The organism is Dactylosporangium sp. CA-139114 (assembly GCF_050955725.1).
In the GTDB taxonomy this organism is placed as follows: domain Bacteria; phylum Actinomycetota; class Actinomycetes; order Mycobacteriales; family Micromonosporaceae; genus Dactylosporangium.
The window spans coordinates 5,060,833-5,118,503 of the sequence record NZ_CP192080.1 but is presented as its reverse complement, the minus strand read 5'-3'; the positions used below and the strand labels follow the sequence as shown (position 1 = coordinate 5,118,503).

Here is a 57,671-nt window from a genome sequence, read left to right as displayed (position 1 = left end):
CAGCGGTGCGGCACGAGGTAGGAGGGCAGGCTCGCGCGCAGGTGGGCGGCGGCCTGCTCGGCGGTGACCGGGCCGGCGACGTAGCCCACGAGGTGCGCCTCCGCGCCCTGGCCCCGCGCGGTGACGACCGCGTGCTCGACGCCGGGGTGGGCGCGCAGCGCGGCCTCGATCTCGCCGAGCTCGACGCGGTAGCCGCGAATCTTCAGCTGGTGGTCGCGCCGGCCGCAGAACACGATCTCGCCGTCCGGCCGGCGGCGGACCAGGTCCCCGGTGCGGTAGCACCGCCCGCCGGGCACGACGGGGTCGGGCACGAACGCGGCCCCGGTCAGGTCCGGCCGGTTGTGGTAGCCGATGGCCGGCCCGGCGCCGCCGATCCACAGCTCGCCCGCGACGCCCGCCGGGACGAGGCGCTCCAGCGGATCCATGACGTAGAGCCGCTCGCCGAGCATCGCGTGCCCGATCGGCACGGCGTCGCCGACCTCGAGGACGCGGTACGCGGTCGACAGCACGGTGGCCTCGGTCGGGCCGTACACGTTCCACAGCTCCCGCACCACCGGCAGCAGCTCGCGGGCCAGGGCCGGGTCGAGCGTCTCGCCGCCGGCCCACACGCGCAGGTCCGCCCCGCCCGTCCAGCCCGCGGCGAGCAGGGTGCGCAGGATCGTCGGCGGCACGTTCATCACGTTGACGCGGTGCTCGGCGATCTGGCGGCCGAGGCGGTACCCGTCCACCGCGCTGTCGCGGTCGACGACCACGCAGCAGGCGCCGGCGCCGAGCGCCGACCAGATCTCGGCGCACGAGATGTCGAAGCTGAGCGTGGCCACGGCGAGCATGCGGTCCCCGGGCCCGAAGCCGGGCTCGAAGCGCAGCGCCTCGGTGAGCGCGGCGACGCTGGACTGGGCGACGGCCACGCCCTTGGGCTTGCCGGTCGAGCCCGAGGTGTAGAGCAGGTAGGCCCGGTCGGCGGGCCCGACGACGGGGAGCCCGGCCGGTGCCCGGCCTGAGGTCAGGTCCGGGGTCAGGTCCAGGTTCAGCGCGCCCGGTCCGGCCGCGGCGGCGGTCGTGTTCCGGCAGAGCACGGTCTTCGCGCCGCCGTCCGAGGCGAGCCAGGCCAGGCGCTCGGCCGGCAGCTCCGGCTCCAGCGGCAGGTACGCCGCGCCGGCCCGCCAGATCCCCAGCAGTGTCGCCGGCATCCGGTGGTCGCGCGGCAGGCACACGCCGACGACGTCGCCGGGCTCGACGCCCCGGTCCAGCAGGATCGCCGCGATCGCGGCCGAGTCGTCCCACAGCTGCCGGAACGTCATCTCGTCGTCGGCGCCGACGACGGCCACCTCGCCGGGGCGCTCCCGCACCTGCCGCTCGATCGCCTCGACGGCCGTGGCCGGCGCGCCGGCCGGGATCGGCGGACCGGCGGCCAGCTCGAGCAGCTGCGCCTCCTCGGCCGCGGTGACCAGCGGCAGGTGCGGGAGCGGGCGGTCCGGGTCCGCGGTGACCTCGGCGAGCGTGCGCAGGAGCCGGTCCGCGAACGCCTCCACCCACGCGCGATTCGTGAGGCCGGTGTCGTACTCCACCTGAAGCTCGACCCCGTCGGCCGTCTCGTTCACGAAGACGGTCAACGGGTTCTGCGCCCCGCCGCACCCCAGCTCGCCGAGCAGCTCCAGCCGCACCGCGCCCCGCTCGACCCGCACCGGCATCCCGGCCGGCTGCGCGGAGAGCACCACCGGGGTCAGCATCGCCCCGCGCGACTGGGTGCCGACGGCCGCGAACAGGTCCTCCGTGGACGGCCGGGGCCGGTCCAGCGCCCGGGCCGTCGTCGCCGACGCGGCCGCGACCGTGTCCCGCACGGTGGCCGCGGGCTCCAGCCGCAGCCGGACCGGCAGCACGTCGACGAGCGGGCCGATGACCCGGTCGAGCTCGGGCCCGGCGCGCCGGGCCACGACCACGCCGACGAGCACGTCCTTGCGGGCGGTGAGCCCGGCCAGCAGCAGCCCGAGGGCGGTCAGCCAGTCCGCGAAGACGGGGGTGCCGCTCGCCGGCGGGACCGGGCGGGTGATCCGCTCGCCGCGGAAGCCCGCGGTGCCCGAGAACAGCTCGCTCGGCGGCGACGCCCCGGCCAGCTCGTCGCGCCACGCGTCCGTCGCGCCGTCGGGGGTGAAGGCGAGGTCGCCGACCTGCACCGGCGGCGGCTCGACGGTGCCGGGCGCGGCCAGCTCGGTCGCGAGCTCGTCGAGCAACGTGCCGGTGGACCAGCCGTCGAAGGCCATGTGGTCGCCGACGACCACCAGCTCCGACACGCCGGCGGCGAGCCGGATGAGCTCGACGCGCAGCAGCGGCGCCGTGCCGGTCAGGTCGAAGGCGTGCCGGGCGGCGGCCTCGGCGATCGCGCCGGCCTCCCCCGCGCGCTCGGCCGCGGGCCGCTCGCGCAGGTCGTGCTCCGTGACGGGGACGTCCGTGCGGGCGCCCACGACCGCGATCGGCTCGCCGTCGCGCTCGACGATCCGGCTGCGCAGCACCTCGTGCCGCGACACCAGCGCGGCCAGCGCCGAGCGCAGGGCGGGCGCCTCGACCGGACCGGTGAGCCGGACCCGGAACGCCACCGTGGTCACGGCCGGCACCGAGCCGACCTGCCGCAGCGTCCACAGGCCGCGCTGGGTCGGGGTGAGCGGGTATTCCAGGACGCCCTCGTGCCGCACCGGGCCGCTCGCGACCGGGGCCGAGCCCTGGTGGACGAGGCTGGCGAGGGCGGCGACGGTCGGCTCGGCGAGGAACGCGGCCAGCGGCACCGTGGTCGCGAACTCGCGGCCGGCGAGCGCGCAGACCCGGGCCGCGGCGAGCGAGTGCCCGCCGAGGTCGGTGAAGCGGTCCTCGACCCCGACCTCGTCGATGCCGAGCACGTTGCCGACGATCGCGGCGAGCCGTTCCTCGGCGCGCGTGCGGGGCGCGACGAACGCGGTCCCGGTCCCGCGCCGGGCGGCGAGCACGGGCAGCGCGGCCCGGTCGATCTTGCCGTTCGGGCTCAGCGGCAGCCGCTCGGTGATCGCGAACCGGGTCGGCACCAGGTGCTCCGGCACCCGGCGGCGCAGCCACGCGCGCAGGCTCCGCTCGTCGAGGCCGGTCGCCTCCACGTGCCCGACCAGGTAGGACACGCCGTCCTCGTCGGCGGCGGCGACCACGCCGGCGCGGCGCACGGCCGGGTGGCGCACGAGCACCGCCTCGACCTCGCCGGGCTCGACCCGGTAGCCGCGGATCTTCACCTGGTCGTCGGCGCGGCCGGCGAAGCGCAGCACGGTGCCGTCGGTGCGGACCAGGTCGCCGGAGCGGTACCAGCCGTCGCCGAACCCGCCGCTGTCGCGGTTGAGGTAGCCGCGGGCGACCACCGGGCCGCCGATCCACAGCTCGCCCAGCTCGCCGTCGGCGACCGGCCGCCCGTCGGCGTCGCGCACGGACATGACGGCGCCCGCGATCGGCCGCCCGATCGGCGGCTCGCCGGTGTCGTCGCGGCCGACCTCGGCGATCGCGCAGGTCGTGGTGCACTCGGTCGGGCCGTAGAGGTTGAGCACCCGGCGCACGCCGGGGTTGGCGTAGATCCGATCGACCAGCGCCCGGGTCAGCGGCTCGCCGCCGGCGAACACGGCCCGCACGCCGCTGGGCAGCGGCTCGCGCAGCAGCGCGGCCAGCGCGGACGGCACGCCGTAGACGGTCGTGACCTCGTCGCGGGCCGGCAGCGCGGGCAGCGCCAGGACGTTCTCGGCGAGGATGACCGTGCCGCCCGTGACCAGGGGCAGGAACAGCTGGGTGATCGAGGGGTCGAAGCAGATCGACGCGGTGGCGAGCAGGCCGCTCAGCTCCTCGGCGGTGTACGCCTCGGCCTCGTACCGCAGCAGGTTCATCGTGTTGCGGTGCTCGACGACGACGCCCTTGGGGCGGCCGGTGGAGCCCGAGGTGTAGATGACGTAGGCCGCGTCGCCGCCGTCGCCGGGCCGGTCGAGCGGGGTCGCGTCGGCGTCCGCGGCGATCTCGTCGACGCGGACCGCGACGGCGTCCAGGCCGGGCAGCGTCGTGGCCCGGGTCGTGGCGACGAGCCGCATCTTCGTGTCGGCGGCGATGTACGCCAGCCGCTCGGCCGGGTACGCCGGGTCCATCGGCACGTAGGCGGCGCCGGTCTTCAGCACGCCCAGCAGCGCCGGGAGCAGGTGTTCGTCGCGGCCCAGGCACACGCCCACGAGCTCCCCGGGGCCGGCCCCGGCCCGGGCCAGCTCCCGGGCGATCCGGTTCGCGCGGGCGTCGAGCTGCGCGTAGCGCGTCCGGACGGTGCCGGCGATCACGGCAACCCGGTCCGGTGTGCGCCTTGCCTGCTCTTCGACCTGCTCGTGGACACGCTGAAACACGCGCAGCCCTCCCTGATATCAGACGGCCGTGCGTTAGCCGTTTTCCTGCCGGAAATAATGCCGCACCCATTCAAGGCATTCCCGTGTGCATCCACCGAGGTCAAATGGTCTGCGATCACCGGAAACGCGGCCTCACCTCGCAGAACCGGCGCAGGTCAGCGCGCTGGGAGGGCAAACCCTACTCCCGACCCTAGGGATGATTTGGTCGGGAATGGCCGCACGTGCGAGTCTGAGCGCATGGCACGAATTGGGGTTGTAATGCCGCGGGATCTCCCCGCGGATCGGGTCCTGACGTATGCCCGCCGGGCCGAGCAGCTCGGATTCGAGGAGTTGTGGGTCGTGGAGGATCTCGGGTTCCGCGGCGGCGTGGCCCAGGCCGGCGCCGTGCTCGCGGCGACGGAGCGGATCACGGTCGGCATCGGCATCCTGCCGGCGGGCGCGCGCAACGCCGCCTTCGCCGCGATGGAGCTGGCGACGCTGACCCAGCTGTTCCCGGGCCGCGTGATCGCGGGCATCGGCCACGGCATGCCGGACTGGATGCGCCAGGCCGGCGCCCGCCCGGCCAGCCCGCTCACCCTGCTGCGGGAGTACACGGTCGCCGTGCGTGCGCTGCTGCGCGGCGAGCTGGGCCCGGCCGCGGGCCGGTACGTCGCCGTCGAGGGCGTGGTCATCGGCGAGACCCCGCCGACCCCGCCCCCGGTCGTGCTCGGCGTGCGCGGCCCGAAGTCGATCGCGATGGCCGGCGAGGTCGCCGACGGGCTGCTGCTGGCGGAGCCCTGCGCGCCGCCCTACGTCGCCGACGCGGTCTCGCGCTTCGCCGCCCCGTCGCCGATCGTCGTGACGTACGACGCCGCGGCCGTGGCCGGCGACGGCCGGGCGGCCCGCGACCTGGTGCGCCCCGGCCTGGCCTGGATCGGCGAGCCGGACTGGGCCCCGCACCTGGCCCCGCTGCCCTTCGCCGGGGAGCTCGCCCGGCACCGCGCGGCGGCGGCGAGCCGCGAGGAGTTCGCGGCCACGCTGCCGGACGAGTGGGTGCGCGAGCTGTCACTGGCCGGCACCCCGGACGAGGTCGCCGAGCGGATCGCGGCGCGCCGCACCGCGGGCGCGACGAGCGTGGTGCTGCTCCCGGCCGAGCCCGACCCCCTGGACGCCCTGACCCGCCTGGCCCACGTCATCAGCCTTTGACGACGCGGTCGGGGTCGCAGGTCCGGCCGAAGTCGTCCCGGAGCGGGACGTGATCCTGCCTGAGGGCGCTGCCGCGTGAGAGGCCGAACGCGCTGCCACCGCAGGCCCGGCGGTCGTGCGGCAGCGGCCCGCATCCCGCCTTCGCCCGTGTGCGCACCGGCACTCCGTTCAGTCGCGTATCCCGGTCGACGCCCCGGGACAATACCGGCTTCCACCGACGATGGTCGATCCCGACACCGCGCGAAGTCGCCGGCGAGCCGGACGTTCGTGTGCTTGAGGCTGGATGTTCGATGTATCACTTGCCCGGCCACGTTGCGTCGCTCAGGCGGCCGGCCAGCTCCCTCGGGCGGGCGAGGGCCGCGCAGTGGCCGGCGTCGAGCTCCTCGGGCGTGATCCCGAGCCGCTGCGGCACGAGCCGGCGAAAGAGCCCCGCCGGGAAGCAGCGGTCCTGGCGCAGCAGCACGAACCGCGTCGGCACGGCCGGCCACCGCTCCAGCGGCCACGGCTGCTCGTAGGCCACCGCGGACGGATGTGCGCGCTGGCGGCGAAGGGCCTCCTCGGCGAGCGGGCGCGGCACGTCGTGGTAGTAGGTGACGAAGGGGTCCTCATCGCCGCCGCCGACGTGGCCGACGTTGCCCCACCAGTCCGAGGGCCGCTCGCCCGGCGCCGGCACCATGCCCGCCACCAGCACCAGCCCGTCGGCCGCGAGCCGCCCGGCCACCAGCGGGGCCGTGAACGCGCCGAACGAGTGCCCGACGACGATCGTGTCGCGCCGGTCGCCGACGGCCGCGACCACGGCGCCGGCGTAGGCGTTCAGGTCCGCCGCCGGGTCGTCGGGCAGGTCGGGCGCGATCGCCTCGTGGCCGCGGGCCCGCAGCTCGGCGGCGACGAGGTGCCAGGCCCAGCCGGAGTCGCCCGCGCCGTGAATCAGCACGAAAGTGGCCATGCCCCTGACGCTAGCGACGCGACGGCATGCGCAAAAGCGATCGTTTCCGATCGTTTCCATCGTACTTCCCGATAGAGTCGGGGCCGTGTCCGACGTCGACCTGCGCCACCTCGCCACCCTGGCCGCGATCGCCGACGAGGGCTCGTTCGGGCGCGCCGCGGCGCGGCTCGGATACACGCAGTCGACGGTGAGCCAGCACATCGCCGCGCTGGAGCGCTGCGTCGGCGGCGCGGTGTTCGACCGGCCGGGCGGCCCGCGACCGGTTCGCATCACGCCGCTCGGCCGCGTCGTGCTGACCCACGCCCGGCAGCTGCTGGCCGGGGCGCGGGCGATGACCGACGCGCTCGAGCGGTTCCGGGCCGGCGACGGCCGCATCGACATCGGCACCTTCCAGAGCCTGTCGACGACGATCCTGCCGCGGCTCGTGCGGCGGCTGCGCGAGGAGCACCCGGGCTGCGACATCCGCCTCGTCGAGGAGGAGACCGACCCGCCCCGCGTCGACGACCTGGACCTCGTGTTCGTCGACGGGCGCACGGCCGGGGAGGTCGAGCACCGCAAGCTGCTCGACGACCCGTACGCGCTCGTCGCCCGCCCCGGCGACTTCCCCGGCGGGCCGGTGCCGCTGAGCGCCCTGCACGACGCGCCGATGGTGGCCTGGCCCGCGGCCTGCGACCAGCCCCCCGTCGAGGAGGCGTTCGCGAGGGCCGGGGCGCGGCCGCGGACCGTGTTCCGCACGACGAGCAACGAGGCGGTGCTGGCCATGGTCCGGGCGGGCATCGGCTCGGCGGTCCTGCCACGCCTGGTCCTGGACGGCCTTGACGCGTCGCTGTCGGTGCACGAGCTGCGGCCGGCGCCGCCGCCGCGCGAGATCTTCCTGCTCCGGCCGGCCGGGCGCACACCCTCCCCGCTCGCCGCCCGCGCGATCGAGATCGCGCTGGAGGTGACGGCCGGCTACCGGTGAGGTCGGACGTTGCACGGCGCCGCGGTGCGGAAAGCGCGGCCGAGTGGAGCACCCTGTGCAACGCCGGGCCCTGCACGAGCGGCCGAGGCCGGCCCGCCACGAACGCCGGTGCGGCCGCCGGCGGTCGCGTACGGTCGAGCCATGCGCAGCCGACCGTCCGCGGCCGTCCGGTCGCACCTGCTCGCCCACCTCGGCGAGCCGTTCGCCGACCTGCGCGAGAAGGTCGCGCCCGGCGCGGCCGTCGAGGTCTGCGGGTTCGCCGCGACCCCGTGGCCCGGGCAGGTGACCCTGGCGACGAACGGACTGTCCACGTTCGCCCGCACACGCGGGTTCGCCGGGCCCGACGGGCTGGCCGACGAGCTGGTGATGGTCGTCGGCGACGCGTTCCTCGGTGACGCGTTCCTCGCGTTCTTCGTGAACCTCGCCCGGGTGTACGCCGCCCACGCCGAACTGCTCGACTGGCACGAGTCCATCCGGCTGGACCGGCCGGTGCCGGGCAGCGAGGACATGCGGTTCCTGCTGCCGACGCCGACGGCGATGTTCGAGGAGTCGTTCGCGCTGGCCGAGGAGGCGAACGGGCTGACCGCGATGCGGTACCTGCTGCCGCTGCGCGAGTCCGAGGACGCCCGGATCGCCGCCCTGGGCGTCGAGGCCTTCCACCAATACATGGAACAGCTCGCGCCCGAGTACTGGAACCTGCGGCGGCGCGCGCTGTTTCCCGGCGACGGCGTCGTGCGCCGGTGGGACGCCGACGCGGGGGTAGGCGTCGTGGCCCTGGACCGCGACGGGCTCCTCGTGTGGACCCACTACTCCGTCGTCGTCGCCGAGCCCGGGGCGTACCGCTCCCTCGAGCCCGGCCAGCGGGTGCGCTGCTGGTTCGAGACGCCCGGCCAGGACGGCTACCCGGCGCGGGCAGTGCGCGTCGAGGTCCAGGACTGAGCGGTCCCGCGGCCCTGCGCTCCGCGACCCCGCGGCGTCCTCGATGTCCCGTATCGTGACCGCATCCGAAAGCCGAAGGGCCCTCGCTTCTGGGGCCATGTGGCCATACTATGGCGGCGCGACGACGAGAAGGGGCGGGGATGACGCGACCGGAGTGGGCACCGGAGGACATTGACATCAGCGTGCCGAACGCGGCGCGGATGTACGACTACTCGCTCGGCGGTTTCCACAACTTCGCGGTCGACCGGGAGATGGTCGAGCGGGTCGTGTCGATGTCGCCCAACGCCAGGCAGATCGGCCTGGCCAACCGGGCCTTCCTCGGCCGGGCCGTGCGCCGGCTCGTCGCGAGCGGCGTGCGCCAGTTCCTCGACGTGGGCTCGGGCATCCCGACGCTCGCCAGCGTGCACGAGGTGGCGCAGCAGGCCGACCCCGAGGCCCGCGTCATGTACGTCGACATCGACCCCGTCGCCGTCGCGCACGGCCGCGCCATGCTCGCGGGCAACCCCAACGCCGAGGTGATGCTCGGTGACGTGCGGCGACCGGACGACATCGTGCGCGACCCGGCGGTGAGCGGCCTGCTCGACTTCACCGAGCCGGTCGCCGTCATGCTCATCGCGGTGCTGCACTTCGTGCCCGACTCCGACGACCCGGCCGGGATCGTGCGCCGCTTCCGCGAGGCCGTCAAGCCCGGCAGCTACATCGCGCTGTCGCACGGCTCCCCGCCGCCGCGGCACGAGGAGGACGCGGCGAAGGTCAGCACGGTCTACCAGCGCACCTCGACGCCGCTGCACCTGCGCAGCAGCGCCGAGATCGGCCGGCTGCTCGACGGCCTGGAGATCGTCGAGCCCGGTGTGGTGCCGGTGACCGACTGGCACCCCGACGACACCGGCGTCGAGCCGCGGCCGGAGGTGCTCGCCGCGGTCGGACGTAAGCCCTGAAAGCTGGCATTCAGCACGGTCTTTGCCCCATAATCATCCGCGTGATCCCGTCCGACGGCCGGACGGCCGGCATCGACGCGTTCACCAGGGCCTGGGCTCGTGTCGTCAGCGGCCACACGGTGCTGCGCCACAGCCCCGACGAGGTGTACTCGCTGCTCGAGCGGTTCGCGCGACGGTTCGCCGAGGTGCTGCTCGCGGAGCCGTTCTCCGCCGGCCCGGGCCGGCGACTCGGCGCCGATCTGGTGGCGGCCGGCATCGCCACACCCGAACTGCTCGGCCGCACGACGACGCTCATCGGCCGGCGGTTCCTCGAGGACATCCGCGTGCGGCGCCCCGACGGCCGGGCTCGCCTCGACGAGCTGCTGGGCGCGGTGGCCACCGGCTACACGGGCGCCCTCGTCGACCAGTCGGTCGGGGCGCAGGAGGCGCTGCGCCGGGCCGAGCTGCGACGGACGGGGCTCGCCCGGCACTGCCGCATCGAGCGGACCCACGACCTGCCCAACCAGCGGGCCGCGCTGCTGCGGCGGCTCGCCGAGGCGCTGGCCGGGGACCCCCACGGCCGGCTCGGGCTGTGCCTGATCAACCTCGACCGGTTCCGCACCGTCAACGAGAGCCTCGGCTACCGGGCCGGCGACCAGGTGCTGCGGACCGTCGCGCACCGCCTCGAGCGGCTCGCCCAGCGGGCCGGGCACTTCGCCGCGCACCTCGACAACGACACGTTCGTGCTGCTCGTCGGGGACACCGGCGGGATCGACGAGGTGACGAAGGCCGCGGAGGAAGCCCTCGCCGCGATCGCGCACACGTTCCCGATCAACAACGGGTACACGCTGCCGATCCGGGCCAGCATCGGCGTGGTCGAGCGGGCCGCCGCCGGCACCGATCCGGCGGCCCTGCTGGGGGCGGCCGAGCAGGCGCTCGGCTGGGCGAAGCGGGAGCGGCGCGGGCAGTGGATGGTGCACGACACCGAGCGAGCGGCCGTCGAGACCGCCCGGCACGCGCTCAGCGCCGAGATGCCCGACGCGCTCACCCGCGGCGAGTTCGTCGTGGAGTACCAGCCGCTGACCGACCTGGCCACCGGGCGGGTCGTCGGCGTCGAGGCGCTGGTGCGCTGGCGGCATCCGGTGCACGGGCTGCTGATGCCGGGGCGGTTCATCGACCTGGCGGAGCACACCGGCCTGATCGTGCCGCTCGGCGAGGACGTGCTGCGCCGCGCCTGCGCCCAGGCCGCCGCGTGGCGCGACGCCCGCCCGGACCACCCGGTGTTCGTGAGCGTCAACGTCGCCGAGGCTCAGCTGCGCCGGCCGGGCCTGCCCGCGCTGGTCCAGGCGGTCCTGGACGAGACCGGGCTGCCGGTGAGCCTGCTGCAGCTGGAGGTCACCGAGAACGTCCTGCTCGACCCGGAGGGGCTGGGCACCCTCGACGACCTCGCGCGCATGGGCGTGCGGATCTCCCTCGACGATTTCGGGACGGGCAACTGCCGGCTGGCCGAGATCAGCAATCTGCCCGCCCACACGATCAAGATCGCCGGGTGCTTCATCGGCTTCCTGAACAGCCAGCACGCGGCCGCCGGCGCCGACCACACCGTGCTCGCGGCCATGATCGAGCTCGGCCGCGAGCTGGGCCTGACCGTCACCGTCGAGGGCATCCAGACCGAGGCCCAGGCGCGGCGGCTGCTGGACCTCGGCTGCGACATCGGCCAGGGCTACCACCTCGGCCGCCCTCAGCCGCCGGACGAGATCACCGGGCTGCTCACGGCCCGGAGCTGAACGGGATCCGGCGTCCGGGCCGCGACGCCCAGTAGGCCAGTTGCGGCGCGGCGAACCAGCATGCCAGCAGCGGCAGCGACCACACCAGCGCCGGCGGGTTCTCCAGGCCGATGCCGGCGGCCAGGGCCACCGACACCGCGCTGGCCAGTGCCATCGTCCGCCAGCGGGCCGCCGCGCCCCGGCCGACGGCCCGGACGGCCGCCACGGAGCTGGTCCACTGCAGGATCAGGCGGCGGCTGACGAAGGTGCGGTAGGTCGCCCGGGCCGTGGCGTCCAGCGTGAACAGTGCCCGGTCGGCCAGCAGCACGATCCAGATCGGCGCGCGCAGGGCCTCGACCCGCAGCAGCCACCACGCCAGCGAGCCGCGCAGGCGCAGCGTCCCGGCCAGCCACGCGCGCCGGGACATCCGCGGCGGGCGGGGCGAGCGACCCAGCAGGACCATCAGCGGCAGCACGAGCAGCGGCTGCAGGAGCAGACCGGCGACGACGGCCGTGTAGACGCCGACCTGCGCGGGCGGGGCCGCGAGCCACGCGAGCACGAGCAGCCCGGCCATGGCGACCGGCTGCAGGTGCGCGAGCAGGTCGTTGGTGAGCATCCAGCGGGCCATGAGCGGCAGCGCGCGACGGCCCCGGGCGGCGATCCAGGGCAGCAGGTGCACGTCGCCGCGGATCCAGCGGTGGCAGCGCTTACGGTACGCGAGGTAGTCCTCGACGTTGCCCTCGACGACCACGGCGCCGGCGATGCAGGCGGTGCGGGCGTACATGCCCTCGAGCTTGTCGTGGCTGAGCACGGTGTTGTCGGGGATGCGCCCGTCCAGCGCGGCCCGCACGGCGGCCACGTCGAAGATGCCCTGCCCGAGGAACAGGTCCTGGCCGAAGAGGAGCTGGCCGAAGGAGGCCTGCCCGGTCGGGGCGGAGTAGGGCTGCCACGACCACTCGAAGAGGCTGCGCGGCGGCGACGGCACGTGGCAGGGGCGGACGTAGCCGAAACCCGCCGTGATCCGGCCGGTGCCGGGGTCGGCCTCGGCCCGGTTGTCCGGGTGGGCCATCGCGGCGACGAGCCGGCGGGCGCCGCCGTTGGGCAGACGGTTGCCGACGTCGATGGTGATGACGTACCGGACGCCGGACAGCGCCGGCGCCGCGCCCTCGAAGCTGGTCTCGGCGGCGGGGTCCTGGACGAGGGCGGCGAACTCGGCGAGCTTGCCGCGCTTGCGTTCCCAGCCCATCCAGACGCGGTCGGCCTCGTTCCAGCGGCGGGTGCGGAACAGCGCCGAGAGCGGGGCGGTGGCGGACGCGGCCGCGAGCTTGGTGAGCACCTCGGCGCGCAGGTCGGCGTCGGTGGCGAGCTCGGCGGTGGGGCCGTCGGCGAAGTCGACGAGCGCGATGTGCCCGGCGAATCCGGGGCCGCTGTCGCGGGCGGCGGCCCGCATGGTGTCGACGAGCGCGTCGACGTCTTCGCGGTCGTAGACGATGGCGGGGTACACCACACATGTCGACCCGACGAGGGGACCGGGCGCGGCCAGCGGCACCTGCGGCAGCGCCGCGGACGGGGGCAGCGCGGCCCGCAGGAGCAGGTGCACGACGGTGCCGCCGAGCTGGAGGGCCGGCGGCACGCCGAGCGCGAGTGCGGTGACGAGGAACGCGGTGCTCGTGCCGGCCTCGGCCATCAGGAGGCCGGCGAGGATGAGCAGGGCCGTCGAGACTCCGACGACGGACCAGACGTAGGCCGGCCCGGATCGCTTGCCGATGTTCTTCCGCTGCCGCTGGGCAGTCGTGGACACATTGGCCTCCAGCATGGGTCAGTCCAGGGCCCGCCTCATGAACCCGATGATGCCCACCCACGTGAAGACGACTAAGGCCGCGCCGAGCACGGAGATCGAGATCCACAGCGGCAACGACTCGACGGCCGTCGGCGCGATGATGGCCCGCATGGCCTCGCTCATGTACGTGCACGGGTTGAGCCCGCACACGATCTGGAACCAGAGCAGGTCCTTGATGCCCAGGAACGGGAACTGGGTCGAGCCGGTGAAGATGAGCGGGGTCAGCGCGACGGTCAGCATGATCTCGATGCGCCGCGAGGACACCAGGGTGCCGAGCACCATGCCGAGCGCGGACGCGACCAGGGCGCCCAGGATCAGGACCCCGACCACCGGCAGGTACGTGTGCGCGGGCCAGCTCATGTGCAGCAGCCAGAAGCCGAGCGGCACGATGAACAGGCCGGCGACGAGTCCCCGGATGGCGCCGAACACGATCTTCTCGATCGCCACCAGCCCCATCGAGACCGGCGCCAGGAGGCGGTCCTCGATCTCGCGGGTGTAGGAGAAGTCGAGCACGAGCGGCAGCGCGGTGCTCTGCAGGCCGGCCAGGAACGCGTTGAGGGCGACGAGGCCGGGCAGCAGGATCTGGCCGAAGACGTTGTCGGTGTAGCCGAGGTCGGACAGCACCTTGCCGAAGATCAGCAGCGAGAACAGCGGCTGCACGATGACCTGGGCGAAGAACGGCAGGAACTCCCGGCCGGTGACGAAGACGTCCCGCCACAGCAGCGAGAAGAACGTCTCGATCTGGCTCGGCAGCGACACCGAGCGCAGCCGCAGCGGTGGGGTGGCGACGGTCACCGAAGGTCCCTTCCGGTCAGGTGGATGAAGACGTCCTCGAGGCTCGGCTTGCCGACGGTGAGGTCGCGCACCTCGTGGTTGCCGTCGGCCATCGCCTTGAGCACCGCGGGCATCGCCGAGACCGGCTTGGACTCGGTGAAGACGCGGAACTGCACGAGGGTCTCGGCGTCGGGCGCGACCAGCTCGGGCGGCGGCGGGCCGACCCGCTCGACCCGCTCGACCTCCGGGACGTCGCCCAGCAGGGTGCGGATCTCGTCGGCCGTGGCCGAGCCGAGGTTGACGGTCAGCGTCAGGGTGGTGTTGCCGGGCAGCATCCGGGTCAGCGCCTCGGGCGTGTCCAGCGCGAGGAGCTTGCCGTGGTCGATGATGCCGATGCGGTCGCAGAGCTTGGACGCCTCGTCCATGTCGTGCGTCGTGAGCATGATGGTCACCCCGGCGGAGCGCAGTTCGGCCACCTTGTCGTGGACGAACAGGCGCGCCTGGGGGTCGAGTCCGGCCGAGGGCTCGTCGAGGAACATGACCTTCGGCTCGTGCATGAGGGCCCGGGCGATCATCACGCGCTGGGCCATGCCGCCGGAGAGGTAGTCGACGCGGCCCTTGGCGTGGCCGGTCAGCTCCATCTGCTCGAGCAGCTCGTCGGCCCGCTTGGCGCGCTGCGCCCGGGGCATCCGGTGGTAGGCGGCGTGGAACATGAGGTTCTGCCGCACGGTCAGCGACCGGTCGAGGTTGTTGCGCTGCGGCACCACCGCCAGCAGCTGCCGCGCCGCGGTCGCGTTCTTGACGACGTCGACGCCGTGAATCACGCCGCGGCCGGACGTCGGCCGGACCCTCGTCGTCATCACGCCGATCGTCGTCGTCTTGCCGGCGCCGTTCGGCCCGAGCAGGCCGAAGATCTCGCCCGCGTTGACCTGGAAGCTGAGCCCGTCAACGGCCGCGGGCGTCTTCGGTCGATACGTCTTTACCAGATCCGTAACCACCATCGCGTCGTCCACGGGGCCTGACACTACCGATCCGCATATGCATCGGAACCGTTGTGCGGCCCCGCATTCCGGCCCTGGACGACATTGAGGGGGTCACCCCGAGAACTGGGGACCCGGTAGGGGCGGCGCGTCGTCGTCGAGGTGCGAGCAGGCCGCACTCAGCGGCAGCCCGAGGGCCCGGGCGGCGGCGTCGACCTCGGCGAGGGTCAGCTCGGCGCGGCGCGGCGCGAGGTCGGACCACAGCCGCCGCACGCGCTCGTCCTCGTCGGCCCGCCCGCTGTGCCAGCTGCGGTCGTGGCGCGCGAGGGCCCGCAGCAGCGGCGGCGGTGCGTCCTCATGCGGCGCGGTGTGCCGCCGGAACGCGTCGCAGACGGCCTCGACCGGCACCCGCTCGTCCACCTCGGCCCGCGGCCCGGCGGCGAACGTCACCGGCGAGGCGGCCCAGTCCACCGGGCCCGCGGCGGCGGCGAGGCCGGCGACCAACGCGGCGAGCTCGTCGACGAGGGGGTCCTCGTCGACGTCGAGCAGCGGGCAGCCGACGAGCCGGCCGGTCTGCTCGAGGTAGCCGGTCACCACGCAGGTGACCCAGATCAGCGACAGCGTGGTGAAGACCGCGCGCACCTCGGGCGCGCCGATCTCGCCGAAGCGGCGGAACCACTGCGGCCGGCCGTCGCGGACCGCCTGATAGGTGGCCCAGGGCGAGGGCAGGTACTGGCTCAGCGCGCGATGCCCGTACTGCTGCACGAGACCGGCGGCCGTGCGCGCGTCCCGCAGCGAGCGGCCGACGAGCGAGCGGACGTCCTCGTCGACGTGGTGCACGGCCGGGGTCCCGCCGCTGAGCCAGCCGATCGACCGCCCCGCCGCCCGCAGGCGCAGCGCGAGATCGGAGTCCTCGCCCGCGTGCCGGCCCGGGTCGAACGGCGGCCCGTCCGGGGCGAGGTCCCGGCGCAGGCCCGCGTTGGCGGTGATGAGCAGCCCGCCCGGCGACCCGTCCAGCGGGGTGGCGTCGAACATCCGCAGGTGGTCCATGAACGCGGTGACCGGTCCGGCGACCGCGACGCGGATCGGGCCGCCGACCGCGGCCACCCCCGGGCCCAGGGCCGCGGCCATCCGGGCGCACCAGTCGGGCGGCACCAGCACGTCGTCGTCGGCGAAGAGCACGGTGTCGTGGCGCGCCGCGGCGATGCCGGCGTTGCGGGCGGCCGAGACGCCGGCCGGCTCGCAGGTGAGCACCCGCAGCATCGGGTCGGCGGGGCCGCGGTAGGCCGTGGTGGCGCCGGGGCCGTTGGCGACGAGCAGGACCTCGGCGTCCGGGCCGAGGCCGCGCGCGGCGGTGAGCGCCGCGTCGACGCACGCCGCGACCGTGTTGCGCTGCAACGTACTCGGGATCACCACGCTGACTGACACGTGCATGATTATCAGTCGCGCGACGACACGCACGGGTGCGGCGCATCCCCTAATATCGGCTTCGGACGGCAGGGGTTGTCCGCTTTGTCGCCCGCGTCCTAGTGTGAGTCGTGACCAGCGGCAAGCACATCGCCTTCTTCACCGCTCCCTCACACGGCCACGTCTATCCGATGCTCGGCATCGTCGAGGAGCTGGCCGGTCGTGGCCATCGGGTCAGCTACGCCACCACGACCGACTTCGCCGGCGCGGTCGGTGCCGCGGGCGCGCGCCCGGTCCTCTACGCCTCGACGATGCCCTCCCCCGGTGACCGCGCCCGCCGATGGCCCGAGACCATCGCCGAGTCGATGACGCTGTTCCTGAGCGAGGCGGCGGCGACGCTGCCGGCGCTGCGCGAGGCGTTCGCCGCGGACAAGCCCGACGTCGTGGCCGTCGACGACCTCGCCGGGGCCGGGGCGGTCCTGGCCGCGGCGTGGGGCATTCCCGTGGTGCAGATCTGGCCGTTCTTCGCGGCCAACGCGCACTGGTCGCTGCCCCTGCACGCGCCGGCGGCCCAGCGGCCCAAGCCGGCGGCGATGTTCCGCTACGGCAGCGACCTGACGGCGCTGCTGCGCTCGGCGGGCCTGCGGATGCCGGTGCCGGAGTACTTCGCGACCCGCCCGGCCGGCGGCGTGGTGCTGCTGCCGCGCGCCTTCCAGTTCCGGGGCGAGACGTTCGGCCCGGAGTTCTCGTTCGTCGGGCCGTGCCTGGGCTCCCGCGGCTTCCAGGGCGAGGCCGCGCCGGTGTCGGCGGACCGCCCGACGCTGCTCATCTCGCTGGGCACGTCCTTCAACGACCGGCCGGAGTTCTACGCCATGTGCCTGGAGGCGTTCGCCGGCGAGCCCTGGCACGTGGTGATGGCCGTCGGCGACCGCATCCGCCGCGAGCAGCTGCCGCCGGTGCCCGACAACATCGAGGTGCACGCGCGCGTCCCGCAGCTGGCGGTGCTGGCGCGGGCCGGCGCCTTCATCACCCACGCCGGCATGGGGTCCATCATGGAGGGTCTGGCCCACGGCGTGCCGCTCATCGCGATACCGCAGGTGTTCGAGCAGGAGGTGAACACGCAGCGGCTCACCGCACTCGGGCTGGGCGTGTCGCTGCGGCGCGACGCGATCACCGCCGAGGGACTGCGCGACGCGGTGCGCCGGGCCGACAACGCCGAGGTCCGGGCCGCGGTCGGCCGGATGCGGGCCGAGGTGCGGGCCGGGGGCGGCGCCGCGGCGGCCGCCGACGTCATCGCGAAGATTGCCGGCTGACCGGCACGCCGAACGCACCGGATAGGCCACTTCACGCACTGGCCGAGGACACAAGGTTGCCGCGAGGAAAACGATCCGTGGCGCCGGGATGAATCGCCTTTTGGACCCGAACGATGATAGCCGCCGCAACGGTCGTGACGTGCGACGGCACGACGATGCGGACAGACTTCACCGCCCCTTTCGACCTGCTTAACTTAGGCACTCGAGGGCCGATGGTCAAGACCAAATCATCGTCGAGTGTCAACCCCTAACCGACGTTACGTCGCGGTGACATCTCAACTAGGGGCGTCGATCCGTTGCCCCGGATTGAACCCCGATGGCAGACTTCCCTTTCGTAGGTGAAGATCGTTCGGCCGCATGGCAGTTCGAGCAACTTGGTTACATGCGAGGCGGTCCGTTCCGGGCAAACGGCCGTTTCGCCGAGGGGAACAGACAACAGTGGGCGCCAGCACGCGTGGGTCCGGACGCGCAGCGATTCTCGACCCCGGATTGGCACCCCTTCCGGCGGTCGAACGGCGGGCCGGCCTGGCAACACAGGCGAGTCTGACCGCAGCCGTGCTGACGCACACGCGATCGGTGCGCGGCAAAGGGAGGGCGACGCGTCAATGCTGCTGGTCGAGCGGGACGAACAGTTAACACGATTAGGAGAGGCGTTCCGCGCCTGCACCGACGGGCGAGGCCAGGTGACTCTCGTCAGCGGCCCGGTGGGCAGCGGCAAGACGGCACTCCTGCTGGCCTTCGCGCGGCAGGCCGCGAACGACGGGGCGAGGGTCATCGGTGCCGGGGGTTCCCGGGCCGAGCACAAGTTCCCGTACGGCATCATCGGTCAGCTGCTGCACGACGCCGGATTGGCGCCCAACAGTGACGCCTACGCGGCGGTGCTGAAGGCGCGATGCGCGCTCGCCGGCTCGTTAGGCGACCCCGGGTCCGACGGCTCCGTCGACGATCAGGTCCACCTGCCGTACTTACAGACGATCAGCGGCGCCTTCGCGGCCCTGGCCTCGGAGCAACCGCTGGTGATCGCGGTTGACGATCTGCACTACGCGGACCTTCCCTCGCTGCACTGCCTACTGTACTTGATCCGGCGCCTGCGCTCGACCCGCATCATGGTCGTGCTGAGCGAATCCAACCGGGCGCAACCGACCCACGTGCTGTTTCGCACCGACATCCTGAGCCAGCCCCACTTTTCCCGGGTGTCGCTGGCGCCGCTGTCGCGCCGCGGGGTCAACCAGCTCATCGAGGCCACTCTGGAGCAGCCGACGGCGCCCGAGCTGGCGACGGCCTGCTTCGACGTGAGCGCCGGCAACCCGATGCTGACCCGCGCGCTCATCGACGACCAGGTGCGGGCCGCTCGCGAGCCGGACGGCCAGATCACGGCCGAGCTGCGCATCGATGACGCCTTCGAGCAGGCGGTCCTGAGCTTCCTCTACCGGCACGACCCGTCGGTGCTGGCCGTGGCCCAGGCGGTCGCGGTGCTGGGTGAGCCCGGCTCGCCGCAGGTGCTGGCCCGCATGGTCGACGTCGTGCCGGAGACCGCGGCCCAGATCCTGCGGGTCCTGGAGGGCTCGGGCCTGCTCAGCGCGGGCCGGTTCCGCCACCCGCGAGCTCGGCGCGCGCTGCTCAACCACCTCCCGGCGGCCGAGCGGCGGGCCCTGCACCGCAAGGCGGCCGAGCTGCTGCAGGAGAACGGGGCGGCGCCGGGCAGCGTGGCCGACCACCTGGTGGAGGCCGCGTACGACGACGCCGCCTGGGTGGTGCCCGTGCTGCGTGACGCGGCCCGTCACGCCCTGGCCGACAGCCGTCCCGAGCACGCCTCCGCGCCGCTGCGGCTGGCGCTGCGGGCCGCCCGCGACGACCGGCAGCGGGTCGCGGCCCGCACGGCGCTGATCGGCGCCGAGTGGCAGACCAACCCGCTCATGGTGACGCGCCACCTCGGCGATCTGCTCAGCGGGGTGCGCGCCGACCCGGCCCACGCCGGCGACGCGCTCGCCGCCCTGCCCTACCTGCTGTGGCACGGCCGCGTCGACGAGTCGGTCGAGCTGCTCACCGCCGCCGCCGACGCCTCCGGCCCGGCCCACGTCGAGCTGGCCTCGCAGCTGCGCGGGGCCCGGCAGCTGCTCGCCTCCGCGTTCCCGGCGCGAGCCGCCTCGGTGGCGTGCCAGAACCCCGACGCCGCCACCATGAGTGCGCCGCCGCGGCGGCGCTCGCCGATCCGCGGCGTCTCCGAGGGCAGCTCCTGCGCCGAGGAGACGGCGATCAGCGCCCACCTGCAGCCGACCACGCTGCTGACCGCGGTGCTGGGCAACGGATCCCGGGCCGACGCGATCGGGGCCGCCGACCACGTCCTGCAGCGGTGCAGCTCGCAGAAGACGGCGCCCGAGCCGGTGGCCGCGGCGCTGCTGGCCCTGATCTACGCCGACCGCCCCGACCGATGCCTGGCGTGGTGCGACTCGCTGGCCATGGCCCGCCCCACCCTGAACCTGCCGCCGGCCTGGCAGGGCGTGCTCAAGGCGATCCAGGCCGAGGGCGCGCTGCGGCTGGGCAACCTGACGCTGGCCGAGCGGGCGGCCACCGAGGCCCTCGCCATCATGCCGCCCGCGGCCTGGGGCTTCATCATCGGCGGGGTGCTGGCCACGCTCATCAGCGCCACCACCGAGATGGGCGCCCTCGACCGGGCCCGCGAGCACCTGGCCACCCCCGTGCCCCAGTCGCTGTTCAGCACGCCGCTGGGCCTGCACTACCTGCAGGCGCGCGGCCGCTACTACCGGGCCACCGGCCGCCTGCAGGCCGCGCTGACCGACTTCCGCTCCTGCGGCGAGCTGATGGGCTCGTGGCAGCTGGACCTGCCGACCGTGGTCGCGTGGCGGCTCGAGACGGCCCGCACGTACCTGGCGCTGGGCCGGGCCGACCACGCCGTCGAGCTGGCCCGCGAGCAGCTGCGCCAGCTCGGCCCGCTCGACGGGCGGACCCGCGGCGCGACCATGCGCACGATCGCGGCCACCTACGCGCCGGAGCAGCGCACGGCGGCCTTGGACGAGGCCGTGGATCTGTTGCACGGCACCGGCGACCGCCTCGAGCTCGCGAACGCGCTGGCCGACCTGGGCCGCACGTGGCAGGCGCTGGGCCAGTCGGGCCGGGCGCGGCTGCTGATCCGGCGGGCGCACCACATCAGCGTCGAGTGCGGCGCCGAGCCGCTCAGCCACAGCCTCTCGCACGACGACCCCGATGCGGGCCTGGTCGTCGAGGCGCCGAAGCCGGGCGCGGGCGAGGTGACGCTCGAGCTGCTCAGCGACGCCGAGCGGCGGGTCGCGGCGCTGGCCGTGCAGGGGTACACGAACCGCGAGATCGCGAGCAAGCTCTACGTCACCGTGAGCACCGTCGAGCAGCATCTGACGCGGGTGTACCGCAAAGTCAACGTCAAGCGCCGGGCCGACCTGCCCGTCGGGCTCGCCCCACCGGCCACGGTGCAGTCCGACCCCGGCATGCGGGCCTGCTGAGCCACCACCCGGAGGGCCGGCGCGAGCCGGTCCTCAGCGGGGGGCGAGGAAGAAGTCGGAGATGGTGTTGACGACCTCGGACTGGTGCGTGAGCACGAAGAAGTGCCCACCGGGGACGACCAGCAGCTCGAACGGGCCCTCCGTGTGCTCCCACCACGCCACGACGTCCTCGGCGGCCACGGTGGAGTCGTCCTCGCCCACGAACGCGATGATCGGGCACCGCAGGGCGCTGCCGGGCTCGTAGACGTAGGTCTCGTCGGCACGGTAGTCGTCGCGGATCGCCGGCAGCATGAGCTGCAGCAGCTGCGCGTCGTCGGGCAGCGGCGACCGCGTGCCGCTGATCGCCTGCAGGTGCGCGACGATGCCCTCGTCGCGGCGCAGGTGCACGAAGCTGCCGGGGGCGCACGAGGGCGCGGCCCGGCCGGACGGGAACAGCACCATCGGCACGGTGCCCTCGCGCTCGAGCCGGCGCGCCAGCTCGAAGGCGACCAGGGCGCCCATCCCGTGACCGAAGATGAGCAGCGGCCGGTCCATCCACGTGCCCAGGGCCGCGTGGACCTCGCGGGCCAGCTCCTGGATCGTGAGCACGTGCGGCTCACTCCAGCGGTCCTGCCGCCCCGGGTACTGCACCGCCAGCACCTCGATGGAGACGGTCATCTCGTCGGACAGGGAGAAGTAGAAGCTGGCCGACTGCCCGGCCGGCGGGAGGCAGACGAGCCGGGCCAGGCAGTCCGGGCGCGGGTGGAAGCGCCGGATCCAGCTGGAGCCGCCGGCGTCGCCGTCGTGTTGATGCAAGGCAGTCCTCCCTGGCCGCACAGCTGGACCGGAGAACGGACGAAAGAGAGAAATCGAACTAGGCGTGAGCGTAGGAACACGCCGAACTTGATCACACCCCTAGCGGCCCCAGATCTTGAACGCTTCCGGTTCCCGACCGCCTCGGCCCCGAGCGTTGCCCGACTCGGCGCCGAGCGCGGCCGCGAACCCGGCTGGGGTCCCGATTCATAGGGGTTGTCGCCCGTTTCGCGCGCCCGTTAGCGTCGGCGCCGCACGGCATTCTCCGCGGCGATGCGCCGCCCACCTTCGACCATGGATGGTTTCCCATGTCGGTCGACGCCCAAGGTACGCTGAGCGACCGGTCGCTGCTGCGGCTCGACGACGAGGAGAACGCGGCACTGGCCGCGCTGGCCACCGAGTTGTGCGGCACCGCTCCCCATCTGATCGACTCCGCCGAATGGGTGGCGGCGGCGCGCCGGCTGTCGTGCGCGCTCCCCCCACGGCTGAGCCGCACCCTGCGCGAGTTCACCCACGACTCCGGCCCCGACGGGATGCTGTTGCTGCGCAACCTCCCGGTGGACCCGGAGGGCCCGCCGGCGACGCCGATGGTGTTCGGCTCGGTGCAGCGCGCGAGCACCGTGCCCGCCTCGGCCCTCATGCTCGTCGCCATGGCCATGGGCGAGGTTATCGCCTACGACAAGGAAAAGCACGGCGCGCTGGTGCAGAACGTCGTGCCCGTGCCGGGCATGGAGGAGTACCAGGGCAACGCCGGCTCGACGCGGCTGAACATGCACACCGAGAACGCGTTCCACGAGTTCCGGCCCGACTTCGTCGGGCTGATGTGCCTGCGCAACGACCACGACAACGTCGCCGGGCTGCGCACGTCGTCGATCCGCAACGCGCTGCCGCTGCTGTCCGAGCCGATCCGGGCGATCCTGCACGAGCCGCGGTTCGTCACGACCGCGCCGGCCTCGTTCGACCTCGGCGACCGGCTGGAGGAGCCGCACGGGGTGCTCAGCGGCGCCGCCGAGGACCCCGACCTGAAGGTGGACTTCAGCAGCACCACGCCCATCGACGACGAGGCCGCCGGCGCCCTGGCGCGGCTGCGCGACGCCATCGACGAGGCGGCGTACACCCTCATCCTGAGCCCCGGCGACCTCGCGTTCGTGGACAACCGCGTGACGCTGCACGGCCGCAACTCCTTCCAGCCCCGCTACGACGGCGCGGACCGCTGGCTGCAGCGGGTCTTCGTCCACCTGGACCTGCGCCGGTCCCGCGCGCTGCGCGGCGCCAACGGCCAGGTCCTCAGCAGCACGCCGGTTTGACCCGAGCGCACCTGAGAGGGCACCATGCCAGTCGGAACGCCAGTCGGAAGTGACGGAAACTACAGCCGGCCGATCTCGGCGACCGAGGCCTGGTTCCTGGTCTATCCGCAGTGGCTGCCGGGCGTGATCCAGGTCGTGGTCGAGGGCACCGGCCCGCTCGGGGCCGACGAGCTCACCGCGGCCGTCGCGGCCGCGTCGCAGGCGTGCCCCGGGGCCCGGCTGACCCGCATGGGCCGCCGCTGGGTCGACAGCACCGTGGCCCCCGCGGTCCGGGTGCTCGACGCCGGCGCCTTCGACCCCGTCGCGTTCACCGGCCTGCCCGAGCTGCACCAGCCGCTGACCGGCGAGGCCGGCGCCCCTACGTGCGAGGTGCTGCTGCTGCCCGGCACCCCCGCCCGCCCGACCAGCATCGTGTTCCGCGCCAACCACGCGGTCATGGACGGCAAGGGCGTGCTGATCTGGATCGACGAGATCTTCCGGGCGCTGCGCGGCGACGAGCCGATCGGCGCCCCGTCGCGCATCACCGAGCACGAGCTGCTCGAGCGGATCACCGCCCCGCGGAGCCCGGCGATCGAGGCCGACCTCGAGTGGCCGTCCGCGCTGGGCTCCCGCCCGGCCGGGCCGCAGGGCTTCTTCTGGCGCCGCAAGACCGTCGACGGCGTCCACCCGGCCCTCGTGGCCAAGATCGCGCTGGCCGTCACGGCCGCGTGCGACCTGCCGACGGGCCGCTTCCGGATCCCGGTCGACCTGCGCCGCTACGACCCCGCGATCCGCTCGACCGGCAACCTCACGCACAACCCGCTGCTGGACGTCACCGCGGGCTCGGCGTGGGAGGACGCGCACGAGCGTCTGCTGACCATCCTCAGCTCCGGCCAGGACCTCGCGGCCGGGACCGATCCGGCGCTGGCGAACATCCCCCGCGACCACCTGCGCCGGCAGCTGATGGCGCTGGACGACATCTCCGCGAGCCGCGGCCGCTACGGCAGCGTGGCCACCATCTCCCACGTCGGGCGCATCGACCTGGACACCCTGCGCGGGCGGGACTTCCACGCCACGACCATCTACTCGCTGCCCAACTCCGGGCCCGTGGGCCCGCCGGAGATCAACGCCGTCGAGTGCGGCGGCCGGACGGAGATCACCCTCGGCTGGTACGACCGCCCGGAGCTGGTCGAGCGGGCCGTCGCGCTGCTCGACGCGATCGAGGAGGCGCTGTCGCCGCGGCACCGCCGGGTCTGGGCCGGCAACGACAACGCCCGGCCGCTCGCCCGGCCCGGCACCGTGGTCGAGCAGTTCGCCGCGCAGGTCGCCCGGACCCCGGACGCGATCGCCCTCACCAGCCCCGAGGGCAACACCACGTACGCCGAGCTGGACCGCTACTCCAGCGCCGTCGCCGCCGACCTGCAGCGCCGCGGCCTGGGCCGCGACGACGTGGTCGGCCTCTTCGCCGGGCGCACCGTGGCCGCGATGGCCGCCATCTGGGGCATCCTCAAGGCCGGCGCCGCCTACCTGCCGCTGGACCCCCAGCACCCCGACCACCGCCTCGCCGGCCTGCTGGCCGACGCCGGGGTCACCGTCTGCCTGACCGAGGCGCGCTACCGCCACCGCGGGTTCGCCCCGCCCGGCTGCACGCCCGCCGTCATCGAGGAGCTCGCGGCCGGCGACGGCACGCTCGCGCCGGTGGAGATCCGCCCCGAGGACCTCGCCTACGTCATCTACACCTCGGGCTCGACCGGCCGGCCCAAGGGCGTGGAGATCGAGCACCGCAACCTGGCCACGTTCGTGAGCTGGTCGACCCGCGTCTACGGCGTCGACGAGCACACCCGGTTCCCGCTGTTCAGCTCGCTCGCCTTCGACCTGTCCAACACCGCCATCTTCCTGCCGGTGCTGGCCGGTGGCTCGATCGCGCTGGTGCCGGACGAGCTGAACCACATGGTGCTGCAGGACATGCTGCTGCATCGCGGGGCGAACAAGCTGAAGCTGACCCCGACCCACCTCGACCTCATCGGGCGGCTCGGCCTGCGCCCGGAGGGGTTCACGGCCGTCATCGCCGGCGGGGAGCTGCTGCGCACGTCGGTGACGGCGCGCGCGCAGGAGGCGTTCGGGCCGCAGTGCCGCATCTTCAACGAGTACGGGCCGACGGAGACGACCATCGGCAACATGACGCGCACGTTCGACGCGCAGGCCGACGCCGATCTGTCCTCGGTGCCGATCGGGGTGCCGACCGACAACAGCACCATCTACCTCGTCGACACCGAGGGCCGGTTCGTGGAGCCGGGCGAGGTCGGCGAGATGCTGCTGGGCGGCGCGCAGCTGTGCCGGGGGTACCGCGGCCGCCCCGACCTCAACCGCGAGCGCTTCACGGTGCTGGCCAGCGGCGAGCGCGTGTACCGCAGCGGGGACCTGGCCCGGCAGCTGCCCAGCGGCGAGCTCGAGTCGGTGGGGCGCAACGACGAGCAGATCAAGGTCCGCGGCTACCGCATCGAGCCCGCCGAGGTCGCCCGCGCGCTGGAGGAGCACCCGGCCGTGGCCCGCGCGTTCGCGGTCGGCCGCACGCGGGACGGCAGCCCGGACAAGATTCTGTGCGCCTACGTCGTACCGGCCGCCGACGTCTCCGTGGATGCGCTCGACGAGCACGTCGGGAAGCTGCTGCCGCCGTACATGGTGCCGGGCGCGACCGTGCTCGTGCCGGAGCTGCCGCGCACCGCCAACGGCAAGGTCGACGTGGCCGCCCTGCCGGACCCGTTCGCCGACCAGGGCACCTCCGCGGCCACGGTGACCGCGCTGAGCGGCGAGGTCGAGACGGCCGTCGCCGGGATCTGGGCCCGCACCCTGGCCGTGGACGTGCAGCGGCTCAGCGGCGACGCCGACTTCCACCGCCTCGGCGGCGACTCGGCCAAGCTCCTGGCCATGCTGGCGGCCGTGTGCAACGACATCGTCGGCCGCGGACGGGAGACGGCGTTCATGTCCGACCTGAGCAAGATCATTCGGGAGCCGACGATCACCCGCATCTCGGACCTGGCCCGCCAGGCGCGCTCCGCCGCCGTCTGAACAACCCCCGAACCGCCCCAGGTGTCCTTCCTGGGGCGGTTCGCCGTTCCCGAACCTCGCCGTGCGCCAGGCCGGAGCCCGCTCGAGCGCCCGGCGCCGTCGGCGTCGGCGTCGGCGAACCGCTTCCGGCCGTTGAGCGGCGGACGGTGCGCTCAGGCCGCGCCCATGCGGCGGTCCAGCAGCGCGAACAGCTCGTCGTCGGTGGCCTCGTCGATCTCCCCGGCCGCCGCCGGTCCGGCCTCGGACGCCGTGAGGGTGTCCAGCAGCCGCCGCAGCCGCGCCACGACGACGCCCCGGGTCTCCTCGTCGGGCCCGTCGCCCGGCCCGGCCATGGCCCCCTCGAGCCGCGCGAGGTCGTCGAGCGGCCCGCCCCCGGCGGCCGGCGCCGGCGCGGCCAGGTCCAGCAGGTGCCCGGCCAGCAGCGCCGGCTTCGGGTAGTCGAAGACGAGGGTGGCCGCCAGCCGCAGCCCGGTCGCCGCGTTGAGCCGGTTGCGCAGCTCGACCGCGGTGAGCGAGTCGAACCCGAGCTCGGAGAAGGCCTGGTCGGCGCCGATCGCGTCCGGCCGGGCGTGCCCGAGCACCGCCGCGACGTGGGTGCGCACCAGGTGCAGCACGTGCCGCGGGCGCTCGGTGTCGGGCAGCAGCGCGAGCCGCTGGGTGAGCGTCTCGGCGGACTCGGTCCGCGGCCGCGGCCGGGTGCGGATCAGCGCGCGCAGCATCGGCGGCGGCAGCTCGGTGCGGGCGGCGCGGCGCAGCGCGGCGAGGTCGAGGCGGGCGGCGACCGGGGCCGGCTCGATGCCGCGCACGGCCCGGTCGAACAGCTCCAGGGCCTCCCCCGCCGCCATGGGCGCCAGGCCGTGCCGGGCCAGGCGGCGCCGGTCGGCCTCGCCCAGCCCGCCGGTGATCCCGGTGGCGCCGGCCCACAGGCCCCAGGCGATCGCGTGCGCGGGCAGCCCGGCGCGGCGGCGCTCATGGGCGAGAGCGTCGAGGTAGGCGTTCGCCGCCGCGTAGTTGCCCTGCCCGGCCCCGCCCAGGACGCCCGAGATCGAGGAGAACAGGACGAACAGCTCCGGCCGCGCGCCGACGGTCAGCTCGTGCAGGTGCCGGGCCGCGTCCGCCTTCGGCCCGAACACGGCGTCGACGCGCTGCGGCGTCAGCGCGGTGATGGTGGCGTCGTCCACGACCGCGGCGGTGTGCACGACGCCGGCGAGGCGCCCGTCGGCGGTGATGCCGTCGAGCAGCGCGGCGACCTGGGCGCGGTCGGTGAGGTCGCAGGCGACGGGCCGCAGGACGACGCCGTCGCGGGCCAGTTCGGCGGCGAGGTCGCCGGCCCCGGTGGCGGCGGGGCCGCGGCGGCTGGCGAGCACGAGGCTGCGCACCCCGTAGCGGGCCGCCAGGTGCCGGGCGACGTGCCCCGCGAGCCCGGCCGGGTTGCCGGTGACGAGCACGGTCCCGTCCTCGAGCGCCGGCGGCTCGGCCGGCTCCGCGCCGGCGGGCTGCAGGCGCGGCACCAGGAACTGCCCGCCGCGCAGGGCCAGCTGGGGTTCGTCGAGCGCGAGGGCCTCGGCCAGGCGGGCGCCGTCGTCGGGGTCGGCGGAGTCGGCGGGGTCGGCGGGGTCGGCGGAGTCGGCGGGGTCTTCGAGTGCGATGAGGCGGATGCGGCCCGGGTGCTCGGACTGGGCGGAGCGGACCAGCCCCCACACCGCGGCGGCGGCCGGGCCGGTGCCCCGGGTGACCACGGCCAGGCCGGCGCCGGTCGCGTCCGGGCGGCGCACGAGGTCCTGGACCGCGCGCAACGCCTCCGCGACGGCCGACCGGGCGTCGTCCGAGTCGATCCGCACGACGGCGACCTCGGCCGGGACCGGTGCCGGGCCGGGGGGCGGGGCGGCCGGGAGCCAGGCCACGCGCAGCAGGTCGTCGCCGGCCGGGGCGGCCGGGAGCCGGCCGGCCGCGATCGGGCGGGTCGCCAGCGACTCGACCGAGCCGATCGTGGCGCCGGTGGCGTCGGCGACGACGATGGCGACGCCGTGCTCGGCGGGGCTCAGGCGGGCGCGCAGGACCGACAGCCCGGACTCGCCGGTCGGCAGCGCCGCGCCGGACCAGGCGAAGGGCAGGCCCGCGGGGTCGCTCACGCCGCCGACCCGGCCGAGGCCGTGGAGGGTCGCGTCGAGCAGGGCCGGGTGCAGGCCGAAGCCGCCGGTCGGCACGCCGTCGGGGAGGACGGCCTCGGCGTACACGTCGTCGCCGCGGCGCCACAGCTCGCGCACGCCGCGGAAGACCGGCCCGTAGTCGAGGCCGGCGTCGGCGAGGCCGTCGTAGAGGCCGTCGCGGTCGACGGGCTCGGCGCCGGTGGGCGGCCAGACGGCCAGCTCCGCGCCGGACGCGGGCGGCCGGGCGGCGCCGAGGGAGCCGGTGGCGTGCCGGGTCCAGGGGGCTTCGGGGTCGTCGGCGGGGTGCGAGTGCACCTCGATGCCGCGGCGACCGTCCCCGTCCTCGGCGCCGACGGTCAGCTGCAGCGTCACCGCGCCGGTGGCCGGCAGCGCGAGGGGGGTGTCGAGGACGAGCTCCTCGACCCCGGGGCAGCCGGCCCTGGCGCCGGCCGCGAGGACCATGTCGAGCAGCGCCGTCCCCGGCACGACCGCGGTGCCCAGCACCCGGTGGTCGGCGAGCCACGGCAGCGCGGCGAGGGAGATCCGGCCGGTGAACACGTACTGGTCGCCGCCCGCGAGCCGGACCATCGCCCCGAGCAGCGGGTGCCCGCCGGCCTCCTGCCCGAGCCCTCCGGCATCGGCGGCGGGCGCGCTGCTGAGCCAGTAGTGCTGGTGCTGGAACGCGTAGGTGGGCAGCGGCACGACCTTCCCACCGCGGTGGTAGGCCGCGAAGTCGATCCCGGTCCCGCGAACGTGCGCCTGCGCAAGCCCATGCAGCAGCGCGCGGGGCTCAGGCTGACCGGACCGCAGCAACGGAATGAACGCGGCATCCTCGACGCAGTCCGGCCCCAACGCACTGAGCGCACCACCGGGCCCGACTTCGAGGAACGTCCGCACCCCCTGCCCATGCAGGAACTGGAGGGTCGGGTGGAACCGCACGGTTGCCAGGACATGCCGCACCCAGTAGTCCGCGTCGAACTCGGTCATGAGTTCACCGGTCACGTTCGACACGATCGGAATCCGGGCCGGCCGCCACTCCACAGAGCGCAACACCTCGCCGAACGCAGCGGTCATCGGCTCCATCAACGGCGCGTGGAACGCGTGCGACACCCGCAACCGGGTCGTGCGCACCCCCGGAAACACCAACTTGTCCAGAAGCTCAACCGGTCCAGACAGCACCACCGACGACGGCCCGTTGACTGCCGCCACCGACACACCGTCGGGCACCACATCCACCGGCGCCCCGACCGCGAGCATCCCGCCACCCGCCGGCAACTCCCCCATCAACCGGCCACGAGCCTCAACAACCTTCACCGCATCCGCAAGACTCAACACGCCAGCGCAATACGCCGCCGACAGCTCACCGACCGAATGACCCGCCAGGAAATCCGGCTTGAGACCCCACTCCCGCAACTGCTCAAACAAGGCGACCTCGATCGCGAACAGGGCCGCCTGCGCATTGCGTGTGTCGTCCACCGACCCAGACGGCTCCGGCAGCAGGGCGCGGATCTCCTCGTACACCTCCCGGAAGCGCGGGTAGACCGCGGACAGCTCCTCACCCATTCCGGCCCGCTGCGAACCCTGACCCGGGAACAGCACGGCCGTCCCACCCTGGACCACCGACCCGCGCACCGCCAGCTCACCGTCCAGCAGCACACCACGATGCTCGAAAGCCGTCCGCGTCGACGCCAGCGAGAACCCGATATCCACCGGCGAACCCGGCCAACCCGACAACCGAGCCGCCTGCGCCTCCACACCAGCCTCGGACCGGCTCGACACCACCCACGCCACCGGCACATCAGCCTCAGCCGCAGACGCCGCCGCCTCGGCGACCGACTCCAGGATCACGTGCGCATTCGTGCCACTGATCCCGAACGACGACACCGCCGCCCGGCGCGGACGGTCCGCCACCGGCCACGGCCGGGCCTCCGTCGCCAGCGCCACCGCACCCGCCGACCAGTCCACCTGCGACGAGGCCGTGTCCGCGTGCAGGGTTTGCGGGACGATCCCGTGCCGCATGGCGAGGACCATTTTCATGATGCCGGCGGCGCCGGCCGCGGCCTGGGTGTGGCCCAGGTTCGACTTGATCGAGCCGAGCAGCACCGGCGCCGGACGGTCCTGGCCGTAGGTCGCCAGCAACGCCTGCACCTCGATCGGATCCCCGAGCCGCGTCCCGGTCCCGTGCCCCTCCACCACGTCCACATCGGACGGCTCCAGCCCCGCACTCGCCAGAGCCGCCCGGATCACCCGCTGCTGCGACGGACCGTTCGGAGCCGTCAGCCCGTTCGACGCGCCGTCCTGGTTCACGGCCGAGCCGGCGATGACCGCGAGGACCCGGTGGCCGAGGCGCTCGGCGTCGGTGAGGCGCTCCAGGACGAGGACGCCGACGCCCTCGGACCAGCCGGTGCCGTCGGCGGCGTCGGCGTAGGACTTGCAGCGCCCGTCCCCGGCCAGCCCCCGCTGCCGGGAGAAGTCGGCGAACGTGGTGGGCTGCGCCATCACCGTCACGCCGCCGGCGAGGGCCGCGTCGCACTCGCCGGCCCGCAGCGCCTGCGCGGCGAGGTGGAGGGCGACGAGGGACGACGAGCACGCGGTGTCGACGGTCACGGCGGGGCCCTCCAGGCCCAGCGCGTACGAGATCCGGCCCGACAGCACGCTGCCGGAGGTGCCGACGCCGAGGAAGTCCTCGACGCCGGTCGGGACGGTGCCGGTCGAGCGGGCGTAGTCGTGGTACATCAGGCCGGCGAAGACCCCGGTCCGGCTGCCGCGCAGGGTCGCCGGGTCGACGCCCGCCGCCTCGATCGCCTCCCAGGAGACCTCGAGCAGCAGCCGCTGCTGCGGGTCCATGGCCAGCGCCTCGCGGGGGCTGATGCCGAAGAAGGCGGCGTCGAACCCGCCGGCGTCGTAGAGGAACCCGCCCTGCCGGGTGGTGGACTTGCCGTCCGGGTCGGGATCGTGGTCGTAGAGTCCCTCGATGTCCCAGCCGCGGTCGGCGGGGAAGTCGCCGATCGCGTCCTCGCCGCCGGCCAGCAGCCGCCAGAGGTCCTCGGGCCCGGCCACGCCGCCGGGGTAGCGGCAGGCCATGCCGACGATCGCGATCCGGTCGCCACCGGCGGGACGGTCGGCACCGGCGGGCCGGTCGGTCGCGGGGGCGGCGGCCGGCGCGAGCCGGCGCAGGATGTGCTCGGCCAGCACGGCCGGGCGCGGGTAGTCGAAGACGAGGGTCGCGGGCAGGCGCAGTCCCGTGGCGACGGCCAGGCGGTTGCGCAGCTCGATCGCGGTGAGCGAGTCGAAGCCGAGGTCCGAGAACGCCTGGTCGGCGCCGACGGCGGCGGGGCCGGCGTGGCCGAGGACGGCGGCGACGTGCGTGCGGACCAGGTGCAGGACTTGGTCGGGGTGCCCGGCCAGGCCCTCGCTGACCGGGACGCGGGCCTCGGCGGGGCGCGGGCGGGTCCGGCGGCGCAGGGCCCGCGGGTCGAGCCGGGCCGCGACCACGTTCGGCTCGGTGCCGGTGGCCGCCGCGTCGAACAGCCGCAGCGCGTCCGGGGTCGGCAGGGGTTGCAGGCCGTCGCGGGCCATGCGGCGCCGGTCGGCCTCGCCGAGCCCGGCGGTCATCGCGGTGGCGTGCTCCCACAGGCCCCAGGCGATCGAGACGGCCGGGAGGCCCTGGGCGCAGCGGTGCCGGGCGAGGGCGTCGAGGAACGCGTTCGCGGCGGCGTAGTTGGCCTGGCCGGCGGCGCCGAGCACGCCCGCCACGGACGAGAAGACGACGAACAGGTCGAGGTCGCGGCCGGCCGTCAGGGTGTGCAGGTGCCAGGCGGTGTCGGCCTTGGCGCGCAGTACCGTCGCCACCTGATCGGCGCGGAGGGAGGCCACGGTGCCGTCGTCGGTGAGGCCCGCCGTGTGGACCACGCCGGCCAGGCGGCCCGGCACGGAGTGCAGCAGCTCCGCGAGCTGAGCCGGGTCGGCCAGGTCGCAGGCGACGGCCCGCTCCACGACGCCGTCGCGGACCAGCTCGGCGGCCCCGGCGGCGGCGGGGCCCCGGCGGCCGGCCAGGACGATCCGGGCGCCGTGGTGCTCGTGCAGGTGGCGGGCGACGAGGCCGGCCAGGCCGGACGGGTTGCCGGTCACCAGGACGGTGCCGTCGAGCCGCGGGGGCGGCGGGGGCTCGGTCTCGTGCCGGGTCAGCCGCGGGGCGAGGAGCCGGCCGGCGCGCACGGCCAGCTGGGGCTCGCCGTCCGGGAGGGCGGGCAGGTCGTCGGTGTCGCTGTCGACGATCCGGATGCGGCCGGGGTGCTCGGTCTGGGCGGCGCGGACCAGACCCCAGACGGCCGCGGCGACCGGGTCGATCGGGTCGATCGAGTCGATCGGGTCGATCGGGCCGATCGGGTCGATCGGGCCGATCGAGTCGATCGGGTCGATCGGGTCGTCCGGGTCGATCGGGCCGGTGGCGACGCCGCCGCGGGTGACGATGGTGAGCGGCTCGGGCTCGGCCAGCCCCTGCTGGATCCGGGCGAGCACGGCGGTCACGGTCCGGTGGAGGTCGGCGAGGACGTCCGGGCCCGAGGGCGCCACCGTCAGCGTCTGCGTGTTCGTGCTCGTGCCCGCCGTCGCCGGCACCGGGGTCCACTCGGTGCGGTAGAGGGGGTCGGCCGGCGCGATGAGGGGGCGGGCCGCCAGCGACGTCACGGTGCCGATGACGACGCCGGCCGGGTCGGCCAGGGTGATCTCGACCCCGGACGGGGCGGGCCGCAGCCGGGCGCGGACGGCTGGCGAGCCGGTGCCGGGGGCGGGCAGCGTGACGCCGGACCAGGCGAACGGCAGGCCCGCGGTGTGGCCGTCGACCCAGCCGGCCGCGTGCAGGACGGCGTCGAAGAGGGCCGGGTGGATGCCGAAGCCGGCGGTCGGCAGGGCGACGGGGAGCTCGGCCTCGACGTGGACGTCCTCGCCGTCGCGCCACAGCGAGCGCAGGCCGCGGAAGGCCGGCCCGTAGCCGAGCCCGAGGCCGGCCAGGCGCTCGTAGACCTCGTCGGCCCCGATCGGGTCCGCCTCCACCGGCAGCGGCAGGCTCGCGGCCGGCGGGGGCGCCGCGGGTGCCAGCACGCCCGTCGCGTGCCGGGTCCACGGCTCGTCGCCGCCGTCGGCCGGGGCCGAGTGGATGGTGACCGCGCGGCGGCCGTCGCCGTCGGCGGCCGCGACCCGCACCTGGACGGCGACGGCGGAGCCCGGCGGCAGGGTCAGCGGCGTGTCCAGCACCAGCTCGTCGACGGCCGGGCAGCCGGCCTCACGACCCACGCCGGCGGCGAGGTCGACCAGGGCGGTGCCGGGCAGGATGATGGCGCCGTGCACGCGGTGGTCGGCCAGCCACGGGTACGCGGCGACGGAGAGGCGGCCCGTGCACATGAGCTCGTCGCCGCCCGCGATGCGGACCAGGGCGCCGAGCAGCGGGTGTCCGGCCGTCTCCAGCCCCAGGCCGGTGGCGTCGCCGGAGCGGGCCGCGGGGGTGAGCCAGTAGCGGCGGTGCTGGAACGGGTACTTCGGCAGCGGCACGGCGGTCCCGGCGTGGTAGGCCGCGAAGTCGATGCCGGTGCCGCGCACGTGGGCCTGGGCCAGGCCGTGCAGGAGCGCCTGCGGCTCCGGGCGGCCCGAGCGCAGCAGCGGGATGAACGCGGCGTCCTCGACGCAGTCCGGCCCGAGGGCGCTCAGCGCGGCCCCGGGCCCGGCCTCGAGGAACGTGCGCACCCCGTGGCCGTGCAGGAACCGCAGCGTCGGGTCCAGCTGGACGGGCGCGAGCACGTGCTGCACCCAGTAGTCCGCGTCGAACTCGGTCATGAGCTGGCCGGTCACGTTCGACACGATCGGGATCCGGGCCGGGCGCCACCGCACGGAGCGCAGCACCTCGGCGAACGCGGCGGTCATCGGCTCCATGAGCGGCGAGTGGAACGCGTGCGAGACCCGCAGCGCCTTGGTGCGCACATCGCCGAGCCGGGAGACCACGGCGGCCACCTCGCCGGCGGGGCCGGAGAGCACGACCGACGACGGCCCGTTCACGGCGGCGATCGCCACCGAGCCGGACAGCACCGCCTCCGCCTGGGCCGCCGAGCACGCCGCGGCGACCATCACGCCGCCGGGCGGCAGCTGCGCCATCAGGCGGCCGCGCGCGGCGACGACCCGGGCCGCGTCGGGCAGGCTCATCACGCCGGCGCAGTAGGCGGCCGACAGCTCGCCGACGGAGTGACCGGCCAGGAAATCCGGCTGCAGGCCCCAGTCCCGCAGCTGCTCGAACAGCGCGACCTCGAACGCGAACAGCGCCGGCTGGGTGATCTCGGTCGCGTCGATGCGCTCGTCCGGCAGCTCGCCGAAGTGGGCCCGCACCTCGTCGTGGACCCGCCGGAACACCGGGAAGTCCAGTCCGGCGCCCATCCCGGCGCGCTGGGAGCCCTGGCCCGGGAACAGCACCGCGAGCCCGCCCGGTGTCACCGAGCCCCGGACGGTCTCGCCGCCGACGAGCACGGCCCGGTGCTCGAGGCCCGCGCGCGTCGCGGCCAGCGAGTAGCCGATGTCGACCGGCGAGCCGGGCCAGCCGTCCAGCCGGGCCACCTGCTCGGCCAGCGCCGCCTCGGAGCGGGCCGACACCGTCCACGCCACCGGCGCGCCGGCGTCGGCGGTGGGCGCGACGGGCTCCTCGGGGACCGACTCCAGAATCACGTGCGCGTTGGTGCCGCTGATGCCGAACGACGACACGCCGGCCCGGCGGGGACGGTCGGAGGCGGGCCACGGGCGCGCCTCGGTGAGCAGCTCGATCGCGCCGGCGGTCCAGTCGACGCGGGGGGACGCCTCGGCCAGGTGCAGCGACTTCGGCACCAGGCCGTGGCGCATGGCGAGGATCATCTTGATGACCCCGGCCACGCCGGCCGCGGCCTGGGTGTGGCCGATGTTCGACTTCACCGAGCCGAGCAGCAGGGGCGGGCGGTCCGGCTCGCGCTGGCCGTAGGTCGCCAGGAGGGCCTGGGCCTCGATCGGGTCGCCGAGCCGCGTGCCGGTGCCGTGGCCCTCGACGACGTCCACATCGGACGGTCCGAGGCCGGCGGCGGCGAGGGCGGCGCGGATGACGCGCTGCTGCGACGGGCCGTTCGGGGCGGTCAGGCCGTTGCTGGCGCCGTCCTGGTTCACGGCGGAGCCGGCCAGCACGGCCAGGACCCGGTGGCCGAGGCGCTGGGCGTCCGCCAGGCGCTCGACGACGAGGATGCCGATGCCCTCGGCCATGCCGGTGCCGTCGGCGGCGGCGGAGTACGCCTTGCAGCGGCCGTCCGGGGCCAGGCCCTGCTGGCGGGAGAAGTCCACGAAGGTGGCCGGGCCGGGCATCACGGTGACGCCGCCGGCGAGGGCCACGTCGCACTCGCCGCCGCGCAGCGCCTGGGCGGCCAGGTGCAGGGCGACGAGCGACGAGGAGCAGGCGGTGTCGATGGTGACGGCGGGGCCCTCCAGGCCCAGGGCGTACGCGACGCGGCCGGAGGCGACGCTGCTGGAGTTGCCCAATCCCACGTGGCCGTCCACGCCCTCGGGGAGGTCGGCGGCGGTGGCGTACCCACCGTGGATCAGGCCCGTGTAGACCCCGGCGCGGGCGCCGCGCAGGCCCAGCGGGTCGATGCCCGCGTCCTCCAGCGCCTCCCAGGAGACCTCCAGCAGGAGCCGCTGCTGCGGGTCCATGGCCAGGGCCTCGCGGGGGCTGATGCCGAAGAAGGCGGCGTCGAAGTCACCGGCCCCGGCGAGGAAGCCGCCCTGGCGCGTGCTCGTGCTGCCCGCGCGGGCGCCGTCCGGGTCGTACAGCTCCTCCAGGTCCCAGCCGCGGTCGGCCGGGAAGTCGCCGACGACGTCGTGACCGTCGGCGACGACCTGCCAGAACTGCTCGGGATCGGCGATGCCGCCGGGCAGGCGGCAGGCCATGCCCACGATCGCGACCGGCTGCGCGCGGCCGTCCTCGACCTCCCGGAGCCGCTGCCGGGTCCGGCGCAGATCGCCGGTGACTCGCTTGAGGTATTCGCGCAGCTTCTCTTCGTTGTCCATCACACCAGCCCGTCGCGCCGGTTCCGTCACCTGAAGCTAGCGATGACGCTCCACAGTGGAGAACCCCTAACCGGCGCGACGATCCCCTAGGCGGGGACTCAGCTGGTCCAGCGGAAGAGCTTCGACGCGGCGAGGCAGCCGCCGACCGCGTAGACGACCATGACGCCGAGGCGCAGCGGCTGCCACCAGTCGCCGTCCCACGCCGCCTGCATGGCCTGGGAGCCGGCGCCGAGCGGCGTGAAGACCGCGATCTGGCGCAGGATCTCGGGCATGGCCGGCCCCGGCGTCCACAGCCCGGCGAAGAACACCACGGGGAAGAACAGGATGCTGCCCAGGCCGCTGCCGGCACGGGCGTTGGGGGCCAGGGCCGCCACCAGCAGGCCGATGGCGAAGACGGAGGCGGCGGCGAGCACGAACGCGACGACGAAGCCGGCGAAGTTCTTCGGCGCCGGGATGTCCATCAGGCCGATGCCGACGAACAGCAGCAGCGCCACCGTCACCGCCATGACGACGAGGTGCACGACCATCTCGGCCAGCAGCAGGGTGAGGGGCTTGGCCGGGGTGGTGGCCAGCCGCTTGAGGATGCCCCGCTCGCGGTAGTTCGACAGCACGGCGCTGATCGTGGACAGGCCGAGCATCGTGATCGTGACGCTGATGAGTGGCGGGAGGTAGACGTCGAGGACGCGCAGGCCGCCGAGGTTGGGGTCGGGCGTCTTCATCATGGCGAGGTTGCCGAAGACGGCGAGCAGCACGACCGGCAGGGCCACGCCGAAGAGCAGCACGATCGGCTCGCGCAGCAGGAGCTTCATCTCCATGACGGTGAAATTGCCGAAGCCCTTCAAGGGACTGTCTCCTCTGCCCTAATCTTCGATCGAGTGGCCGGTGAGCTGCAGGAAGACGTTCTCGAGGTTCGCCTGTTCGACCCGCAGGTTGTTCGCGATGACCTGCTGGGCGGCCAGGGCCGAGGTGACGGCGAAGAGCACGTTGCCGGTGCCGGTCACGACGGTCTCGGTCGCGGTCGTGTGCACGGCGCTCACCTCGGGCAGCGCCTCGAGGACGGCGCTGTCGACCGGCTTCGAGGGCTGGAAGTGCACGCGGACCTCGCTCTGCACCTGCTCGATGAGGGCGCTGGGGGTGTCGACGGCGACGACCTTGCCCTTGTTGAAGATGGCGAGGCGGTCGCAGAGCCGCTCGGCCTCGTCCATGAAGTGCGTGACGAGCAGGATCGTCACGCCGCGGTCGCGGACCTTCTCGATGAGCTCCCACGTGTCGCGGCGGGCGCTGGGGTCGAGGCCCGTGGTGAGCTCGTCCAGGACGGCGACCTCGGGGTTGCCGATCAGCGCGAGGGCGATGGACAGCCGCTGCTTCTGGCCGCCGGAGAGCTTGCTGTAGTACGAGTCGAGCTTGTCCGTCAGCCCGAGCTGCTCCAGCAGTTCGAGGGGGTCGGCCGGGTCGCGGTAGAGCGACGCGTAGAGCTTCAGCGCCTCGCGCACCTTCATCTTGTCGGGCAGCTGGCTCTCCTGCAGCTGCACGCCCAGCCGCTCGCGCAGGGCCTCGGCGTCGCGCAGCGGGTCGAGCCCGAACACCTTGACCGAGCCGCCGTCGGGGCGGCGCAGGCCCTCGATGCACTCGACGGTGGTGGTCTTGCCGGCGCCGTTGGGCCCGAGGATCCCGAAGATCTCGCCGGGCTCGACGGTGAACGAGACGCCGTCGACGGCGGTCTTCGACTCGTAGCGCTTGATGAGGTTCTCGACCTCGATCACGGGCACGGCAGTCCTCCGGGCCAGCTCGCTGAAACGCTCAACACGATCGGTCCTCCAGCCAGATTTGTACGTTGCGGGCGAGGGCGTCGGCGTGGTCTCCGACCATGGTGAAGTGATTGCCCGGAGTGTCGAGTACATCGTGGGGCATCGACCATGAGGAGCGCCAGTCGCCCGGTCCGGACCACACCCCGAGGGGTTGCGTGGCCCGGACGAGCAGTGTGGGGGCCGCCATCGGCAGCGCCTGCCACTCGGCGAAGAACGGCAGGTAGGCCGCCCACGCGGTGGTGCGGAAGTCGTCCATCGGGGTGTAGGCGACGGTGCGCTCGGTGAGGCCGTCGAGCAGCTCCGGCACCCACTCCCCCAGCACCTCGCTGCCCATGGCGTAGCTGTCCATGAGCACGACCGCCTCGGGCGAGCGGCCCCGGGCGTCGAGGGCGTGCGCGAGCACGTTCGCGACCTGCGAGCCGCCCGAGTGGCCGGCCAGCACGAACGGGGCGTCGCCGACGGTGCGCAGGATCGTCGCGACGTGCGTGGCGATGAGCGTGTCGAGGTCGGCCGGGAGCGGCTCGTCCACCCCGAAGCCCGGGTTCGGCAGCGCGTAGACGTCGCGGCGGCCGCGGAACCCGGCGGCGAGGCGGGCGTACTCGTGCGCCCCCGACATCATCGACATGGTGCAGCAGCAGATGAGCGCGGGCGCGTCCCCGCCGCGGGCGAGCCGGACGGCGGCGGGCGGGACGGCCAGCGCGCCGGCGTCGCGGAAGCTCGGCCGGAACTGGGCGAGCCGCACGAGCAGCTCGGTGTAGTCGGCGGCCCGGCCGACGGACTCGGTGTAGGTCAGCAGCCAGCCGAGGATGCCGCCGGGGCGCTCGGCGGCCGTCTCGGCCGCGTCGTCCTCGCCGCCGAGGCTCGCGGCCAGGTGCCGGGCGAGCAGGTCGGGCCGCGGATGGTCGAAGAGCAGCGTGGCGGACAGTTCGAGGCCGAGCCGGCGGCGCAGGGCGTTGCGCAGTTCGAGGGCGGTCAGCGAGTCGAAGCCGAGCTCGAGGAACTCGCGGCCGAGGTCGAGCCGGTCCGTGCCGGCGAAGCCGAGCACCTCGGCGGCCAGCTCGCCGACGAGCCGCAGCAGGATGTCGTAGCGCTCGTCGGCGGAGACGGCGAGCAGCCGCGGGCGCAGGTCGGCCTCGACCGGCTCGGGCCGCGGCGCGGGCTCGGGGCCGGCCAGGTCCCGCAGCAGGGCGCTCGGGCGGGCGGCGGTGAAGACGGCGGCGAAGCGGGACCAGTCGGCGTCGGCGACCGCCACGCTTGCCTCGTCGCGGGCGAGCGCGAGGCCGAGCGCGGCGAGCGCGGGCTCGGGCGCGAGGGGGCGCAGGCCGCGGCGGAGCAGCGAGTCGTCGTCGCCGTCCGGCTGCGCCCACGGCACCCAGGCGACGGCGAGCCCGCCCAGGCCCCTGGCGCGGCGGCGCTCGACGACGGCCTCGGCGTAGGCGCCCGCGGCGGCGGCGACCGCGAAGCCGCCGCTGCCCCAGGTCGCGGCGGTGGAGCCGAACGTGACGAACAGGTCGAGGGGTGTGTCGCCGTAGGTGTCGGCGAGCTCCCGCAGGGTCCGCGTCTCGTCCTCGATGGCGCGGGCGAGGTCCGGGCCGATCGGGCTCGGGGCGGTGGTCGCGCCGCCGAGGTACACCACGCCGTCGACGACGTCGTCCGGGCCGGCCTCGGTGATGACGCGCTCGACGCCGTTCGCGGTCAGCCAGCGGGTGACGGGCGGGACGCGCTCGGTGGCCGCGCCGGCCAGCAGAACGGTGCGGGGTGTTCTGGCCCCTCCGGGGGCGGTGGGGGCCACGGTGGCGCGGCGCAGGCGGCGTCCATAGGTCCCGTCGGCGCGGACGGCAACCTGGTCCTCGCCGTCCTTGCCGGCGAGGACCGAGCATACGGCCGCCAGCGGCAGCGGGCCCTCGGCGGGAATCTCGATCAGGCCGCCCCACCGGGCCGGCTGCTCCAGCGCGGCGACCCGGCCCACGCCCCACAGGATCGGGTCGTCTTGCGTCACGCACCACAGCGGCGCGTCGAGGTCCGGCCGGTGCAGGAGGTCGAGCGCGTCGTGCAGCCCGGTCGCGCAGATAATGCCCGACACGGGGCCGTCGGTGCCCTCGGCGAGCAGGCGCGGGTCGGCGCCGGCCTTGCGCAGGGCGGCGATCCACTCGTCGGCGTCGGCGGGCGGCACGGCGAGCAGCCAGGTGCCGTGCAGCACGGGCGGTTCGGCGTCGGGCAGGCGCTCCCAGCCGGTGCGGTAGAGCCAGGCGGCGGGGTCGGCGCGGCGGACGAAGTCGGGCCAGTAGCGCTGCCGGTCGAACGCGTAGGTCGGCAGCGGCACGGCCGTCCCGCCGCGGTGGTAGGCGGCGAAGTCGATGCCGGTGCCGCGCACGTGGGCCTGGGCGAGGCCGGTCAGCAGGGCCCGCGGCTCGGGCTGGCCGGATCGCAGCAGCGGGATGAACGCGGCGTCCTCGACGCAGTCCGGCCCGAGGACGCTGAGCGCGCTGCCCGGCCCGGCTTCGAGGAAGGTCCGCACGCCCTCCCGGTGCAGATATCGCAGCGTCGGTTGGAACCGCACCGTCGCCAGCACGTGCCGCACCCAGTAGTCGGCGTCGAACTCGGTCATGAGCTCGCCGGTCACGTTCGACACGATCGGAATCCGGGCCGGCCGCCACTCGACCGACCGCAGCACCTCGGCGAACGCGGCGGTCATCGGCGCCATGAGCGGCGAGTGGAACGCGTGCGACACCCGCAGCCGGGTCGTGCGCACACCCGGGAACACCAGCGCGTCCAGCACCTCAACGGGGCCGGACAACACCACGGACGACGGCCCGTTGACCGCCGCCACCGACACACCGTCGGGCACCTCGTCCACCGGCGCCCCGACGGCCAGCATCCCGCCACCCGGCGGCAGCTCGCCCATCAACCGGCCGCGAGCCTCCACCACCTTGACCGCGTCGGCGAGGCTCAGCACGCCGGCGCAGTAGGCCGCCGAGAGTTCACCGACCGAATGACCCGCCAGGAAATCCGGCTGCAGGCCCCAGTCCCGTAACTGCTCGAACAGCGCGACCTCGATGGCGAACAGGGCCGCCTGCGCGTTGCGGGTCTCGTCCACCGACCCGGACGGCTCCGGGAACAGGGCGCGGACCTCCTCGTACACCTCCCGGAACCGCGGATGCACCGCGGACAGTTCCTCACCCATCCCGGCCCGCTGGGAGCCCTGGCCGGGGAAGAGCACGGCCAGTCCGCCCCGGGTCACCGAGCCGCGCACGGTCTGCTCGTCCAGGAGCACGGCCCGGTGTTCGAGGCCCGCCCGCGTCGCCGCCAGCGAGTAGCCGATGTCCAGCGGCGACCCCGGCCAGTCCCGCAGCCGGGCCGTCTGCCGGTCCAGGCTCTCCTCGGAGCGGGCCGACACCGTCCACGCCACCGGCACGCCGGCATCGGCGGCGGGCGCGACGGCCGACTCCTCCACTGACTCGAGGATCACGTGGGCGTTGGTGCCGCTGATGCCGAACGAGGACACGCCCGCGCGCCGTGGGCGGTCGGCCGCCGGCCAGGGTCGCGCGGCGGTCACCAGCTCGACCGCGCCGCCCGCCCAGTCGACCTGCGGGGTGGGCTCGTCGACGTGCAGGGTCGGCGGGACCAGGCCGTGGCGCATCGCCATGACCATCTTGATGATGCCCGCGGCGCCCGCGGCCGCCTGCGAGTGGCCGATGTTCGACTTCACCGACCCGAGCAGCAGCGGCCGGCCCGGCTCGCGGTCGCGGCCGTAGGTGGCCAGCAGCGCCTGCGCCTCGATCGGGTCGCCGAGCCGCGTGCCGGTGCCGTGGCCCTCCACGACGTCCACGTCGGACGGTCCGAGCCCGGCCCCGTCGAGCGCGGCCCGGATGACGCGCTGCTGCGACGGGCCGTTGGGCGCGGTGAGCCCGCTGCTGGCGCCGTCCTGGTTCACGGCCGTGGCCCGCACGACGCCGAGCACGGGGTGGCCGTTGCGGCGGGCGTCGCTGAGCCGCTCGACGAGCAGCAGCCCGGCGCCCTCGGCCCAGCCGGTGCCGTCGGCCGCCGCGGCGAAGGACTTGCAGCGGCCGTCGACGGCGAGGCCGCGCTGGCGGGAGAACTCGACGAACGCGGCCGGGGTCGACATCACGCACACCCCGCCGACGAGGGCGAGGGTGCACTCGCCGTGGCGGAGCGCCTGGGCGGCCAGGTGCAGCGCGACGAGCGACGAGGAGCAGCCCGTGTCGATGCTGATCGCCGGGCCCTCCAGGCCGAGCGTGTAGGAGATGCGGCCGCTGGCGACGGAGGCCGAGTTGCCGGTGCCGAGGTAGCCGTCGACGGGGGTGGCGGTCGCGGCGAGCAGGGCGGTGTAGTCCTGGCCGCTGGTGGCCGCGTAGACGCCGGTGCGGGTGCCGCGCAGCGAGAGCGGGTCGATGCCGGCCCGCTCGATCGCCTCCCAGGACAGCTCCAGCAGCAGCCGCTGCTGCGGGTCCATGGCGAGGGCCTCGCGCGGGCTGATGCCGAAGAAGCCGGGGTCGAACTCGCCGGCGCCGCGCAGGAAGCCGCCCTCGCGGGCGTACGAGGCGCCGCTGCGGTCGGGGTCCGGGCTGTAGAGGGCGTCGAGGTCCCAGCCGCGGTCGTCGGGGAACGGCGCGATGGCGTCGCGACCGGCCGCGACGAGGTCCCACAGGTCCTCGGCCGAGGCGATGCCGCCCGGGAAGCGGCAGCTCATCCCGATGATCGCGATCGGCTCGCCGGTGACCGCCGCGAGGCGCTGGTTCTGCTGCTTGAGCCGCTGGTTGTCGACCAGCGCCGTCCGCAGCGCCTCGACGACGTTGTCCATCGATACGCTCATCGCCGGCTCCTCGGGGTCACGAGTCGGATCCGTCCATCGCGAGCCGGATGAGGCTCTCGACGTCGAGCTCCTGGATCGAAGTGGGCGCCTGCGACGCGAGCGCCGCGGCGGGCTCGTCGCCGGCGGCCAGGCGCAGCAGCGGGTCGAGCAGGCCGGACTCGCGCAGCCGGGCGAGCGGGATGGCGGCCAGGGCCCGCCGTACCTCCGCGTCCTCACCCGTCCCGCCCGGCCCCTCGGCGTCGAACAGCAGCCCGGCGAGGTGGTCGGCGAGCGCGTCGGTGGTGGGGTGGTCGAAGACCAGCGTCGTCGGCAGCTTCCGCCCCGTGGCGCGGCTCAGCGCGTTGCGCAGGTCCACGGCGGTGAGCGAGTCGAAGCCGAGGTCGAGGAAGCCGCGGCCGACCTCGATCGCGTCCGGCGACGGGTGCCCGAGCGCCTTCGCCGCGTGCTCGCGGACGAGCTCGACGAGGGCCCGGCGGCGGGCGGCGGCGTTGAGCGCGCTCGTGCGGGCGAGCCAGTCGGCGGCGGCGTCGGCCGGGTCCTCGACGGCCTCGTGCGCGGCCTCGAGCGCCCGCACGGCCGGCAGCTCGCCGAAGAGGGCGCTGGGCCGGGTGACGGTGAAGCGGGGGTGGAACACGGCCCAGTCGACGTCGGCGACGGTCACGGTGGTGTCGGCCAGGTCGAGGGCGCGCTGCAGCCCGGCGATCGCGGTGGCCGGCTCCATACCGTCCAGGCCGAGGCGGCGCAGCTGGTCCTGGGCGCCGTCGGCGAACATGCCCGACTCGGTCCAGGCGCCCCACGCGACCGCGATGGCCGGGCGGCCCTGGGCCCGGCGCCGCTCGGCGAGCGCGTCCAGGTAGGCGTTGCCGGCCGCGTAGGCGCCCTGGCCGCCGCCGCCCCAGACGCCGGCCACGGAGGAGAAGAGCACGAACGCGTCGAGGTCGGCGTCGCCGAGCAGCGCGTCGAGGTTCGCCGCGCCGGCCGCCTTGGCCCCGACCAGGTCGGCGAGGTCGGCGAGGTCCATCTCGCGGACCGGGATCACCTCGCTGACGCCGGCGCAGTGCACGACCGTGCGCACCGGCGAGCCGGTCGCCGCGGTCTCGGCCAGGACCTCGGCCAGCCCGGCCCGGTCGGCGACGTCGCAGGCGGCGACGACGACCTCGGCGCCGAGCGCGCGCAGCTCGGCGGCGAGCTCCTCCGAGCCGGGGGCCTCCCATCCGCTGCGGCTGGTGAGCACGATCCGCTCGGCGCCGGCGCCGGCCAGCCAGCGGGCGACGTGCCCGCCGAGCGCGCCGGTGCCGCCGGTGACGAGCGCGGTGCCGGTGGGCCGCCACGCGGTGCCCGGGGCCGGGCCGTCGGACGGTCCGCAGGCGACGAGGCGGCGGCCGAACACGCCGGCGGCCCGGATCGCGACCTGGTCCTCGCCCGTACCGCCGCCCAGCACCCGCCCGAGCCGGTCCACGCCCGCGGAGCCGAGCTCGGGCGGCAGGTCGACGAGCCCGCCCCAGCGCTGCGGATGTTCGAGCGCCGCGCTGCGCCCGAGGCCCCACAGCATCGCCGGGCGGGGTGCGGCGAGGGCGTCGCCGGCGTCGACCGACACGGCGCCGCGGGTGAGCCACCACACCGGCGCCGCCCAGTCGAGCTCGGCGAGCGCCTGCAGGAGCAGCAGGTTGCCGGCCACGCCGCGGCCGAGCACCGGGAAGTCGTCGCGGTCGCGGTCGTCGAGGGCGAGCAGGGACAGCACGCCGGCCGGCGCCTCGAACCCGGCGCGGAGCCGGGCGACGACCTGCGCCGTCTCCTGCTCGGTTCCGTCCAGTTCCAGGTGTACCGTCACGCCTCCGACCGCCGCCGAGCACTGCGCGACCAGCTCGGGGTCGGCGCCGGGCGGGACGGCGAGCAGCCAGGTGCCCGTCGCCGGCTCCCCGGCCGCGGGCACGGGCGTCCAGGCCACCCGGTAGCGGGCGGCGTCGAGGCGGCCCTGTTCCCGCCGACGGCGACGCCAGGCGGCCAGGGCGGGCAGGAACGTGCGCATCGAGCCGTCGGCGTCGACGTCGAGGGTCTCGGTGAGCGAGTCGAGGTCCTCGCGCTCGACGGCCGTCCAGAACTCGTGGTCGGTCTCGTGCTCCGGCCCTGAGACCGGTTCTGAGACCGGCCACTGCGGCGGCTGGGGCCAGAACCGCTGGTGCTGGAACGCGTACGTCGGCAGGTCCACGGTCGCCGTGTGCGGCAGGACGGTCTCGAAGGTGACGGGGTGCCCGAGCGCGTGCGCCTGCGCGAGGTTGGCCAGCAGCCGGGTGGGCTGGTCGGCGTCGCGGCGCAGGGTGTCGAGGATGTGGGCGTCCTCGGCGATCTGCGCGAGGGCCATGGTCAGCACCGGGTGCGCGGAGACCTCCACGAACGTGCGGTGCCCGGACTCCAGCGCGGTCCGCACGGCCGGCTCGAACTCGACGCGCTGGCGCAGGTTGTCCATCCAGTACTCGGCGGACATCGTCGCCCCGGCCACCGTCGAGATCATCGGGATGTGCCCGGGCCGGATGGTGATGCCGTCGAGGTCGGCGAGCACCTGGTCGCGGACCTGCTCGACGCTCGGGTGGTGGGAGGCGTAGTCGACGGAGATGAGCCGAGCCCGCTCCACCCGTGACACCAGGTCCTCGACCGCGCCCACCGGCCCCGCCACGACAACCGTCCGGGGACCGTTGACCGCCGCGACGACCACACCCTCGGGCAGCAGCGGCGTCACATCCTCGACCGACAACGGAATCGAGGCCATCGTGCCGGTGCCCTTGAGCGCCTTCAGCGCCCGCGCCCGCACGGCGACGACCCGGGCCGCGTCGTCCAGCGACAGGATCCCGGCCACGTGCGCGGCGACAATCTCGCCCTGCGAGTGACCGATCACCGCGTGCGGCTTCAGCCCCGCCTGCTGCCAGACCCGGGCCAGGGCCACCCCGACGGCGAAGAGCACGGGCTGGACAACCTCGACCCGGTCCAGCCACCCAGTGTCGTCACCGGTCAACAGACCCGCGATGTCCACATCCAGCCACGGCGTCAGGGCGAGCTGGCACTCCACGATGGCGTCGGCAAACACCGGGCACGAGGAGAACAACCCGGCCGCCATGCCGGCCGACTGGCTGCCCTGGCCCGGGAACACCCACACCATCCGGCCGCCGGAGCCCGCCACGCCGGTGATCGTCAGGTCGTTCAGGCTCGCGACCAGTTCCTCGGTGGTCCGGCCCACGGCGGCCGCGCGGTGCTCGAACACCGCCCGGGTCGTCGCGAGGGACCAGGCGATCCGCTCCGGGGACGCGGTGTGGGCGATGTCGGCGAGCCGGGCCGCCTGCTCCGCGACCGCCGCCGCGGACCGGCCCGAGATCGGCCAGACCACCGGCCCGATGACCAGGCCGCTCGTCTCGGGGGTCTCGCCGGGCGTCTCGTCGGGCAGGGCCAGGACCACGTGGGCATTGGTGCCGCTGATGCCGAACGACGACACCGCGGCCCGGCGGGGCCGATCGGTCGCCGGCCACGGACGGGCCTCGGTCGCCAGCTCCACCTTCCCGGCCGACCAGTCCACGTGCGGGGTCGGGGCGTCGACGTGCAGGGTCGCCGGCACGACACCCGCCCGCATCGCCAGGATCATCTTGATGATGCCCGCGACGCCCGCGGCGGCCTGGGTGTGGCCGATGTTCGACTTGATCGAGCCCAGCAGCAGCGGCTCGCCGCGGTCCTGGCCGTAGGTCGCCAGGAGCGCCTGGGCCTCGATCGGGTCACCGAGGGTCGTGCCGGTGCCGTGCGCCTCGACCACGTCCACGTCGGACGGTGCCAGACCGGCGTCGGCGAGCGCCTGGCGGATCACCCGCTGCTGCGACGGGCCGTTCGGGGCCGTCAGACCGTTCGAGGCGCCGTCCTGGTTCACGGCCGAGCCCGCGAGCACCGCGAGGACCGGGTGGCCGTTGCGGCGCGCGTCGGCCAGGCGCTCCACGAGCAGGATGCCGACGCCCTCGCCCCAGCCGGTGCCGTCCGCGCCGGCCGCGAAGGCCTTGCAGCGGCCGTCGACGGCGAGGCCGCGCTGCCGGGAGAAGCCGACGAACACGCCCGGCGTCGACATCACCGTCACGCCGCCGGCCAGCGCGAGGTCGCACTCGCCGCGCCGCAGCGCCTGGGCCGCCAGGTGCAGGGCCACGAGCGAGGACGAGCAGGCGGTGTCGACGGAGACGGCGGGGCCTTCGAGCCCGAACGTGTAGGAGACGCGGCCGGACAGCACGCTGCCCGCGTTGCCGGTGAGCAGGTGGCCCTCGGCGTTGTCGCTGCCGTACATGAGGGCCGCGTAGTCCTGGTGGTTGGTGCCGACGAAGACGCCGGTCGGGCTGCCGCGTAAGGCGTGCGGGTCGAGACCGGCCCGTTCGAACGCCTCCCACGCGGACTCGAGCAGGAGCCGCTGCTGCGGGTCCATCGCGACCGCCTCGCGCGGGCTGATGCCGAAGAAGCCGGGGTCGAAGTCGGCGACGCCGGCGAGGAAGCCGCCGTGGCGCACGTAGCTCGTGCCGGGGTGGTCGGGGTCGCTGTGGTACAGCTGCTCGATCGGCCAGTTCCGGTCGCCGGGGAACTCGGTGATGCCGTCGCGGCCCGCGGCCAGCATCTGCCACAGCTCCTCGGGCGAGCCGCTGCCCGGGAAGCGGCAGCTCATCGCGACGATCGCGATCGCCTCGTCGGCCGGGCCCGCCGGGCGGGCCGCGACCACGATCTCGGCCGCCGAGCCGCCGAGCAGCGCGTCGAGGTGGGCGGCGAGCAGCGCCGGGGCCGGGTAGTCGAACGCCAGCGTGGTGGGCAGCGTGAGCCCGGTCGCGGTGGCCAGCACGTTGCGCAGGTCGATCGCGGTGAGCGAGTCGAGGCCGAGGTCACGCAGGGGCCGGTCGGCGGGCACGTCCTGCTCGCCGGCGTAGCCGAGCACGGCGGCCGCGGCCGACCGGACCAGCTCCAGCAGCGCCGCGGCCCGCTCGGCGGCCGGCCGGGCCGCGAGCCCGGCGCCCGGGGCCGTCGCCGGCTCCGGGTCGGCGGCGAGAGGCTGGCGCAGGCGCCGCACCTCGGGCAGCGCCCCGATGAACGGGCTCGGCCGCAGCCCGGTGAAGGCGCCGGCGAACCGCTCCCAGTCGAGGTCGATGACGATCGGCGCGGTCTCGTCGCGCAGCAGGGCGCCGGTCAGCGCCTCCAGGGCGAGCCGGGGCGGCATGGGGGTGACGCCGCCCCGGCGCATCCGCTCGCGGGTGCGGTCGTTCTGGGCCGGCATGCCGTCGCCGCTCCAGGCGCCCCAGGCGACCGAGGTCGCGACGAGGCCGCGGGCCCGGCGCTGCTCGGCGAGGGCGTCGAGGTAGGCGTTCGCGGCCGCGTAGCCGGCCTGCCCGGCGTTGCCCGCGATGCCGGCGAAGGAGGAGAAGAGCACGAACGCGCGCAGCGGGAGGTCGCGGGTGAGCTCGTCGAGGTGGGCCGCGGCCAGCGCCTTGGCAGCCAGGGCCCGTTCGAGCCGCGGCGCGGTGAGCGCGTCGACGATGCCGTCGTCGAGGACGGCGGCGGTGTGCACGACCGCGGTGAGCGGCAGCTCGTCCGGGACGCCGGCGATGAGGGCGGCCAGCGCGTCGCGGTCGGTGACGTCGCAGGCGGCCAGGCTGACCCGGACCCCGTCGGCGGCGAGCTCGGCGGCGAGGTCGGCGGCGCCGGGGGCGTCGGGCCCGCGGCGGCCGGCCAGGATGATGTGCTCGGCGCCGGACTCGGCGAGCCAGCGGGCGACGTGCCGGCCGAGGCCGCCGGTGCCGCCCGTGACGAGGGCGGTGCCGGAGAGCTTCCAGCCGTCGGCGTCGCCGGCCCGGCCGGGCCGGGCGTGGTGCAGGCGGCGGGCGAGGCGGCCGGAGCCGCGGACGGCGACTTGGTCCTCGCCGTCGGGGTCGGTGACGGCCCCGACGAGGCGCCCGGCGGCGCCCCGGTCGAGCCGGTCGGGGAGGTCGATCAGGCCGCCCCAGCGGTCGGGGTGCTCGAGCGCGACGACGCGGCCGAGGCCCCAGACGGCGGCCTGCACCGGGTCGGCGGGCCGGTCGGCGGTGCCGGTGCGGACCGCGCCGCGGGTCGCGCACCACAGCGGCGCGTCGAGCCCGAGGTCGCCGAGGGCCTGCACGAGCGCCGCGGTGCCGGACAGGGCGAGCGGGACGCCGGGGTGGAGCGGGTCGCGGCGCTCGTCGAGGGCGAGCAGCGACAGCACGCCCCGCACGCCGCCGGCCAGTGCGCCGGTGTGCGCGCCCGGCGCGGGCCGGGTCAGCGCGGCCCAGAGCTCGTCGATCAGCTGCTCGCGGCTCGTGCCGGCGAGGTCGACCTCGGCGGTGACGACCTCGGCGCCGGCCGTGCGCAGCGCCTCGGCGATCGGGTCGTGGTCGGCGCCGCCCTTGGGCGCCAGCAGCAGCCAGTGGCCGGCGAGGACGGGCTCCGGGCGGTCGGTCAGGGGCTGCCACTCGATGCGGTACCGCCACCCGTCCGCCGCCGACCGCTCGCGCTGCTGGCGCCGCCAGGCCGCGAGGACCGGCAGCGCGGCCGCGGCGTCCTCGCGGGGGGCGCCGGTGAGCTCGCTCAGCGCGGTGAGGTCCTCGTCGTCGACGGCGGCCCAGAACGCGTCGGTCTCGGCGGCCGGGGCCGGGGCCTCGCCGGGCTCGGGGAAGGCGGGCCAGTAGCGGACGCGCTGGAACGGGTACGTGGGCAGGTCGGCGTGGCGGTGCGGCCCGGGGTGCACCGCGGCCCAGTCGAGCGCGGCGCCGGCGACGTGCAGCTCGGCGAGCGCGGTGAGCAGCGCTGCGGGCTCGGGCCGGTCGCGGCGCAGGGTGGTCACGACGACGGCCCCGTCGGCGCCCGCGTGCAGGTGGGGCGCGAGGGCGGCGTCGGGGCCGACCTCGACGAGGGTGTCGATGCCGTGCGCGCGCAGGGCGGCGATCCCGTCGGCGAACCGCACGGTCTCCCGCACGTGCCGCACGAAGTACTCGGCGTCGAACTCCGAGATCAGCTCGCCGCGCACGTTGGAGACGACCTGGAGCCGGGGCGGGTGGAAGGTGACGCCCTCGAGCACCGCGCGGAACTCGTCCAGCATCGGCTCCATGAGCGCCGAGTGGAAGGCATGCGACACCCGCAGCCGGTTGGTCCGTAACCCCTCGGTGTCGATGGCGTCGATCGCCGCGGCGGGCCCGGCGAGCACCACCGAGCGGGGCCCGTTGACGGCCGCGACGCAGACGCCCTCGGTGAGCAGGCCGCGGGCGGTGGCCTCGTCGCAGTTGACGGCGAGCATCGCGCCGCCCGGCGGCAGGGCCTGCATCAGCCGGCCGCGCGCGGCGACGACCGCGCACGCGTCGGCCAGCGACCAGACGCCGGCGACGTAGGCCGCGGCCAGTTCGCCGATGGAGTGGCCGCCGACCACCTCGGGCCGCAGCCCCCACGCCCGCAGCTGCTCGAACAGGGCCACCTCGATGGCGAAGAGACCGGCCTGGGCGTACTGCGTCTCGTCGGCGAGCCCCGGCGGGACGTGCTCGAGGGCCATCGGCAGCAGTCCGTCGAACGCGGCGCGGACCTCGTCGTGGACGCGGGTGTAGACGGGGTAGCGGCCGTACAGCTGCGAACCCATCCCGGCCCGCTGCGCGCCCTGCCCGCAGAAGAGCACCCCGACGCGGCGCCCGGCCCCGGCGAGCCCGGTCAGCGGCGCCGTCCCGGCCGCGACCCGGTCGAGGCCGGCCAGCAGCTCGTCGCGGTCGGCGGCGAGGACGACGGCCCGGTGCTCGAGGGCGGCCCGGGACACGGCGGAGGCGCGGCCGAGCCCGGCGACGTCGGCGTCCGGGTGCGCGGCCAGCCACCGCGACCAGCGCCGGGCCACCGTGGCCAGGGCGCTGCCGGTCCGGGCCGACAGCAGCACCGGGACCGGGCCGTCGGCGGTCTCGTCCGGCGGTGGCGGTACGTCCTGCGCCTCCTCGATGATCACGTGCGCGTTGGTGCCGCTGATCCCGAACGAGGAGATCCCGGCGCGGCGCGGCTGCTCCCCCGCCGGCCAGGGCCGCGGCTCGGTCAGCAGCTCGACGGCGCCCGCGGACCAGTCCACGTGCGGGGTCGGCGAGTCCACGTGCAGCGTCTTGGGCAGCACCCCGTGCCGCATGGCGAGGACCATCTTGATGATCCCCGCGACGCCCGCGGCCGCCTGGGTGTGGCCGATGTTCGACTTCACCGAGCCGAGCCACAGCGGCCGGTCGCCCGGGCGGTCCTGGCCGTAGGTGGCCAGCAGCGCCTGGGCCTCGATCGGGTCGCCGAGCGTGGTGCCGGTGCCGTGGGCCTCGACGGCGTCGACGTCCACCGGCGACAGGCCGGCGCTGGTGAGCGCGGCCCGGATGACCCGCTGCTGCGACGGCCCGTTCGGGGCCGTCAGCCCGTTCGAGGCGCCGTCCTGGTTCACGGCGCTGCCGCGCACGACGGCGAGGACCGGGTGCCCGTTGCGGCGGGCGTCGGCCAGGCGCTCCACGAGCAGCAGCCCGACGCCCTCGGCGAAGCCGGTCCCGTCGGCCGAGGCCGCGAAGGAGCGGCACCGCCCGTCCGGCGACAGGGCCCGCTGCCGGCTGGAGGCGAGGAACAGGCCGGGGGTCGACATCACGGTCACGCCGCCGGCCAGGGCCAGGCCGCACTCGCCGGTGCGCAGCGCCTGCATCGCCCAGTGCAGGGCGACCAGCGACGACGAGCAGGCGGTGTCGATCGACACCGACGGGCCCTCCAGGCCCAGCGTGTACGACAGCCGCCCGGAGACCACCGCGGCCGCGTTGCCGGTCATGAGGTGGCCCTCGTTGCTGCCCGGGGCCATCATGAGCAGCGGCCCGTAGTCCTGGCCGTTGGTCCCGACGAACACCCCGGTCCGGCTGCCGCGCAGCCGCGACGGGTCGATCCCGGCCCGCTCGAACGCCTCCCACGCCGCCTCCAGCAGGAGCCGCTGCTGCGGGTCCATGGCGAGGGCCTCGCGCGGGCTGATGCCGAACATGCCCGCGTCGAAGTCCCCGACGCCGGCCACGAAGCCGCCCTCCCGGGTGTAGGAGGTGCCGGGGCGGTCCGGGTCGGGGTCGTAGAGCTGCTCCAGCGGCCAGCCCCGGTCGGCCGGGAACGGCGAGATGGCGTCGCCGCCGCCGGCCAGCAGGTCCCACAGGTCCTCGGGCGCGTCGACCCCGCCGGGGAACCGGCAGCTCATGGCCACGATCGCCACCGGCTCCTGCGCCTGCGACTCGACCTCGCTGAGACGCTGGCGCGTGACGTGCAGGTCCGCCATGACCCGTTTCAGGTAGTCACGGAGCTTGTCCTCATTGGCCATCGGGGTCGCGCTCCCTCGTGGTGCGGTACGGGGTCGGGGCGGTCGGTCAGGAGACGCCGAGGTCGCCGTCGACGAGGGCGAAGAGGTCCTCGTCGCTGGCCTGGGCCAGCCGGGCGCTGATGTCGGTGCCGGCGGCGGTGTCGTCGCCGGCCTGCTCGAGGCTGGTGAGCATCGCCTGGAGCCGCATCATGGCCCGCATCCGGGCCTGCTCGTCGCCGGCGATCACGGGCAGGTCGTCGGCGAGCCGGTCCAGGTCGGCCAGGACGGCCTCGGGCAGGACCGACTCGTCCACGGCGACCTCGGCGTAGACGTAGTCGGCCAGGGTCGCCGGCGTCGGGTAGTCGAAGACCAGCGTGACGGGCAGCGGCACACCCGTCATCGCCCCGAGCCGGTTGCGCAGCTCGACCGCGGTGACGGAGTCGAAGCCCAGCTCCCGGAACGCCCGGTTGTCGTCGATCGCCTCGGCGGAGGGGTAGTTCAGCACCGACGCCACCTGGCCGAGGACGAGCTGCAGCACGGCCCGGGGCCGCTCGGCCGGCGGCAGGGCACTGAGCCGGGCCGCGAGCGGGCCGTGCTCCTCGGTGCCGGCGGCCTCCACGACGACGGGCTGCCGGTGGCGTACGTCGGGCAGGTCCCCGACCAGCGGCGCGGGCCGGGTCGCGGTGAACGCCGTGTAGAACCGCTCCCAGTCGATGTCGGCGACGGTCAGGAACGTCTCGCTGTGATCCATCGCCTGCTCCAGCGCGGCGATCGTCGACTCCGGGGCCATCTCGCGCACGCCGTGGCGGCGCAGGACGTCGCCGAAGTCGCCCTCCGCCATCCCGCCGCCGTCCCAGGCGCCCCAGGCGATCGACAGCGCGGGCAGGCCGAGGCCGCGGCGGTACTGGGCCAGGCCGTCGAGGTAGGCGTTGCTGGGCGCGTAGTTGCCCACACCCGAGCTGGCCACCGTGCCGGCGAACGACGAGAAGAGGATGAACGCCGACACGTCCAGGTCCATCGTCAGCTCGTGCAGGTGGCGCGCGACGTCGACCTTGGCCCGCAGCACCCGCTCCATCTGCTCCGGCCCGAGGTCGGCGATGAGCGCGTCGTCGAGGGTGGCCGCCGCGTGCACGACGGTCGTCAGCGGGCACTCCAGCGGGATCTCGTCGATCAGCCCCGCCAGCAGCTCCCGGTCGGAGGCGTCGCCGGCCACGATCGTGACCCGGGCGCCGAGCTCGGTCAGCTCGGCCTCCAGGGCGGGCGCGTCGGGGGCGGTCGAGCCGCGGCGGCTCACGAGGATCAGGTGCTCGACGCCGCGCCGGGCGAGCCAGCGCGCCGCGTGGCTGCCCAGGGCGCCGGTGCCGCCGACGATCAGCGCGGTGCCGTAGGGCTGCCAGGGCATCTGCGGCAGGCTGTCGCCGAGGGCGACCCGGGTCAGGCGCCGGGCGAAGAGCCCGCCGGCGCGGACCGCGATCTGGTCCTCGGCCCGGCCGCCGAGCGCCGCGGCGAGCAGTTCCCCCGTGCGCTCGTCGGCCTCCTCGGGCAGGTCGATCAGGCCGGCCCAGCGGTCCGGGTGCTCCAGCGCCGCGACCCGGCCGAAGCCCCAGATCATCGCCTGCTCCGGCGAGCGGAGCTTGTCCATCAGGCCGGTCGAGATCGCGCCGCTGGTGAGGCTCCACAGCGGGGCCCGCAGCCCGGCGTCGCCCATACCCTGCACGAGCGCGACGGTCCCGGACAGCCCGATCGGCACCGAGGCGTGCCGCGGGTGGGCGGACTCGTCGAGGCCGAGCAGCGACAGTACCCCGGCCACGTCCGCGCCGGCGACCATGCCGTCGGGCAGCGGGCCGTCGGGGGCGGTCTCGGGCTGCACGACGGCGAGCAGGCGCTTGGCGAGCCCGTCGCGCTCCAGCTCGGCCGGGCTGAGCCGGATCGGCACCGCGGTGCCGCCGTGCTCGGCCACGACCGCGGCGACGACGGGCTCCCATTCGGTCGCCGCCTCGGCCTGCGGGGTGAGGATCAGCCAGGTGCCCGGCAGCGGGGCCGCCTTGGCGCCGGCGAGCGGCTTCCAGGTGTCCTGGTAGCGCCAGTTGTCGATGACGGCCTGGCGGGTGCGCTGCTTTCGCCACGAGAGCAGCACCGGCAGGGCCGGACGCAGGGCGTCGATGGTGCCGATGAGGTCGGAGTCGTCGACGGTGAGGGCCTCGGCCAGCTGGGTGAGGTCCTCGGAGTCGACGGCGGCCCAGAACCGGCGCTGCGACGGGTCCGCACCCGCCGTCTCGGCCGAGGCCGCGGGCGCGAGCGGGCCGGTGCTGTCGAGCCAGTAGTGCTCGCGCTGGAACGGGTACGTCGGCAGGTCCACGGTCGCGGCGGGCGCGAGGATCGCCTCGTAGCGCACCGGGTGGCCGAGGCTGTGGGCCAGCGCGAGGTTGCTCAGCAGCCGCTGCGGCTGGTCGGCGTCGCGGCGCAGGGTGTCCAGCACGTGCGCGTCGCCGGCGATCTGGCCCAGGGCCATGGTCAGCACCGGGTGGGCGGAGATCTCGACGAACGTGCGGTGCCCGGACTCGAGCGCGGTCCGCACGGCGGCCTCGAACTCGACCCGCTGGCGGAGGTTGTCCATCCAGTAGCCGGCCGACATGGTGGCCCCGGCGACCGTCGAGATCATCGGGGTGTGGCCGGGCTGGACGGTGAGGCCGTCGAGGGCGGCGAGGACCTGGTCGCGGACCTGCTCCACGCTCGGGTGGTGCGAGGCGTAGTCGACCGGGATGAGCTTGGCGCCCTCCACCCGGTCCACCAGGCGCTGCACCGCGTCCGGCGGCCCGGCCACCACGAGCGAGCGCGGGCCGTTGACCGCCGCGACCACGACGTCGTCCGGCACCTCGTCCGCCGTCAGCGGGACGGAGGCCATCGTGCCGGTGCCCTTGAGCGCCTTGAGCGCCTGGGCCCGCACCGCCACGACCCGGGCCGCGTCATCGAGGGAGAGGATGCCGGCGACGTGCGCGGCGACGATCTCGCCCTGGGAGTGGCCGATCACCGCGTGCGGCTTGACGCCCGCCCGCTGCCAGACCCGCGCGAGGGCCACGCCGACGGCGAACAGCACCGGCTGCACGACCTCGACCCGGTCCAGCCAGGCGGTGTCGGCGCCGGTGAGCAGCGCGGGGATGTCGAGCTCGATCCACGGGGCGAGGGCGGCCTGGCACTCGGCGATCGCGTCGGCGAACGCCGGGCAGGTGCCCAGCAGCCCGGCGGCCATGCCGGCGGACTGGCTGCCCTGGCCGGGGAACACCCACACCATGCGGCCGCCGGACGTCGCGGTCCCGGTCACCGCGCCGGTCGCCGGGACGCCGGCCGCGATGGCGTCGAGCCGGGCGACGAGGGTGTCGCGGTCAGCGCCGACGACGGCCGCGCGGTGCTCGAACGTCGAGCGGGCCGCGACGAGCGACCACGCGATGTCCTCGAGGCGCACGTCCGGGTTGGCCCGCACGAACGCGGCGAGCCGGGCGGCCTGCTCGGGCACGGCCCCGGCGGAGCGGCCGGAGAACGGCCACACCACCGGCCCGGCGACCAGCGGTTCGGCCGGGGCCGGGGCGGCCTCGGGCTCGGCCGCCGGCTCGGTCTGCTCGGCGGTGGGCTGCTCGATGATGACGTGGGCGTTGGTGCCGCTGACGCCGAACGAGGAGACGGCGGCGCGGCGCGGGCGCTCGGACTCGGGCCACGGCCGGGCCTCGGTCAGCAGCTCGACCGCGCCCGCGGACCAGTCCACGTGCGGGGTGGGCGCGTCGATGTGCAGCGTCTTGGGCAGCACCCCGTGCTCGATCGCCTTCACCATCTTGATGACGCCGGCGACGCCCGCGGCGGCCTGGGTGTGGCCGATGTTCGACTTGACGGAGCCCAGCCAGAGCGGGCGGTCCTCGGGGCGGTCCTGCCCGTAGGTGGCGATCAGCGCCTGAGCCTCGATCGGGTCGCCGAGGGTGGTGCCGGTGCCGTGGGCCTCGACGACGTCGACCTCGGCCGGCGACAGCCGGGCGTTGGCCAGCGCGGCCTGGATGACCCGCTGCTGGGCCGGGCCGTTCGGCGCGGTGAGGCCGTTGCTGGCGCCGTCCTGGTTCAGGGCGGAGCCGCGGATGACGGCGAGGACGGGGTGGCCGTTGCGCCGGGCGTCGCAGAGCCGCTCCAGCAGCAGCATGCCGACGCCCTCGCCCCAGCCGGTGCCCTCGGCGCCGGCCGCGAACGCGCGGCAGCGCCCGTCGACGGACATGCCGCGCTGGCGGGAGAAGACGATGAACACGCCCGGCGTCGACATGACGGTGACGCCGCCGGCGAGGGCCAGGTCGGACTCGCCCTGCCGCAGCGACTGGCAGGCCCAGTGCAGGGCGACCAGCGACGAGGAGCAGGCGGTGTCGACGGTGACGGCGGGCCCGTTGAGGTTGAGCGTGAAGGCGATGCGGCCGGAGGCGACGCTCGTGGTGTTGCCGGTGCCGACGTACATGTCGACGCCCTCGGGCATGGAGTTCACGCCGAGGCCGTAGTTGCCGGTCGCCATGCCGACGAAGACGCCGGTCTGGGTGCCGCGCACGGAGCTGGGCGCGATCCCGGCCCGCTCGAACGCCTCCCACGAGGTCTCGAGCAGTAAGCGCTGCTGCGGGTCCATCGCCATCGCCTCGCGCGGGCTGATGCCGAAGAACGACGCGTCGAAGCCGCCCGCGCCGTCGATGAACCCGCCGACGCGCGTGTAGCTCTTGCCGGGCTTGTCGGGGTCGGGGTCGTAGAGCGCCTCGAGGTCCCAGCCGCGGTAGTCGGGGAACTCGCCGAGGGCGTCGCGGCCGTCGGCCACGACGTCCCACAGCGCCTCGGGGGTGGTGACACCGCCGGGGAAGCGGCAGCTCATGGACACGATCGCGATGGGCTCGTGCTGCTTGGCCTCGGCCGCCCGCAGCTGCCGGCGGCTGTCGTGCAGGTCGGCCGTCACCCGCTTGAGGAAGTACCGAAGCTTGTCGTCGTCACTCATCTGACACCAGCCTCCACAGCGAACGCATCCATGAACATCTCAGTGAATTCCGAATTCCTTGCCGATGAAGTCGAAGACCTCGTCGTCGCTCGCCTCGGCCAGGTCGGGCCGGTGCTGCTCGGCGGGCTCGGGCGGGGTCTCGCTGATGCCGTGCAGCAGCTCCCGCAGGCGACGCTGGGCGCGGGCCCGGGACTCGGCGTCGAGCACGGCGACCGCGAACATCCCCTCCAGCACGTCGAGCTCGGCGAAGAGGGGCTGCAGCGACGGGGTGGCGCCCTCGGCCAGCTCGCCGCGCAGGAACTCGGCGACGGCGGCCGGCGTCGGGTGGTCGAAGACCAGCGTCGCCGACAGGCGCAGGCCGGTCACCTCGGTGAGGCGGGCCCGCAGGGCGAAGGCGACGAGGGAGTCGACGCCGA

23 protein-coding genes (2 of these 23 only partly in view) are annotated in these 57,671 nt (G+C 75.1%); 9 read left to right on the top strand and 14 right to left on the bottom strand.

The features are described 5' to 3' along the window. Nucleotides 1–4,385: the 5' portion of an amino acid adenylation domain-containing protein gene (locus ACQP2P_RS22570; protein WP_433603873.1), read on the bottom strand. It extends 355 nt beyond the left edge of the window; 4,385 of the gene's 4,740 nt are visible here — the first part of the coding sequence; the start codon lies at nt 4,383–4,385; its stop codon lies off the left edge, out of view. Nucleotides 4,386–4,643: 258 nt separating this feature from the next. Between ACQP2P_RS22570 and ACQP2P_RS22565 the strand changes: the two genes are divergently transcribed. Further along, on the top strand, nt 4,644–5,570 hold the full coding sequence (locus tag ACQP2P_RS22565) for an LLM class flavin-dependent oxidoreductase (RefSeq protein ID WP_433603872.1): 927 nt from the start codon (nt 4,644–4,646) through the stop codon (nt 5,568–5,570). A 295-nt stretch (nt 5,571–5,865) separates the two neighbouring features. Here the strand turns inward: ACQP2P_RS22565 and ACQP2P_RS22560 are convergent, their stop codons facing one another. Beyond that, complete coding sequence (locus ACQP2P_RS22560) at nt 5,866–6,516, bottom strand: alpha/beta fold hydrolase (RefSeq protein ID WP_433603871.1); 651 nt, start codon at nt 6,514–6,516, stop codon at nt 5,866–5,868. 85 nt (nt 6,517–6,601) lie between these two features. Here ACQP2P_RS22560 and ACQP2P_RS22555 point away from each other — a divergent pair, with 85 nt between their 5' ends. From ACQP2P_RS22555 to ACQP2P_RS22540, 4 genes are all read left to right on the top strand, one after another. Next, nucleotides 6,602–7,477: a LysR family transcriptional regulator gene (locus ACQP2P_RS22555; RefSeq protein ID WP_433603870.1), complete on the top strand. Its 876-nt coding sequence runs from the start codon at nt 6,602–6,604 to the stop codon at nt 7,475–7,477. 141 nt (nt 7,478–7,618) lie between these two features. Next, nucleotides 7,619–8,416, top strand: a complete 798-nt coding sequence (locus ACQP2P_RS22550; protein WP_433603869.1) for a cold-shock protein — start codon at nt 7,619–7,621, stop codon at nt 8,414–8,416. Nucleotides 8,417–8,556: 140 nt separating this feature from the next. Then, nucleotides 8,557–9,354 (top strand): SAM-dependent methyltransferase, encoded by a 798-nt coding sequence (locus ACQP2P_RS22545; protein WP_433603868.1) that lies wholly within the window; start codon nt 8,557–8,559, stop codon nt 9,352–9,354. 41 nt (nt 9,355–9,395) lie between these two features. After that, on the top strand, nt 9,396–11,120 hold the full coding sequence (locus ACQP2P_RS22540) for a putative bifunctional diguanylate cyclase/phosphodiesterase (protein ID WP_433603866.1): 1,725 nt from the start codon (nt 9,396–9,398) through the stop codon (nt 11,118–11,120). Here ACQP2P_RS22540 and ACQP2P_RS22535 read toward each other — a convergent pair. The 4 genes from ACQP2P_RS22535 to ACQP2P_RS22520 all read right to left on the bottom strand — a co-directional run bounded on the left by ACQP2P_RS22535 (nt 11,104) and on the right by ACQP2P_RS22520 (nt 16,121). Continuing rightward, nucleotides 11,104–12,900 (bottom strand): hypothetical protein, encoded by a 1,797-nt coding sequence (locus ACQP2P_RS22535; RefSeq protein ID WP_433603865.1) that lies wholly within the window; start codon nt 12,898–12,900, stop codon nt 11,104–11,106. The two genes, ACQP2P_RS22540 and ACQP2P_RS22535, sit on opposite strands and share 17 nt — an antisense overlap. Nucleotides 12,901–12,918: 18 nt before the next feature. Continuing rightward, the gene (locus tag ACQP2P_RS22530; protein ID WP_433603864.1) at nt 12,919–13,734 is read right to left on the bottom strand and encodes an ABC transporter permease; all 816 of its coding nucleotides are present in this window, start codon (nt 13,732–13,734) and stop codon (nt 12,919–12,921) included. After that, the gene (locus ACQP2P_RS22525) at nt 13,731–14,726 is read right to left on the bottom strand and encodes an ATP-binding cassette domain-containing protein (RefSeq protein ID WP_433603863.1); all 996 of its coding nucleotides are present in this window, start codon (nt 14,724–14,726) and stop codon (nt 13,731–13,733) included. The genes ACQP2P_RS22530 and ACQP2P_RS22525 overlap by 4 nt, the downstream gene beginning before the upstream one ends. 81 nt (nt 14,727–14,807) lie before the next feature. Then, a complete protein-coding gene (locus ACQP2P_RS22520; protein ID WP_433603862.1) occupies nt 14,808–16,121 on the bottom strand; it encodes a glycosyltransferase family 2 protein in 1,314 nt (437 codons plus the stop codon). Nucleotides 16,122–16,231: 110 nt separating this feature from the next. On the opposite strand from ACQP2P_RS22520, the gene ACQP2P_RS22515 reads away from it, so the two are divergent. Both ACQP2P_RS22515 and ACQP2P_RS22510 read left to right on the top strand, forming a co-directional pair. Then, complete coding sequence (locus ACQP2P_RS22515; RefSeq protein WP_433603861.1) at nt 16,232–17,413, top strand: macrolide family glycosyltransferase; 1,182 nt, start codon at nt 16,232–16,234, stop codon at nt 17,411–17,413. A 605-nt stretch (nt 17,414–18,018) separates the two neighbouring features. Continuing rightward, nucleotides 18,019–20,910, top strand: a complete 2,892-nt coding sequence (locus ACQP2P_RS22510; RefSeq protein ID WP_433618889.1) for a helix-turn-helix transcriptional regulator — start codon at nt 18,019–18,021, stop codon at nt 20,908–20,910. Nucleotides 20,911–20,943: 33 nt separating this feature from the next. Here the strand turns inward: ACQP2P_RS22510 and ACQP2P_RS22505 are convergent, their stop codons facing one another. After that, nucleotides 20,944–21,705, bottom strand: a complete 762-nt coding sequence (locus tag ACQP2P_RS22505) for a thioesterase II family protein (protein WP_433618887.1) — start codon at nt 21,703–21,705, stop codon at nt 20,944–20,946. Nucleotides 21,706–22,010: 305 nt separating this feature from the next. Here ACQP2P_RS22505 and ACQP2P_RS22500 point away from each other — a divergent pair, with 305 nt between their 5' ends. Together ACQP2P_RS22500 and ACQP2P_RS22495 are read left to right on the top strand one after the other, a co-directional pair. Beyond that, nucleotides 22,011–23,009, top strand: a complete 999-nt coding sequence (locus ACQP2P_RS22500; RefSeq protein ID WP_433618886.1) for a TauD/TfdA family dioxygenase — start codon at nt 22,011–22,013, stop codon at nt 23,007–23,009. Nucleotides 23,010–23,033: 24 nt separating this feature from the next. Further along, a complete protein-coding gene (locus ACQP2P_RS22495; protein WP_433618884.1) occupies nt 23,034–26,057 on the top strand; it encodes an amino acid adenylation domain-containing protein in 3,024 nt (1,007 codons plus the stop codon). 152 nt (nt 26,058–26,209) lie between these two features. On the opposite strand, the gene ACQP2P_RS22490 is transcribed toward ACQP2P_RS22495, so the two are convergent. The 7 genes from ACQP2P_RS22490 to ACQP2P_RS22460 form a co-directional block, all read right to left on the bottom strand. Further along, nucleotides 26,210–36,274: an SDR family NAD(P)-dependent oxidoreductase gene (locus ACQP2P_RS22490; protein WP_433618882.1), complete on the bottom strand. Its 10,065-nt coding sequence runs from the start codon at nt 36,272–36,274 to the stop codon at nt 26,210–26,212. 98 nt (nt 36,275–36,372) lie between these two features. Continuing rightward, a complete protein-coding gene (locus ACQP2P_RS22485) occupies nt 36,373–37,089 on the bottom strand; it encodes an ABC transporter permease (RefSeq protein ID WP_433618880.1) in 717 nt (238 codons plus the stop codon). A 45-nt stretch (nt 37,090–37,134) separates the two neighbouring features. After that, nucleotides 37,135–38,043 carry an ABC transporter ATP-binding protein gene (locus ACQP2P_RS22480; protein ID WP_433618879.1) on the bottom strand — a complete coding sequence of 303 codons (909 nt, stop codon included), beginning with the start codon at nt 38,041–38,043 and terminating at the stop codon, nt 37,135–37,137. Nucleotides 38,044–38,074: 31 nt separating this feature from the next. Continuing rightward, nucleotides 38,075–42,916, bottom strand: coding sequence for a beta-ketoacyl synthase N-terminal-like domain-containing protein (locus tag ACQP2P_RS22475; protein WP_433618877.1), 4,842 nt, complete (start codon nt 42,914–42,916; stop codon nt 38,075–38,077). Nucleotides 42,917–42,932: 16 nt separating this feature from the next. Next, nucleotides 42,933–52,271 (bottom strand): type I polyketide synthase, encoded by a 9,339-nt coding sequence (locus tag ACQP2P_RS22470; protein WP_433618875.1) that lies wholly within the window; start codon nt 52,269–52,271, stop codon nt 42,933–42,935. 46 nt (nt 52,272–52,317) lie between these two features. Then, complete coding sequence (locus ACQP2P_RS22465; RefSeq protein WP_433619215.1) at nt 52,318–57,216, bottom strand: type I polyketide synthase; 4,899 nt, start codon at nt 57,214–57,216, stop codon at nt 52,318–52,320. 78 nt (nt 57,217–57,294) lie between these two features. After that, a protein-coding gene (locus ACQP2P_RS22460; protein ID WP_433618874.1) for a phosphopantetheine-binding protein crosses the window boundary here: on the bottom strand, nt 57,295–57,671 show its 3' portion. It continues 256 nt past the right edge of the window; only the last 377 of its 633 coding nucleotides appear in the window; the start codon falls outside the window, past its right edge; it ends in the stop codon at nt 57,295–57,297.

Coding starts and splice junctions, on each gene's coding strand:
- ACQP2P_RS22565 (WP_433603872.1), top strand. CDS start 4,644: ATGCCGCGGGATCTCCCCGCGGATCGGGTCCTGACGTATGCCCGCCGG.
- ACQP2P_RS22560 (WP_433603871.1), bottom strand. CDS start 6,516: ATGGCCACTTTCGTGCTGATTCACGGCGCGGGCGACTCCGGCTGGGCC.
- ACQP2P_RS22550 (WP_433603869.1), top strand. CDS start 7,619: ATGCGCAGCCGACCGTCCGCGGCCGTCCGGTCGCACCTGCTCGCCCAC.
- ACQP2P_RS22545 (WP_433603868.1), top strand. CDS start 8,557: ATGACGCGACCGGAGTGGGCACCGGAGGACATTGACATCAGCGTGCCG.
- ACQP2P_RS22510 (WP_433618889.1), top strand. CDS start 18,019: ATGCTGCTGGTCGAGCGGGACGAACAGTTAACACGATTAGGAGAGGCG.
- ACQP2P_RS22500 (WP_433618886.1), top strand. CDS start 22,011: ATGTCGGTCGACGCCCAAGGTACGCTGAGCGACCGGTCGCTGCTGCGG.
- ACQP2P_RS22495 (WP_433618884.1), top strand. CDS start 23,034: ATGCCAGTCGGAACGCCAGTCGGAAGTGACGGAAACTACAGCCGGCCG.
- ACQP2P_RS22490 (WP_433618882.1), bottom strand. CDS start 36,274: ATGGACAACGAAGAGAAGCTGCGCGAATACCTCAAGCGAGTCACCGGC.
- ACQP2P_RS22485 (WP_433618880.1), bottom strand. CDS start 37,089: ATGGAGATGAAGCTCCTGCTGCGCGAGCCGATCGTGCTGCTCTTCGGC.
- ACQP2P_RS22475 (WP_433618877.1), bottom strand. CDS start 42,916: ATGAGCGTATCGATGGACAACGTCGTCGAGGCGCTGCGGACGGCGCTG.
- ACQP2P_RS22470 (WP_433618875.1), bottom strand. CDS start 52,271: ATGGCCAATGAGGACAAGCTCCGTGACTACCTGAAACGGGTCATGGCG.